This window comes from Micromonospora sp. NPDC051543 (assembly GCF_044454415.1).
Classification (GTDB): domain Bacteria; phylum Actinomycetota; class Actinomycetes; order Mycobacteriales; family Micromonosporaceae; genus Micromonospora.
Genome location: NZ_JBITDT010000010.1, coordinates 96,832 through 154,502 on the forward strand (window position 1 = coordinate 96,832; position 57,671 = coordinate 154,502).

General features: G+C 72.0%; 45 protein-coding genes and 5 tRNA genes (2 of these 50 only partly in view). 27 read left to right on the forward strand and 23 right to left on the reverse strand.

Translation table 11 applies throughout. The features are described from left to right. On the reverse strand, positions 1 to 108 hold the beginning of the coding sequence (locus ACIA3K_RS19420; RefSeq protein ID WP_396802641.1) for an acyl-CoA dehydrogenase family protein. It extends 1,104 nt beyond the left edge of the window; only the first 108 of its 1,212 coding nucleotides appear in the window; its start codon is at positions 106 to 108; its stop codon lies beyond the left edge, outside the window. Next, positions 108 to 1,187 (reverse strand): phosphotransferase family protein, encoded by a 1,080-nt coding sequence (locus ACIA3K_RS19425; RefSeq protein ID WP_396802643.1) that lies wholly within the window; start codon positions 1,185 to 1,187, stop codon positions 108 to 110. The genes ACIA3K_RS19420 and ACIA3K_RS19425 overlap by 1 nt, the downstream gene beginning before the upstream one ends. Positions 1,188 to 1,337: 150 nt before the next feature. On the opposite strand from ACIA3K_RS19425, the gene ACIA3K_RS19430 reads away from it, so the two are divergent. The 4 genes from ACIA3K_RS19430 (at position 1,338) to ACIA3K_RS19445 (ending at position 9,061) form a co-directional block, all read left to right on the forward strand. After that, a complete protein-coding gene (locus ACIA3K_RS19430) occupies positions 1,338 to 2,039 on the forward strand; it encodes an amino acid-binding protein (protein ID WP_355051760.1) in 702 nt (233 codons plus the stop codon). Between the two features lie 89 nt (positions 2,040 to 2,128). Then, positions 2,129 to 3,172 carry a GNAT family N-acetyltransferase gene (locus ACIA3K_RS19435; protein WP_396802644.1) on the forward strand — a complete coding sequence of 348 codons (1,044 nt, stop codon included), beginning with the start codon at positions 2,129 to 2,131 and terminating at the stop codon, positions 3,170 to 3,172. A gap of 243 nt (positions 3,173 to 3,415) precedes the next feature. Next, positions 3,416 to 6,313, forward strand: coding sequence for a glycoside hydrolase family 9 protein (locus ACIA3K_RS19440; protein WP_396802646.1), 2,898 nt, complete (start codon positions 3,416 to 3,418; stop codon positions 6,311 to 6,313). Positions 6,314 to 6,568: 255 nt separating this feature from the next. Continuing rightward, positions 6,569 to 9,061 (forward strand): non-reducing end alpha-L-arabinofuranosidase family hydrolase, encoded by a 2,493-nt coding sequence (locus ACIA3K_RS19445; protein WP_396802647.1) that lies wholly within the window; start codon positions 6,569 to 6,571, stop codon positions 9,059 to 9,061. 62 nt (positions 9,062 to 9,123) lie between these two features. Here ACIA3K_RS19445 and ACIA3K_RS19450 read toward each other — a convergent pair whose 3' ends face one another. Genes ACIA3K_RS19450 through bioB form a run of 3 tightly spaced genes read right to left on the reverse strand, consistent with a single transcriptional unit; the run spans position 9,124 to position 10,872 of the window. After that, on the reverse strand, positions 9,124 to 9,630 hold the full coding sequence (locus ACIA3K_RS19450; protein WP_396802649.1) for a GNAT family N-acetyltransferase: 507 nt from the start codon (positions 9,628 to 9,630) through the stop codon (positions 9,124 to 9,126). Between the two features lie 4 nt (positions 9,631 to 9,634). Continuing rightward, positions 9,635 to 9,871: a hypothetical protein gene (locus ACIA3K_RS19455; RefSeq protein WP_396802650.1), complete on the reverse strand. Its 237-nt coding sequence runs from the start codon at positions 9,869 to 9,871 to the stop codon at positions 9,635 to 9,637. A gap of 5 nt (positions 9,872 to 9,876) precedes the next feature. Next, positions 9,877 to 10,872, reverse strand: a complete 996-nt coding sequence (gene bioB / locus ACIA3K_RS19460; RefSeq protein ID WP_355051766.1) for a biotin synthase BioB — start codon at positions 10,870 to 10,872, stop codon at positions 9,877 to 9,879. A gap of 293 nt (positions 10,873 to 11,165) precedes the next feature. On the opposite strand from bioB, the gene ACIA3K_RS19465 reads away from it, so the two are divergent. Next, positions 11,166 to 12,302: an 8-amino-7-oxononanoate synthase gene (locus tag ACIA3K_RS19465; protein ID WP_396802947.1), complete on the forward strand. Its 1,137-nt coding sequence runs from the start codon at positions 11,166 to 11,168 to the stop codon at positions 12,300 to 12,302. A 200-nt stretch (positions 12,303 to 12,502) separates the two neighbouring features. Continuing rightward, the gene (gene bioD / locus ACIA3K_RS19470; RefSeq protein WP_396802948.1) at positions 12,503 to 13,207 is read left to right on the forward strand and encodes a dethiobiotin synthase; all 705 of its coding nucleotides are present in this window, start codon (positions 12,503 to 12,505) and stop codon (positions 13,205 to 13,207) included. A 290-nt stretch (positions 13,208 to 13,497) separates the two neighbouring features. Here the strand turns inward: bioD and ACIA3K_RS19475 are convergent, their stop codons facing one another. Continuing rightward, positions 13,498 to 13,713, reverse strand: coding sequence for a helix-turn-helix transcriptional regulator (locus ACIA3K_RS19475; RefSeq protein WP_396802652.1), 216 nt, complete (start codon positions 13,711 to 13,713; stop codon positions 13,498 to 13,500). Between the two features lie 263 nt (positions 13,714 to 13,976). Here ACIA3K_RS19475 and ACIA3K_RS19480 point away from each other — a divergent pair, with 263 nt between their 5' ends. Continuing rightward, the gene (locus ACIA3K_RS19480; protein WP_396802654.1) at positions 13,977 to 14,099 is read left to right on the forward strand and encodes a hypothetical protein; all 123 of its coding nucleotides are present in this window, start codon (positions 13,977 to 13,979) and stop codon (positions 14,097 to 14,099) included. Beyond that, a complete protein-coding gene (locus tag ACIA3K_RS19485) occupies positions 14,096 to 14,362 on the forward strand; it encodes a hypothetical protein (RefSeq protein WP_396802656.1) in 267 nt (88 codons plus the stop codon). Before ACIA3K_RS19480 ends, ACIA3K_RS19485 begins: the two co-directional genes overlap by 4 nt. 31 nt (positions 14,363 to 14,393) lie before the next feature. Here ACIA3K_RS19485 and ACIA3K_RS19490 read toward each other — a convergent pair whose 3' ends face one another. From ACIA3K_RS19490 to ACIA3K_RS19500, 3 genes are read right to left on the reverse strand one after another with little or no spacing between them, the layout of a single operon-like run. Continuing rightward, the gene (locus ACIA3K_RS19490; protein WP_396802657.1) at positions 14,394 to 15,248 is read right to left on the reverse strand and encodes a polysaccharide deacetylase family protein; all 855 of its coding nucleotides are present in this window, start codon (positions 15,246 to 15,248) and stop codon (positions 14,394 to 14,396) included. Between the two features lie 24 nt (positions 15,249 to 15,272). Further along, entirely contained in the window at positions 15,273 to 16,463 is a 1,191-nt protein-coding gene (locus ACIA3K_RS19495; protein WP_396802659.1) for a cytochrome P450, read from the reverse strand. A 9-nt stretch (positions 16,464 to 16,472) separates the two neighbouring features. After that, positions 16,473 to 17,141 carry a class I SAM-dependent methyltransferase gene (locus tag ACIA3K_RS19500; RefSeq protein ID WP_396802661.1) on the reverse strand — a complete coding sequence of 223 codons (669 nt, stop codon included), beginning with the start codon at positions 17,139 to 17,141 and terminating at the stop codon, positions 16,473 to 16,475. A 151-nt stretch (positions 17,142 to 17,292) separates the two neighbouring features. On the opposite strand from ACIA3K_RS19500, the gene ACIA3K_RS19505 reads away from it, so the two are divergent. After that, on the forward strand, positions 17,293 to 18,174 hold the full coding sequence (locus ACIA3K_RS19505; RefSeq protein ID WP_396802663.1) for a hypothetical protein: 882 nt from the start codon (positions 17,293 to 17,295) through the stop codon (positions 18,172 to 18,174). A gap of 45 nt (positions 18,175 to 18,219) precedes the next feature. Here the strand turns inward: ACIA3K_RS19505 and ACIA3K_RS19510 are convergent, their stop codons facing one another. After that, complete coding sequence (locus tag ACIA3K_RS19510; protein ID WP_396802665.1) at positions 18,220 to 21,144, reverse strand: M36 family metallopeptidase; 2,925 nt, start codon at positions 21,142 to 21,144, stop codon at positions 18,220 to 18,222. A gap of 197 nt (positions 21,145 to 21,341) precedes the next feature. Here ACIA3K_RS19510 and ACIA3K_RS19515 point away from each other — a divergent pair, with 197 nt between their 5' ends. Then, the gene (locus ACIA3K_RS19515) at positions 21,342 to 22,475 is read left to right on the forward strand and encodes an alkane 1-monooxygenase (RefSeq protein WP_396802667.1); all 1,134 of its coding nucleotides are present in this window, start codon (positions 21,342 to 21,344) and stop codon (positions 22,473 to 22,475) included. Positions 22,476 to 22,539: 64 nt separating this feature from the next. On the opposite strand, the gene ACIA3K_RS19520 is transcribed toward ACIA3K_RS19515, so the two are convergent. Both ACIA3K_RS19520 and ACIA3K_RS19525 read right to left on the reverse strand, forming a co-directional pair. Further along, positions 22,540 to 23,121 (reverse strand): TIGR03086 family metal-binding protein, encoded by a 582-nt coding sequence (locus ACIA3K_RS19520; protein ID WP_396802669.1) that lies wholly within the window; start codon positions 23,119 to 23,121, stop codon positions 22,540 to 22,542. 73 nt (positions 23,122 to 23,194) lie between these two features. After that, positions 23,195 to 23,797 carry a TetR/AcrR family transcriptional regulator gene (locus ACIA3K_RS19525; RefSeq protein WP_396802670.1) on the reverse strand — a complete coding sequence of 201 codons (603 nt, stop codon included), beginning with the start codon at positions 23,795 to 23,797 and terminating at the stop codon, positions 23,195 to 23,197. Positions 23,798 to 24,186: 389 nt separating this feature from the next. Here ACIA3K_RS19525 and ACIA3K_RS19530 point away from each other — a divergent pair. From ACIA3K_RS19530 to ACIA3K_RS19540, 3 genes are all read left to right on the forward strand, one after another. After that, positions 24,187 to 24,259, forward strand: a tRNA-Gly gene (locus ACIA3K_RS19530). Between the two features lie 34 nt (positions 24,260 to 24,293). Then, positions 24,294 to 24,364, forward strand: a tRNA-Cys gene (locus ACIA3K_RS19535). 13 nt (positions 24,365 to 24,377) lie between these two features. Continuing rightward, positions 24,378 to 24,452 (forward strand) — tRNA-Val (locus ACIA3K_RS19540). 97 nt (positions 24,453 to 24,549) lie between these two features. Here the strand turns inward: ACIA3K_RS19540 and ACIA3K_RS19545 are convergent. The 5 genes from ACIA3K_RS19545 to ACIA3K_RS19565 all read right to left on the reverse strand — a co-directional run bounded on the left by ACIA3K_RS19545 (position 24,550) and on the right by ACIA3K_RS19565 (position 32,575). Beyond that, a complete protein-coding gene (locus tag ACIA3K_RS19545) occupies positions 24,550 to 27,312 on the reverse strand; it encodes an FtsX-like permease family protein (RefSeq protein WP_396802672.1) in 2,763 nt (920 codons plus the stop codon). Further along, a complete protein-coding gene (locus ACIA3K_RS19550; RefSeq protein WP_396802674.1) occupies positions 27,309 to 30,479 on the reverse strand; it encodes an FtsX-like permease family protein in 3,171 nt (1,056 codons plus the stop codon). The genes ACIA3K_RS19545 and ACIA3K_RS19550 overlap by 4 nt, the downstream gene beginning before the upstream one ends. Positions 30,480 to 30,486: 7 nt before the next feature. After that, positions 30,487 to 31,206: an ABC transporter ATP-binding protein gene (locus ACIA3K_RS19555; protein WP_396802676.1), complete on the reverse strand. Its 720-nt coding sequence runs from the start codon at positions 31,204 to 31,206 to the stop codon at positions 30,487 to 30,489. Beyond that, positions 31,203 to 32,135: an ABC transporter ATP-binding protein gene (locus tag ACIA3K_RS19560; protein WP_396802678.1), complete on the reverse strand. Its 933-nt coding sequence runs from the start codon at positions 32,133 to 32,135 to the stop codon at positions 31,203 to 31,205. The genes ACIA3K_RS19555 and ACIA3K_RS19560 overlap by 4 nt, the downstream gene beginning before the upstream one ends. A 194-nt stretch (positions 32,136 to 32,329) precedes the next feature. Next, entirely contained in the window at positions 32,330 to 32,575 is a 246-nt protein-coding gene (locus tag ACIA3K_RS19565) for a DUF6458 family protein (RefSeq protein WP_355051783.1), read from the reverse strand. Positions 32,576 to 32,724: 149 nt separating this feature from the next. On the opposite strand from ACIA3K_RS19565, the gene ACIA3K_RS19570 reads away from it, so the two are divergent. Next, positions 32,725 to 32,797: transfer RNA gene (locus tag ACIA3K_RS19570), tRNA-Gly, on the forward strand. Between the two features lie 47 nt (positions 32,798 to 32,844). Next, positions 32,845 to 32,919: transfer RNA gene (locus tag ACIA3K_RS19575), tRNA-Val, on the forward strand. Positions 32,920 to 32,986: 67 nt separating this feature from the next. On the opposite strand, the gene ACIA3K_RS19580 is transcribed toward ACIA3K_RS19575, so the two are convergent. Then, positions 32,987 to 33,688, reverse strand: coding sequence for an IclR family transcriptional regulator (locus ACIA3K_RS19580; RefSeq protein WP_396802680.1), 702 nt, complete (start codon positions 33,686 to 33,688; stop codon positions 32,987 to 32,989). 503 nt (positions 33,689 to 34,191) lie between these two features. Between ACIA3K_RS19580 and ACIA3K_RS19585 the strand changes: the two genes are divergently transcribed. From ACIA3K_RS19585 to ACIA3K_RS19635, 11 genes are all read left to right on the forward strand, one after another. Beyond that, on the forward strand, positions 34,192 to 37,233 hold the full coding sequence (locus ACIA3K_RS19585; protein WP_396802682.1) for a sugar-binding protein: 3,042 nt from the start codon (positions 34,192 to 34,194) through the stop codon (positions 37,231 to 37,233). Then, positions 37,230 to 38,126 carry an NAD-dependent epimerase/dehydratase family protein gene (locus ACIA3K_RS19590; protein WP_396802684.1) on the forward strand — a complete coding sequence of 299 codons (897 nt, stop codon included), beginning with the start codon at positions 37,230 to 37,232 and terminating at the stop codon, positions 38,124 to 38,126. Before ACIA3K_RS19585 ends, ACIA3K_RS19590 begins: the two co-directional genes overlap by 4 nt. Then, on the forward strand, positions 38,123 to 39,433 hold the full coding sequence (locus ACIA3K_RS19595) for an ABC transporter substrate-binding protein (protein ID WP_396802686.1): 1,311 nt from the start codon (positions 38,123 to 38,125) through the stop codon (positions 39,431 to 39,433). Before ACIA3K_RS19590 ends, ACIA3K_RS19595 begins: the two co-directional genes overlap by 4 nt. A 6-nt stretch (positions 39,434 to 39,439) precedes the next feature. Further along, a complete protein-coding gene (locus tag ACIA3K_RS19600) occupies positions 39,440 to 40,387 on the forward strand; it encodes a carbohydrate ABC transporter permease (protein ID WP_396802688.1) in 948 nt (315 codons plus the stop codon). Continuing rightward, positions 40,384 to 41,223, forward strand: a complete 840-nt coding sequence (locus tag ACIA3K_RS19605) for a carbohydrate ABC transporter permease (RefSeq protein ID WP_396802690.1) — start codon at positions 40,384 to 40,386, stop codon at positions 41,221 to 41,223. The genes ACIA3K_RS19600 and ACIA3K_RS19605 overlap by 4 nt, the downstream gene beginning before the upstream one ends. Positions 41,224 to 41,244: 21 nt before the next feature. Continuing rightward, positions 41,245 to 43,467: an FAD-dependent oxidoreductase gene (locus ACIA3K_RS19610; protein ID WP_396802692.1), complete on the forward strand. Its 2,223-nt coding sequence runs from the start codon at positions 41,245 to 41,247 to the stop codon at positions 43,465 to 43,467. Positions 43,468 to 43,522: 55 nt separating this feature from the next. Next, the gene (locus ACIA3K_RS19615; RefSeq protein ID WP_396802693.1) at positions 43,523 to 44,788 is read left to right on the forward strand and encodes an enolase C-terminal domain-like protein; all 1,266 of its coding nucleotides are present in this window, start codon (positions 43,523 to 43,525) and stop codon (positions 44,786 to 44,788) included. Next, the gene (dgoD, locus tag ACIA3K_RS19620; protein ID WP_396802695.1) at positions 44,785 to 45,930 is read left to right on the forward strand and encodes a galactonate dehydratase; all 1,146 of its coding nucleotides are present in this window, start codon (positions 44,785 to 44,787) and stop codon (positions 45,928 to 45,930) included. The genes ACIA3K_RS19615 and dgoD overlap by 4 nt, the downstream gene beginning before the upstream one ends. A 43-nt stretch (positions 45,931 to 45,973) precedes the next feature. Then, the gene (locus tag ACIA3K_RS19625; protein ID WP_396802697.1) at positions 45,974 to 46,945 is read left to right on the forward strand and encodes an acetylxylan esterase; all 972 of its coding nucleotides are present in this window, start codon (positions 45,974 to 45,976) and stop codon (positions 46,943 to 46,945) included. Positions 46,946 to 47,019: 74 nt separating this feature from the next. After that, positions 47,020 to 49,056 carry a beta-galactosidase gene (locus ACIA3K_RS19630; protein WP_396802699.1) on the forward strand — a complete coding sequence of 679 codons (2,037 nt, stop codon included), beginning with the start codon at positions 47,020 to 47,022 and terminating at the stop codon, positions 49,054 to 49,056. Positions 49,057 to 49,207: 151 nt separating this feature from the next. Then, on the forward strand, positions 49,208 to 49,858 hold the full coding sequence (locus tag ACIA3K_RS19635; RefSeq protein WP_396802701.1) for a TOPRIM nucleotidyl transferase/hydrolase domain-containing protein: 651 nt from the start codon (positions 49,208 to 49,210) through the stop codon (positions 49,856 to 49,858). Positions 49,859 to 49,861: 3 nt separating this feature from the next. On the opposite strand, the gene ACIA3K_RS19640 is transcribed toward ACIA3K_RS19635, so the two are convergent. Then, positions 49,862 to 50,836, reverse strand: a complete 975-nt coding sequence (locus tag ACIA3K_RS19640) for an Acg family FMN-binding oxidoreductase (protein ID WP_396802702.1) — start codon at positions 50,834 to 50,836, stop codon at positions 49,862 to 49,864. 191 nt (positions 50,837 to 51,027) lie between these two features. Between ACIA3K_RS19640 and ACIA3K_RS19645 the strand changes: the two genes are divergently transcribed. Then, positions 51,028 to 51,666, forward strand: a complete 639-nt coding sequence (locus tag ACIA3K_RS19645; RefSeq protein WP_357123027.1) for a response regulator transcription factor — start codon at positions 51,028 to 51,030, stop codon at positions 51,664 to 51,666. A 106-nt stretch (positions 51,667 to 51,772) separates the two neighbouring features. Here ACIA3K_RS19645 and ACIA3K_RS19650 read toward each other — a convergent pair whose 3' ends face one another. The 4 genes from ACIA3K_RS19650 to ACIA3K_RS19665 all read right to left on the reverse strand — a co-directional run. Next, entirely contained in the window at positions 51,773 to 53,449 is a 1,677-nt protein-coding gene (locus tag ACIA3K_RS19650; protein ID WP_396802950.1) for a GAF domain-containing protein, read from the reverse strand. Between the two features lie 97 nt (positions 53,450 to 53,546). Continuing rightward, positions 53,547 to 54,542 (reverse strand): Acg family FMN-binding oxidoreductase, encoded by a 996-nt coding sequence (locus ACIA3K_RS19655; protein WP_396802704.1) that lies wholly within the window; start codon positions 54,540 to 54,542, stop codon positions 53,547 to 53,549. A 154-nt stretch (positions 54,543 to 54,696) separates the two neighbouring features. Further along, positions 54,697 to 55,542, reverse strand: a complete 846-nt coding sequence (locus tag ACIA3K_RS19660; protein ID WP_396802705.1) for a universal stress protein — start codon at positions 55,540 to 55,542, stop codon at positions 54,697 to 54,699. Between the two features lie 11 nt (positions 55,543 to 55,553). Then, a protein-coding gene (locus tag ACIA3K_RS19665; RefSeq protein WP_396802706.1) for a phosphoketolase crosses the window boundary here: on the reverse strand, positions 55,554 to 57,671 show its 3' portion. Its footprint extends 276 nt past the window's final position; 2,118 of the gene's 2,394 nt are visible here — the last part of the coding sequence; its start codon lies beyond the right edge, outside the window; it ends in the stop codon at positions 55,554 to 55,556.

The following is a 57,671-nucleotide window of genomic DNA, read 5'->3' on the forward strand; positions in this document are numbered from 1 at the left end:
GGCCGCCTGCTCGGCGTGCACCGGCTCGGCCGGGTAGACGTGCTCGGTCAGGAACCGGGTCAGCTCGCCGCGCAGCTCCTCGGTCCGGGCGTCGTACGCGAAGTCCATCACCGCTCCCTGGCAGCGGTCAGCCCGTGCGCGACCAGCGGTGCCACCATGTCGCCGATCCGGTCGAAGCCCTCGCCGAGCGTCTGCCCGAGCGTGTGGCGGTAGTGGATGCCCTCGCAGATGACGGCGAGCTTGAAACAGCCCAGCGCCACGTGCCAGTGCAGCGGTCCGACGTCGACGTCGCTGCGCCCGGCGTACCTGTCGATCAGCTCGGCGCCGGTGGGGAAGCCGGCGCGGGGGCCGAGGCCGTCGGCGACGGGGTTGCCGGCGGCGCTGTCGCTGTCGCCCAGCACGTCCCAGTACGTCAGCAGCAGCCCCAGGTCGGCGAGGGGATCGCCGAGGGTGGCCATCTCCCAGTCGAGGACGGCGTGTACGGCCACCGGGTCGGCCGAGGCGAGGAGGTTGTCCAGCCGGTAGTCGCCGTGCACGATGCGGCCGGCGTTCGCGCCCTCGGGGGCGGTCGCGGCGAGCCGGTCGCGAAGTTCGTCGATGCCGGGCAGATCGCGGCTGCGCGAGCGGTCGAGCTGCCCGGCCCAGCGGCGGACCTGCCGGGCCAGGTAGCCCTCGGGGCGGCCGAAGTCGGCGAGCCCGACGGCGGCCGGCTCGACGGTGTGCAACGCGGCGAGGGTGTCCATCATCGCCATGGCGAGAGCCCGGCGTCGTTCGTCGCCCAGCGGGTCCGTGTGGGCGCGGGCGCGGAACACCTCGCCGGGCATGCGTTCCATCAGGTAGAACGGTGCGCCGAGAACCCCGGTGTCGGTGCAGAGCAGCAGCGCGCCGGGGACCGGCACCTCGGTGGGCGCCAGCGCGGAGATGACCCGGAACTCGCGGGCCATGTCGTGCGCGGTGGCCAGCACGTGCCCCAGCGGTGGGCGGCGCAGCACGACCTCCCGCTCGCCGAGGCGCAGCAGGTAGGTGAGGTTGGACTTGCCACCCGCGATCAACTGGGCCCGCATCGGCCCTCCGGCCAGCTCGGGCCGGTGCGTCGAGAGGTGGTCGGCGAGCCGATCGAGGTCGATCCCGGCGGGGGTGGCCGGAACAGCGCCCGGCCGGAGCGCGCTGGCGGCCGGATCGGTCATCCGACTAGTTGATGGCAGGCCGCTCACGTTGTCAAGGTCAGATTTTCCCCTCGGGACATGCCTCTGCAACAGGGACGAAATGGTCAACAGCCAGGCTGTTCTCAGCCTGCCGGCCGCTCTTTCGCCGGCCCGCCGAGCGGAGGGACAGACATGTTGCTGCGAGTTCGGGTCACCCTGCCGGACCGTCCGGGCACCCTCGGTCAGGTTGCCCGCACGCTGGGTGTCTCCGGCGCGGACATCGTGCAGGTCGTGGTCCTGGAGCGTCTCGGCGGGCGCGCGGTGGACGACTTCACGGTGGTGTGGCCCGGCGCGGCACGGGTCGAGCGTCTGCTGGCCGGTCTCGCGGCGATCCCGGGCGTACGGGTGGACGGTGTCTGGCGGGCGATCGGCGCGCCCACCACCACCGGCCAGGACGCGGAGCTGCTGGCCCAGGTCGCGGCGAACCCGGCTGACGGACTGGCGACCCTGGTGGACGCCGTGCCGGGCCTGCTGGCGGCCGACTGGGCGGTCGCGGCCGTGGTCCCGGCGGACTGGGCGTCACGTACGGGGGGTGGCGGAGCCACCGTCGGCCACGCGAGCTGGCGGGCTCCCGTACCGCCGCGGTTGCCGGAGGTGACTCCGCTGCGCGGGCGGTCGATGACCGCGCCCGACGGCACCCACTACGCGATCGCCCCGTTCGGGCGGGCCGGTCTGGTGCTGGTGGTGGCCCGCGAGCACAACGAGACCCTCTGCGCCGCTGGTTTCCACAGCACGGAGGTCGACCGGCTCACCCAACTCGTCCGGGCCAGCGCTGTCATCCTGGGCGACCGACTGGATCTGGTCGGTGCGCCCCCGGTGGTCGCCGGTCCCTGACCAGCGCGAGGAGTTCCCGGGTCGACACCGGCGAGCAACCCGGCGGCAACAGCGGCGGACGAGGCTCTGGGTGGGGAAGGGAGCCAACCATGACGTTGTGGCGGATCCGAGCGACAGTGGACGACCGGCCCGGCTATCTGTCGGTCCTCACGGCGAGCCTCGCGCTACGGGGGGTCAACATCCTCACGGTGCAGGTGCAGCCCACCGAGCATGGCGCGGTGGACGACTTTCTGGTGGACGCGCCGGACACGCTCGACGAGGCCGAGCTGATCGCCGCCGTCGAACGGGGGCGCGGGCGGGACTGCTGGGTGGCGCGCAGCGAGGCGCGCGGCCTGGTCGACCAACCGACCCGGGTGCTCGGCCTGGCCAACCGGCTGGTGCGCGACCCGGACGCCACCGGTGAGGCGTTGCGTACGCTGCTCGGCGCCGACTCGGTGAGCTGGCTTCCGGCGGCGACCGGTACGGACCGGGGCAGCACCGGCACGAGCATGGTGTTGGCCGACCCGGCGGGCGGCGCGTTCGCGCTGCGCCGGGCCGCGCCCGCCTTCACTCCGGCGGAGTACGCCCGGGCGCAGGCCCTGGTCGAGCTGGCCGCCACCGTGGCCCGTCGGGCCGCCGAGCAGGTGACCCTGGTGCTGCCGGACGGCGTCGAGGTGGCGGTGCGGCCGGCGTGCGCGGACGACCTGGCGGCGGTGGTGGAGCTGCACGAGGCGTGCTCCCCGCGCAGTCGGGAACGGCGCTACCTGAGCGGGGCCGCGTTGCCGCGGCCGGCCCGGCTGCGTCGACTGTTGGAGCCGACGCGCGGGCTCACCCTGGTCGCGACGACCACCGACACCGACGGCACGGTGGTCGCCATGGCGAATCTGCTCGGCGAGGGCGACGAGGCCGAGGTGGCGCTTCTGGTACGCGACGACTGGCAGCGGCGCGGGCTGGGCTCGGCGCTGCTGCGCCGGCTGGCCCGGCACGCGGACCGGTCCGGGTTCGCGGCGCTGGTGCTGCACGTCCAGGCCGAGAACACCCCGATGCTGCGGACGCTGCGCCGGCTCGCCCGACCCAGCTCGGTGGAGCGCGACGGCGCCCTGCTCACGCTCACCGTCCCGCTCGCCGTTGAGGCCCTGTCCCGTCCGCAGTGAGGGGCCGGTGGCCCGGCGGCGCCCATGCTCTGAGGATGACCACCGGACCGCTCGGCGCGGTCGACCGGTGAGCGTCGCAGGCTTCCCAACCGATGGCTGGCCGATTACATTGTCGGATATCCATGGGAGCGCTTCCACGCCCGTGGCCACACCGCCACCCCCGCTGTCGCCGGTGGCCGTGCCGCCCCCACGCCGTCCCGCGTCGGTGCGACCGCCGGCGGCGCCTGGTCAACAGGAGCCTTCATGCGCCACCAGACCCGGCCGTCCACCGGCCACCCCGGCCGGTCGCCCGTCGTCGACCAACCGTGGCCCCGGCGGCTGCTGGCCGCCGGCGTCGCTCTGCTCACCGGCGCGGCCCTCGCGGTCGCCGCGCCGACGCCCGGGCCCGCGTCCGCCGCGGCCTCCTTCAACTACGCCGAGGCGTTGCAGAAGTCGCTGCTGTTCTACGAGGCGCAGCAGTCCGGCCAGCTGCCCGACTGGAACCGCGTCTCCTGGCGCGGCGACAGCGCCCTCACCGACGGCGCCGGTACGGGGGTCGATCTGACCGGCGGCTGGTACGACGCCGGCGACCACGTCAAGTTCGGCTTCCCGATGGCGTTCAGCGCCACCATGCTCGCCTGGGGCGCGGTGGAGTACCGCAGCGGCTACGCCTCCTCCGGGCAGTTGCCGCACCTGCTGAACAACCTGCGCTTCGTCAACGACTACTTCATCAAGGCGCACCCGTCGGCGAACGTCCTCTACGGACAGGTCGGCAAGGGCGACGACGACCACAAGTGGTGGGGTCCGGCCGAGGTGATGCCGATGGCGCGGCCCGCGTACAAGATCGATGCGAGCTGTGGCGGCGCGGACCTGGCGGGGGAGACGGCGGCCGCGATGGCCGCCTCCTCGATGGTGTTCCGGCCCACCGACGCGACCTACGCGGACAAGCTGCTCACCCACGCCCGGCAGCTCTACACGTTCGCCGACACCGTGCGGAAGGCCTACAGCGAGTGCATCACCGACGCGGCCTCGTTCTACAAGTCGTGGAGCGGCTACCAGGACGAGCTGGTGTGGGCGGCGATCTGGCTCTACCGGGCCACCGGCGACGCCAGCTACCTGACCAAGGCCGAGAGTGAGTACGACAAGCTCGGCACCGAGCCGCAGTCCACGACCCGCTCCTACAAGTGGACGATCGCCTGGGACAACAAGCAGTTCGGCGCGTACGTGCTGCTGGCGAATCTGACCGGCAAGCAGAAGTACGTGGACGACGCCAACCGCTGGCTGGACTACTGGACGGTCGGGGTGAACGGGCAGCGGGTGCCGTACTCGCCCGGTGGGATGGCGGTGCTCGACTCCTGGGGCGCGCTGCGCTACGCGGCCAACACCTCCTTCGCCGCGCTGGTCTACAGCGACAAGACCACCGACACGACCCGCAAGGCGCGCTACCACGACTTCGCCGTCCGGCAGATCAACTACGCGCTCGGCGACAACCCGCGCAACTCCAGCTACGTCATCGGGTTCGGCGCCAACGCGCCGAAGAACCCGCACCACCGCACCGCGCACGGGTCCTGGTGGGACAGCCAGACCGTGCCCGTCGAGACCCGGCACACCCTCTACGGCGCGCTGGTCGGCGGCCCGTCCTCGGCCAACGACGCGTACAGCGACAGCCGGTCGGACTACGTGATGAACGAGGTGGCCACCGACTACAACGCCGGCTTCACGTCCGCGTTGGTCCGGCTGACCTCCGAGTACGGTGGCACCCCGCTGGCGAACTTCCCGGTCGCCGAGACGCCGGACATCGACGAGATGACCGTGGAGACCACCGTCATGCAGGCCGAGCCGCGGGCCACCGGGCTCAAGGCGATCGTCTACAACAAGTCGGCGTTCCCGGCCCGCGCGCTGACCAACGGAAAGTTCCGGTACTACTTCCGGCCCGACGGCAGCGGCCCGGTGCAGGTCACCTCCGGCTACACCCAGGGCTGCCCGTCGCCGACCGCCGCCAAGCAGTTCAGCGGCGACATCTGGTACGTCGAGGTGGACTGCACCGGCTACACCATCGCCCCGGCCGGACAGTCGGCACACCGGATGGAGGTCCAGTTCAAGATCGGTGTGCCGGAGGGCGGCACCTGGGATCCGACCAACGACCCGTCGTACCAGGCGACCGCCGGGCCGAACCGCAAGGTCCCGCTGTACGCCGGCAGCACCCGCGTCTGGGGTGACGAGCCGGGGCCGGTCGTGCCGGACACGACCGCGCCGAGCGTCCCGGGCAAGCCGGTGGCGTCGAATCTCGCGTCCCGCTCGGTGACCCTGACCTGGTCGGCGTCCACCGACAGCGGCGGAAGCGGGCTGGCCGGCTACGACGTCCGCGAGGTCCAGGTCGGCAGCGACACGGTCCTGGTCCGGCCGGTCACCGGCACGACGCTGACCATCTCGACGCTGCTGCCGGCGACGTCGTACGAGTTCACCGTCGTGGCCCGCGACGGCGCGGGCAACACCTCGGCGGCCTCGCCGGTGCTCACCGTGACCACGCCGCCGACCGGCTCCACCGACACGACCGCGCCGAGCACGCCCGGCACGCCGGTCGCCTCGGCGGTCACCGCCACCGGTCTCACCCTGGCCTGGACACCGTCGACCGACAACGTGGGCGTCACCGGCTACCGGGTCTACCGCGAGGCCGGCGCGACCGACGCGCTCATCGGGTCGCCGACCGGCAGCACCCTCGCGGTGACCGGGCTGACCGCCTCCACGGCGTACCAGTTCTACGTGGTGGCCGTCGACGCGGCCGGTAACACCTCCGCGGCGTCCGCGCCGGTCGCGGTGACCACGGCGGCGCCGCCGGTCGGCGGCACCTGCTCGGTGGGGTACGCCACGACGGACTGGAACACCGGCTTCACCGCGACGGTGACGATCACCAACACCGGCACCGCCGCGATCAACGGCTGGGCACTGCGGTTCAGCTTCGCCAACGGGCAGACCGTCAGCCAGGGCTGGTCGGCGACCGTCAGCCAGTCCGGCGCGGCGGTCACCGCGACGAACCTGTCCTACAACGGCACGATCGCGCCGGGCGCGTCGGTGAGCTTCGGCTTCAACGGCACACACAGCGGCAGCAACCCGAAGCCGACCGCCTTCACCGTCAACAACACCACCTGCGCCGTCGCCTGAGCCTCGAGGTCCTGGGCAGTTGCCGCGCCACGCGTGCGGTAACTGTCCAGGGCCCGCACGCGGCAGGTCGGACCGGGAATGACGTCGCCGACCCCGGTGGGGCGCGCCAGCCCCACACATTTCCGAAACTTTTCCGAAACCTCCGTCGTCCGGGCCGGACGCGTGATATGAACATCGACTGAGATAAATATTCAACCGAAATCGCTGGTCGTCCCCGCCTCGGCGGCCCGGGTGCAGGCCAGTAGGGAGGCAGAGATGACAATGACCCCATCCGATCATCGCGGCAGGACCCGGCGACGGCGGTCGCCCGTCTTCCGGGCGCTGCTCGCCGGCGCGTTCAGCGTCGTGACGGTGGCCGCCGTCACGGTGATGATGCCCTCGGCGAACGCCGCCGCGAGCACGCTCGGCGCGGCCGCCGCGCAGTCGGGCCGGTACTTCGGCACCGCCATCGCGGCGGGCCGGCTCAGCAACTCGCAGTACAGCACGATCGCGGCGCAAGAGTTCAACATGATCACGGCCGAGAACGAGATGAAGCCGGAGTCGACGCAGCCGCAGCGGGGCCAGTTCAACTTCAACTCCGGTGACCAGATCTACAACTGGGCGACCCAGCGCGGCCTGAAGGTCCGTGGGCACACCCTGGCCTGGCACGCGCAGCAGCCGGGGTGGATGCAGAGCCTGAGCGGCAGCAGCCTGCGTCAGGCGATGATCGACCACATCAACGGCGTGATGGGCCACTACCGGGGCAAGCTCGCCGCGTGGGACGTGGTCAACGAGGCGTTCAACGAGGACGGCAGCCGCCGCAGCTCCAACCTCCAGGGCACCGGCAACGACTGGATCGAGGTGGCGTTCCGCACCGCGCGGGCGGCCGACCCGTCGGTCAAGCTCTGCTACAACGACTACAACATCGAGAACTGGTCGTACGGCAAGACGCAGGGCGTCTACCGCATGATCCAGGACTTCAAGTCCCGCGGCGTGCCGATCGACTGCGTCGGCCTGCAGACCCACTTCACCGGCGGCAGCTCGCTGCCGAGCAACTTCCAGACCACGCTGTCCAGCTTCGCCGCGCTCGGCGTGGACGTGGCGCTGACCGAGGTCGACGTCACCAACGCCTCCACCACCCAGTACGCCGGGCTGACCCAGGCGTGCCTGAACGTGCCGCGCTGCATCGGCATCACCGTCTGGGGCGTACGCGACAGCGACTCCTGGCGCTCCAACGAGAGCCCGCTGCTCTTCGACGGCAACGGCAACAAGAAGGCCGCGTACAACTCCGTCCTCAACGCGCTCAACGCGGCCCCGCCGACCTCCAGCCCGACCGCGAGCCCGACGGTGAGCCCCACCGTGAGCCCGACGGTGAGTCCGACCACGACCCCGCCGCCGAGCGGTGGCGCCGGCCGGATCGTCGGGGTCCAGTCGGGTCGGTGCATCGACGTGCCCAACTCCACGCAGACCAACGGCACGCGGGTCCAGCTCTACGACTGCCACAGTCAGTCGAACCAGCAGTGGACGTACACCAGTGGCAAGCAGTTGCGGGTCTACGGCAGCAAGTGCCTGGACGCGAACGGTGCGGCCACCGCCAACGGCACCGCAATCATCATCTGGGACTGCGGCAGCGGCGCCAACCAGCAGTGGAACATCAACTCCAACGGCACCATCACCGGCGTGCAGTCCGGTCGCTGCCTGGACGTCTGGGGCACCGGTAACGGCCAGCAGGTCCAGCTGTACGACTGCCACGGGCAGACCAACCAGCAGTGGCGGACCGACTTCGGCACCACGCCGGCCCCCACCACGCCGGCCCCCACCACGCCGCCGCCGACCACCACGCCGCCGCCGAACAGCGGCTGCGCGCTCCCGTCGACCTACCGGTGGTCGTCGACCGGCGCGCTGACGAGCCCGAAGAACGGCTGGCTCTCGCTCAAGGACTTCACCAACGTGGTCTACAACGGCCAGCACCTGGTCTACGGGTCGTACGTCAACAGCAGCGGCCAGTACAGCTCGATGAACTTCGGCACGTTCACCAACTGGTCCGACATGGCCTCGGCCAGCCAGAACGGCATGAGCCAGGGCACCGTGGCGCCCACGCTGCTGTACTTCGCCCCCAAGAACATCTGGGTGCTGGCGTACCAGTGGGGACCGACCTCGTTCAGCTACAAGACGTCGAGCGACCCGACGAACGCCAACGGCTGGTCCTCGGCGCAGACGCTGTCCACCGCCACCCTCTCGGACGCACCCTACGGTGTGATCGACCAGACCCTCATCGGCGACGACCAGAACATGTACCTGTTCTTTGCCGGGGACAACGGCAAGATCTACCGGTCGAGCATGCCGCTGGGGAACTTCCCGGGCAGCTTCGGCTCGACCTACACGACGATCATGACCGACTCGTCCAATAACCTGTTCGAGGGCGTCGAGGTTTACAAGGTGGCGGGCCAGAACCAGTACCTGATGATCGTCGAGGCGATCGGAAGCCAGGGGCAGCGCTACTTCCGGTCGTTCACGTCCACCAGCCTGGGCGGCTCGTGGACCCCGCAGGCCGCCACGGAGAGCAACCCGTTCGCCGGCAAGGCCAACAGCGGCGCGACGTGGACCAACGACATCAGCCACGGTGACCTGGTCCGCACCAACCCCGACCAGACCAAGACCGTCGACGCCTGCAACCTGCAGTTGCTGTACCAGGGCAAGGACCCCAACGCGAGCGGCGACTACAACCGGCTGCCGTGGCGGCCGGGTGTACTGACCCTCCAGCGCTAGGCGTCAGCCAGTCCGAGGAACGCGTGCCCGGCACCCGTGCGGTGCCGGGCACGCCCTTGGGTTCAGTCCGTCAGGTCGTCGGCGAGCAGGTCCATCAGCAGGGCGTCGTGCCAGCGGCCGTCCTCGCCGCGTTCGTAGCGGCGCATGATGCCCACCGGGCGGAAGCCCACCTTCGCGTACGCCCGGATGGCGGCGCTGTTCGCCGCCGCCGGGTCGATGGTGAACCGGTGGTGGCCGTACTCGTCGATCAGGTGCCGGGCCAGGGTGCGGATGGCGTCTCCGCCGAGGCCCTCGCCACGGGACTCCGGTTCGAGGAACACGTCCAGGCTCGCGTGTCGGTAGTCCGGGTCGGACTCGGCGTACCACTGGATCGCGCCGATCACCCGGCCGTCGTGCTCGATGGCGTACAGCGTCAGGTCGTCGTCACCGAGGTCGGCGTGGACCGCGCCGGCCAGGTCGTCACCGCCGCGCCACCACCGGCGTACCTCCGGGTGCGCCCGGATGGCCGCGAGGGCCGGCACGTCCGCGACCGTCGCCGGTCGCAGGGTCACCGCCCGCCCGTGCAGCATCGGCTCAGCCCTGGATCTCGCCGTGCTCGACACAGACCGCCGACCAGCCGACCGGCAGGACCTGCACCTTCATCCGGCGTCGACAGCACGCGCAGTAGCGCGGCGGCTCCAACTGCCGGGCCGCCGCGCAGCCCGGGTGGGGGCCGTCGGCCGCCGCCTCGCCGCACCTGTCGCACCAGGGCACGGCCGCCGACGCCGGGCCGCCGCTGCGGCCCGGTTCGGCGTCGGAGGTCGTCGTCATGGTCGTCACAGCGTGGCGGAGAGGGCCTTGACCGGCATCTTCAGCTCGTCCAGCAGGTCGAGGTCGGCGGTCGCCGGCCGGCCCAGCGTGGTCAGGTAGTTGCCGACGATCACCGCGTTGATGCCGCCGAGCAGACCGTCGCGGGTGCCCAGGTCACCGAGGGTGATCTCGCGGCCGCCCGCGTACCGCAGGATGGTGCGCGGCATGGCAAGCCGGAACGCGGCGATGGCCCGCAGCGCGTCCTTGCCCTCGACCACCGGGCGGTCGCCGAGCGGGGTGCCGGGGCGCGGGTTGAGGAAGTTCAGTGGCACCTCGTGCGGGTCGAGTTCGGCGAGCTGCGCGGCGAACTCCGCCCGCTGCTCGACGGTCTCGCCGAGGCCGAGGATGCCGCCGCAGCAGACCTCCATGCCGGAGTCGCGGACCATCCGCAGCGTCTCCCAGCGCTCCTCCCAAGAGTGTGTGGTGACCACGTTGGGGAAGTACGACCGGCAGGTCTCCAGGTTGTGGTTGTAACGGTGCACACCCATGTCGACCAGGTCGTCGACCTGCTCCTGGCTGAGCATGCCCAGCGACGCGGCGACCTGGATGTCGACCTCGGCCTTGATGGCGGCGACACCCTCGCGCATCTGCTTCATGAGCCGCGCGTCCGGGCCGCGCACGGCGGCCACGATGCAGAACTCCGTGGCCCCGGTCTTCGCGGTCTGCTTCGCGGCCTCGACCAGCGACGGGATGTCCAGCCAGACCGAGCGCACCGGGGAGGTGAACAGGCCCGACTGGGAGCAGAAGTGGCAGTCCTCCGGGCAGCCGCCGGTCTTCAGCGAGACGATGCCCTCGACCTCGACCTCGGGGCCGCACCACCGCATCCGCACCTCGTGCGCGAGTTGCAGGGCGGCGGGCAGGTGCTCGTCGGGCAGGTTGAGCACGGCGAGGACGCCGGCCTGGTCGAGGCCGACGCCGTCACCCAGGACCTGGGTGCGGGCCTGGTCGAGGATCTCTGGCATGGCTCGTACCCTACAAGGCCCCGGACCGGCCGGGTATGACCTGCCGTCGGGGTCGACGCGAACCGCCGGGCCGGGCCCGATCGCGGGCCGCGCGGCTCGGCCGACGCGCCGCCCGCGCGGCGACCATCAGTGACGCCTCTATGACGTTCCGTGGTGGTCGGTCTCGCCGCGGCCACGTTCGCCGCCGCCGTGCCCCGCGTACCGAAGGGATTCGCCGCCTCGGTGGTCGCGGGTGGTAATTTCGCCCGGCGGACGTCGGCGTGACCGGCGCGGACGGCGGTGAAGGGGTGACGGTGGCGGACTGGCTGGCGGCGCTCGATCGTCGCGCGCAGTTGAGGGCGAAGGCCGGGTTGACCCGGCGGTTGCACCCGCGTCCCGCCGACGACCGGATGACCGACCTCGCCGGCAACGACTACCTCGGCCTGGCCACCCACCCGGAGGTCACGGCCGCGGCCACGGCGGCACTGGCCGCGTACGGGCTGGGCGCGACCGGTTCGCGTCTGGTACGCGGTTCGACCGACGCGCACCACGCCCTGGAGGACGACCTGGCGCAGTGGCTGGGCACCGACCGGGCGCTCGTCTTCTCCTCCGGCTACCTGGCGAACCTGGGCGCGTTGCGGGCTCTCGTGCAGCCCCGCACCCTGCTCGTCTCCGACGCGCACAACCACGCGTCGCTGATCGACGGCTGCCGGATCTCGGGCGCCGAGACGGTGGTCAGCGCGCACGCCGACGTGACGGCGGTGGCCGCGGCCCTGGCCGTGGCGCCGGGACGCCCGGCGGTGGTGGTCACCGAGTCGGTCTTCTCGGTCGACGGCGACCTCGCACCGCTGGCCGAGTTGCACGCGGTGGCCCGCCGCTACGGCGCGCTGCTGCTGGTCGACGACGCGCACGCGCTCGGCGTCACCGGTCCGTCCGGAGCGGGAGCGGTGGCCGCCGCCGGTCTGGCCGGCGAGCCGGACGTGGTGGTCACCGCCACCCTGTCCAAGGCGCTCGGCGGGGCGGGTGGACTGGTCGCCGGTCCGGCCGAGTTCGTCCGACACCTGGTCGAGACCGGCCGTACGTTCATCTTCGACACCGCGCTGCCGCCGGCCGTGGCGGCCGGGGTGCACGCCGCGCTGGGGCTGGCCCGAGCCGGTGACGACCTGCGCGCCGAGGTCGCCGACCGGGTCACGCTGGCGGTCGGTCGACTGCGCGCGGCCGGGCTGACCGTCTCCGCGCCGGACGCGGCGGTGATCTCGGTGGCGGCGCCCGGTCCGGAGGCCGCGACGGCCTGGGCGGCCGACTGCCGGGACCGGGGCGTGGCGGTGGGGTGCTTCCGGCCCCCGTCGACCCCGGACACCCGCTCCCGACTGCGCCTCACCATCAGCGCGGGGGTGCCGCGAGAGGACTTCGAGAGGGCGCTGGACGTCATAGTGGACTGTGCCCCGTGAGCGCGAGGAGTGAGCCGGGTTTGCGAGCCCCGCAGTCGCGAACCGAGGTGGCGCCGTGAGCGCGAGGAGTGAGCCGGGTTTGCGAGCCCCGCAGTCGCGAACCGAGGTGGCGCCGTGAGCGCGAGGAGTGAGCCGGGTTTTCGAGCCCCGCAGTCGCGAACCGAGGTGACGCTGTGACTGATTCGGCGTGGGAGGGGCCGGTGCTGGTCACCGGCACCGACACCGAGGTGGGCAAGACGGTGGTCACGGCGGCGATCGCGGCGGCGGCGCAGGCCGCCGGCCTGCGGGTGGCGGTGGTCAAACCGGGCCAGACCGGCACGGCCGGTGGTGAGCCGGGTGACGTGGACGCGGTCAACCGGCTGGCGGCCCCGCTGACCGGGCGTACCCTGGCGAGCTATCCGGACCCGCTCGCGCCGCTGGCCGCTGCCCGGGTCGCGGACCTGCCTCCGTTGGAGCTGTACACGGCGGTGGACGCCGTCCGCGCGGAGGCGGACAAGCACGACCTGGTCCTCGTCGAGGGGGCCGGCGGTCTGTTGGTGCCGATGGGGCTGCGTCCGTCCGGTGAGCCGTGGACGATGGCCGACCTGGCGGTGTCCCTCGGCGCGCCCGCGGTCGTGGTCGCCCGGGCCGGGCTGGGCACGCTCAACCACACGGCGTTGACCCTGGAGGCGCTGGACCGTCGGGCGGTACCGGCCGGAGTGGTGATCGGGGCCTGGCCGGCGTCGCCGGAGCTGGTGCACTGGACGAACCTGACCGACCTGGTGCCGAACCTGCTGGGCGCGGTGCCGGCCGGGGCGGGCGCGATCGATCCGGGGGTGTTCCGGCGGTCGGCGCCGGGGTGGCTCACTCCGGCGCTGCACGGGGTGCTCGACGACTGGCGCGTCTGGGCCGAGGAGAGCAGCTGAACACCTGTCGACGAACGGGTAGGGGAACGGCGTGGAGGTCCGGCGGGGGTCCAGGGAACGGCGTTCCCACCCCCGTTCCGGGACACGGGAACGGGCCGCCCACCAGGGCGAAAAAGACTAGATGATCTATTCCAAGGGGCCTGAACCGCCGAACGCCCATCGGCGACTCGACCTCCAGCCGCCTCACCCGCCATTGTTGGCAATCTTGGACACTTTCCGTTAGCAGCTAACTGTTAGCAGCTAACGGAAAGTGTCCAAGATCTGCCCTAGACTGCGGTCGCCGTATCCAGTCAGTCCGGCGTGTCGTCCTCGGTCGGGCGTGGCTGGCGGTACTTCTTGATCCACGCCTCGACGTCCTCGGCCAACCAGACCTTCGTGCCCCGTAGCTCTTGGTACGGCTTCGGGAAGGTTGGGTACCGGGCGAGCTGCTGGAACCGCTGCCGCGAGACGCCCAGGCGCTCGGCGATCTCGAACGGCCCCATGAGCTGACCTGGCCCTCGGTCCATAGACCGAACGTAAGGCGACTCGCTCTTTCCTTTCGGCTATTGCCAGTTGACTAATCCGACCGAGGCGACGACCGTGGGCACATGACCCGACGCGTCCGATATGCCGAGTACTGGTTGGCCGTAGCCATGACCCTGGCTCGCAGGCACAAGCCGGTGTGGTCGTGGATCAAGTGGCGGAACGTGTGCAAGTGTGGGAACGAGCTGCCCTGCCGGGCCAGACACAAGATCCCGATCAACCGGGGTCACTGGCCGGGTGAGAACTGATGGCCACGCACGAGCCGGCCCTGCGGATCTACATGGGGTCGCACCTGGCGGCGGCTACGCAGGACATGGCCTGGGCTCCCGCCGACGCCGTATACCGCCGGTTCCTCGGGTGGCTGGCATGAAGGCCGGAGACGTGGTGCTGGTCGGGGCTGCCTGCTCGCCGCAGTTCACCGCGAACCGGGCGCTGAGGCTGCGCATCGTGTCGGTCGGCGAGACCGACCCGTACCACGACTGGATCTGGTTAACCGGGTACGTGCTCGACGCGAGGGGCGACGCGACCGCCAAGCGCGAGGTGTACGTGATGAAGGCCGGTGTGGTCATCCAACGGCGAACCGCTCCGGCGGGTGTGCAACCGAGGCGGTCCAGTTCGCGCGTACGCGCCTAAGCCGTATTGGACTTTCGTCAGGTCGCCCGGGTCAGCGGATGTAGTCCTCCAGCAGCGCCGGGGTGAGTCCGGCCCGGTGGATGGCCTTCAACGCCGCCAGGAGGTCGTCCATCAGCGCCGGCCGGAAGTGCATCAGCAGCACGTCGCCGGGCTGGACCACCTTCTCCGGGGTCTGATACCGCACCTTGCCCTCGTGGACCGTCTCCGACCAGTGCAGGACCGCCTTCGCGCCGCAGTCCTGGGCGGCCTTCAGCGTGGTGTGGTCGTACTCGCCGAAGGGTGGGCGGAACAGGGTCGCCCGCTGGCCGAACAGCGTCTGAAGTTTGTCCGCCGATCCGCAGATCTCCTGCTTCTGGTAGTCGTACGACCGGCCAGCGAGGGAGTTGTGCCGGATGGTGTGGTTCTCGACGACCCCACCGGCGATCTGGATCTGGCGGAAGTAGACGTCGTGCTCCTCGGCGGCCGGCGAGTTCAGGAACATGGTGACCGGGATGTGCGCGCGGGCGATGAAGTCGGGCACCGCCGGCGGTCGGGCCAGCCCACCATCGTCGATGGTGATGAAGGCGACCTTCTGGTCGGTCGGCACGCGGTGCCAGAACGGGATCGCACCGGTCACCGGCAGCGGCACCGGTTCCGGTAGTGGCGCCGCGGGGAAGACCGGCGCCTGCGACACGTACCAGTCCAGGGTCTCGCGTGCCGGCGGGGCGGTCGGCGACGGCGAGGCCGACGGGGACGGCGTGGCGGACGCGATCGGTACGGCCGACGGGCTCGGCTGGGCGGCGATCTGCCGGGCGTGGAACGCGGGTCCGGCTGCGCAGGCACTCAGCGCCAGCAGGGCCAGAAGCGTTGTGGCGGCGATGATCCGACGGGTGGGGGTGGCGGACACGCCCGGAAACATACCGGGCGATTGTCAGGATCCGGTCAGCCCGGGACCTCCGATTGCGCCTCGGACCACGAAGGCGTCCGGCATCCGGAAGGTGAGATTGTCCGGGCACCACGGCGGACGGATGACCGTCACCCCGTCCAGCAGCGGCGCGGCCTCGGCCACCACGACGGCCGCCTCCATGCGGGCCAGGACGTCGCCGACGCACCGGTGCGCCCCCGCCCCGAACGCCAGGTGCCGCCGCGACCCGCGCTGCCCGGGAACGAAATCGTCCGGCGCGTCGACGACCGCCGGGTCGCGACCGGCGCGGGCCAGCCACAGCACGATGCTGGTGCCCGCCGGCACGGCCGTGTCGCCGAGAACGCCGTCCGCCGCGGCCACGCGCCGCCAGGTGACGATGGGCGGTTCGAGGCGCAGGCCCTCCTCAACGACGTCGGCCACCGCGACGTCGCCGGCGCGCAGCGCGGCGCGTACCGCCGGTTCGCCGGCCAGCCGGTGCAGCAGCAGGGTGAGGAACTGCGAGGTGGTCTCCTGTCCGGCGACCAGCAGGAAGAAGAGCGCGCCGACCACCACGTCCGGCGGATGCCCGGCGGCGCGCAGCTCGGCGGCCAGGCCGCCACCGGTGGCCGCGAACTCCCGCAGTACGTGGTGGAAGCGGCCCACCTCGGCGGCGAGCGCCACCTGCCGGTCGGCGTCCAGCGGTGCCCAGAACAGCTCCAGCGCCGCCCGGGCGAACTCCTTCACCGCGCCGACCGGCGCGTCCGGCAGGTCGACCAGCCGGGCCAGCACCAGCAGGGGCAGGTCGGCGGCGAGGTCCGCGTACAGGTCGACCGACGCGCCGGCGTCGAGGGTGGCCCGTAGCCGGGCCACCCGCTCCCGGACCAGGGCCGTGAGCCAGGGGCGCTGCGCGGCGACCTTCGCGGGGTGCAGCGCGTCCGCCACGATGCCCCGGATCTCCGGATGGCTGGCACCGGAGTTGTTGGCCAGGGTCGGCGGCAGCCGGAACCGGTGCCCGGCGAGCACCCGCAGCGCGGTGACCGGCATCGGGGTCACCGCGTCGAGGGCGTTGTCCGGCCGGTAGCGCTCCGGATCGGCGAGGACCTGGCGGACCAGCGCGTGCCGGGTGACGACGAGGTGGCGTACGCCGACGTGGTCGGTCACCTCGGCGACGTCCGGCCAGGGTGCCTCGACCGCGGACGACCAGCCGGAGAAGAGCACGCCGACACGCTAGCCGGCGGCTCCGGGCAGGCCCGGGCGCAACCGCCAGACGGTGGTGCGCTTCACCCGTACGCTCTCCAGGGCCTCCGGCACCGGTACGTCGTAGCTGGCCAGCTCGTCGAAGCGGTCCCGGGGCAGGAACGCCCGGCCGGGGTCACCGACCAGCGCTGGCGCCCCGGCCCGGGTGGCGCGCAGCAGGAACCGCAGCACCCGTCGGGCCATCGCGTCGCTGTAGAAGACGTCCCCGGCGAGCACCACCTCGGCGTCGCCCGCGTCACCGTCGAGGATGTCGGCGAACTCGGCGTCGACGCGTACCCCGTTGGCTTCGGCATTGAGCGCGACGGCCGCGACCGCCAGTTCATCGACCTCGACGGCGCGCACGGAGGCCGCGCCGGCCCGGGCGGCGGCGATGGCCACCAGGCCGGAGCCGGAGGCGAGGTCGAGCACCCGCCGGCCGGCGACCAGCTCCGGATGGTCGGTGACGTAGCGGGCCAGCGCCTGCCCGCCGGCCCACGCGAAGGCCCAGAACGGCGGTGGCCGGTCGGTGGAGAACTCGCCCTCGGTCAACTCCCAGAGCCCGATCGGCTCGTCCGCCTGGTGCAGGCGCACCTCGGGGACGAAGGGGACCGGGGTCAGTCGGGCGTGCAGCCGGACGAACGTGCTGGAGAGCTCGGACACCTGCCCGATTGTTCCAGCGACCCGACGCCCGGCGTGTCGCGGGGGAGTGGTGACCGGTTCACCACTGTCGGTGAAAACACGACCTCTGCTTGTCGTCCGGTGCGAACACACCCGTCTGTCGGCGGCGCTGTCCCGCTCCTAGCGTTGCGAGGTGGAGACGACCGAACGGAGCGAGGTGGTGGTGATCGTGTGGCGGTACGCGCTGCGGCTCGGGGCGTTGGTGGCCGGCAGCGCCGGGGTGGTGCTCACCCTGGCGGCGCCGGCGCAGGCGGCGTTCGCCACCGAGATGGGCGGCCTGCCGGCCCGGTTCACCGCCGGCGAACAGGTGCGCACGATCTCCGCGGTGGTCTCGCAGACGGACCGGCGTGGCGGGTGCGCGAAGGTGCGCTGGTCGATGGCGCTCCGGGTGCAGGGCATCCGGCTCGACCAGGTGAAGATGGACCGGGTGGAGGAGAACGGCGACTTCCCGGTGGAGATCCGGACCGAGGGTGACGTGGCCCGGTTGACCGACCGGCAACTCGACCCGGGCACCCTCTGCCCGGGCCGCACGGTGACCGCCCGCTACCGGGTGGCCTTCGCCGAGGACGTCACGCAGGGGCGGGTCACCCTCGCCGCCGAGGCGTACGACGCCAACCTGCGCCTCTTGGCCCGCCAGACCGCCACCCGATCGGTGGTGGCAGCGGGCGGCGCCGGAGCCCGAACGCCGACGCCGAGCCCGACCCCGGCGCAGCCGAGCGACCCACCGAGCGAACCGGCTCAGGAGGAGAGCATCCAGGCCGAGGAACCGGTCGCGGAGCAGCCGGTCGACGCGGCGCCACCGTCGGCCGGCCGTCCGGTCGCGCAGACCGGCGGGTTCGGTGTCGTGCAGGCGGCGTTCCTGCTCGGCGGGTTGCTGCTCTCGCTCGGGGTGGGCCTGTTGCTGCGGCTGCGCCACCTGACCCGTGCCGCCAAGGACGAGGCCGAGGACCCGCCGGTGGACCGGCTCTGGGAGCGGCCCGCGCCGACCGGGCGCTGGCACCCGGCACGCCGCTGATCGGGGGTTGTCGGGGCCGGCGGTCGCCCCCCCCCCCCGACGGTGTCACTTCGCGAACGCCTGGAACTCGGCGATCCTGACCTGGGCACGGGACGGGCTGGCCGTGGCGCAGTCCGTCGTCGTGGCCGGGTCGTCGTCCTGCTCACCGGCGTACTGCGGTCCGCCGGTGCACTGGCTGGCCAGCACCTCCAACCGCAGGTGGGTGGCGACGGTGGTCGGCACCGCGAACGTGCGCAGGTTGATGTCGCGGCTGTACGCCCGGTACGCCCCGCCGGGGAACGCGTCGGCCGCGCTGGTGTAGATGCGCCGCCAACGCGCCGGGTCGGCGCAGTCGGTGGTGGTCGCGTCGCAGGCGGACACGGCGAACGAGCGCAGCGCGCTGAGCGCGTTCTGGCTGCCGGTGTCCGCGTCGCCGACGATCGCGGGTCGCAGCATCGCGCTGACGTTGACCCGCTTGACCACCTGCGGTGCGTCACCGGCCAGCGCCACGGTGAGCTGCTTGCCGGCCACCCCGTCCAGCGAGGCCCAGTTCGTCGCCTCGGTGTCGTCGGCGACCCGGTCCAGGTTGACCCCGTCACCGCTGATCGTCGCGCCGGACGCCGTGGACGCGAGGTTGCGGCTCATCCGCAGGTCCACGTAGCCAGCCTTGCCGGCGTCGGCGACCACGCTGAGCCGCTGGTGCCCGAAGCCGGGCGCGACGGCCAGCAGGTCGTACGTGCCGGCGACCAGCTCCACCGTGTCCGGGATCGGCGTCGCCGGGTCGGTGTCGGCGATCGGTACGGCCCGCGCCTCGTACGCCCCGACGTACACCCGGATCGGCGCGTCGGCGCTGTCCCCACGGGGGCGCAGGGTGAGTGTCGCGTTGCCGCCCCGTGGCGAGGCGAAGCTCGGCGTCGGGTCGGTGTCCGCGGCGCCGTTGGTGGCGGCGTCCCGGCCCATCCCGGAGCGGGCGAACTCGGCCCAGATCAGGTCCTGGTTCGCGCCGCCGAAGCGCAGCAGGTCGGCGGTGAGCATGTTGTCCCGCATGTCCAGCATGCTGACCTGGCTGGCCGCCTGCAGCAGGAACGAGTCGAAGACGAGTTGCGACCAGCGCCGGTTGCCCGGGCACCTGTCGGCGGGCACCGTGCCCTGCGCGCACTCCCGCTGCCGCTGCGGGGTGCCGAGGCCGTACCGCTTGACCAGCGCGGCACGTACCCGGTAGTTGGTCGCGCCCCAGATCTCCCCGTCGGCGTGCACGGCCGGGCCGGCGGTGTTGTAGCCGATGTCGGAGTAGTTCAGCGGGCTGCGGCTCAGGTCGTAGTTGCGGATGCCGCTGACCAGGTTGCCGGTCACGTAGCCGCCGGTGACGAAGGGCGTCTCGCCGGGAGCGCGCAGGCCGTTCTGGTAGAGGTACTCCGCGGCCATCAGGTCGCCCCACGACTCGCCCATCGCGCCGCCCTGGTGGCCGCTGATCCCGTTGTCCGGGCCGGCGATCATCCGGTTGGTGATGGCGTGGGTGTACTCGTGGCCAATCACCGTCATGTCGTAGTCGCCGTCCACGCACGGCGGGTACGGGCCACCGGCCTGCGGCTGCCACAGGTACATGTTGGTGGTCGGCGGCAGACCGTCGCGCGGGGTGCCCTGGTTGGCGTTGTTGCGGTTGCCGGTCAGCGCGCCCTGCTGGGCGCGGCCCTGCTCGGCGTCGCCGCCGAGTCCGGACGGGGTGAGGTTGACCGCCTGGAGGTTCCACGCCGACTCGGTGAAGCCGAGCTGGTACGCCCAGTCGTGCATGCGGTTGTGCATGACGAACAGGTTCGCGATCGCCGCGTCCGCGTCGTTGCGCTGCGTGGACGTGAACACCTCCGGGTTGCACCTCGCCTGGTGCCACTGGTCGGTGAACGGGTACTCGTAGCGGCGCTCCGCGCTGGGTGTGGCCGGCACGACCGGGGTGTTGTTGCCCCAGGAGAGCACGGTGTTGGCCGAGTTGCCGCGCGAGGTGAAGGTGGGTGTGCCGGTGGCCGCGTCGACGTCCCACGGCTGCCCGGTGGCCGGGTCACGGAACGCCGCCTGGCAGTCGGGGGCCGGGTCGCCGCACCAGCGGACCCGGGGGTCCTGGCCGGCGGCGAGGTCGCGGGGCGGGGTGGCCGGGAAGACCGCCCAGCTCGGGTTGTCCGAGTCGAAGTCGACGAGGTCCTCGCGGACCAGCACCTTGCCCGTGCCGCCGTCCACGTAGCTGGTGAACGCCGCCGGGTGGTCGGCGTCCGCGCCGATCATGGTCACCTCGTAGGCGGCCCGGGGTCCGTCCAGCGGGGTGGGCACGGCCACGGCCCGCACGGTGTGGCTGGCCACGGCCGTCGGGCTCAACCCGGCGTCGGCGAGCGCGTCGGCGTACGCCTGCTCGGCGGTGCGGGTCGCGGGCGCGGGCGCGCGGGTGTCCCGGGCCAGGGAGGAGTTGACGGCGAGCACCGAGCCGCCGCTGACCGCGAGCGTGACCAGACCGTCGTGACCGGCCGGCAGGTCGCCGAAGCGTTGCCGCAGGGTCACCACCGCACCGCTGCCGATCGGCCGGACCAGCACCCGGTCCAGGTCGGCGACCGTCGCGGCGTCCATGCCGTACAGGTCGCGGTTGGCGGCCAGGTAGGCGCGCGCGGCGGCCTCCGGGTCCGCGGGCAGTCCGGTGGCGAGGGGGGTACGACCGGGGCCGAGCGCCTGGGGGGTGCCGAGCCGGTTCCACCGCGCGTCGGGGTCTGCGGCGCGGGCCAGCCCGCGCTGGCGGGCGTCGGGTGCCGCCGTACCGGTGCGGTTGTCGAGGTCGGCGGGCTGGTGCCCCTCGGCGAACGGCCCGGACGTGCGCTCGGCGGGAGCGGCGGCGGGTGCGGCGTTGCTCGTGCCGGTGGGTAGCAGCGCGGCGAGGGTCGCCGTCGTCGCCAGGACGGCGATGAGCCGGCGTCGACGCCGGCTCATCGGGGGTGACCACTCCGGTTGTGGCACGGGACCTCCTTGTGGGAGCGGGATGGCCGGCGGCCGCCGGCCGGCGATGCGCGGTGACGCATGCGCATCTGTGGATATCAGCCGCCCGGGGAAGCGGCAAGGCCCCGGGCTGGTCGGCTCGCCAAATGATCGAGATATGCCAACTTTACAAAATGCTCTATCTTGTAAAAGGCAGTGATGGGTGTCACAGTCGATCCATGACCGTCGACACCGCACCGACCGGCGGACCCGTCGCCTGGCGGGACCGGCGCAAACCCCTCTGGCCGCTCGCGCTGCTGGTGCCGGCGCTACCCTTCGCCGGCCTCGCGCTGTGGCGGAGCACCGGCGGCGCCTGGGCGTGGTGGCTCACCCCGGTCGTCGTGTTCGGGCTGATCCCGGTGATCGACCTGCTCATCGGCGAGGACCGGCGCAACCCTCCCGAGGAGGCCGTGCCCCGGCTGGCCGCCGACGGCTACTACCGCTGGCTGACCTACCTCTACCTGCCGGCGCAGTACGCCGCCCTGGTGGTCTGCTGCGCGGTGTGGACCCGCGACAACCTCTCGGTTATCGGTGCCGCCGGCCTGGTCGCCACCGTCGGAGTGGTCGACGGCATCGCCATCAACACCGCCCACGAACTGGGCCACAAACGCGAGCGGGTGGAGCGGTGGCTGTCCAAGGTGGCACTCGCGCCCGCCGCGTACGGGCACTTCCACGTTGAGCACAACCGTGGCCACCACGTACGGGTCGCCACCCCGGAGGATCCGGCCAGCTCCCGACTGGGGGAGAGCATCTGGGCGTTCTGGCCGCGTACCGTCCTCGGCAGCCTCCGCTCGGCCTGGCGGTTGGAGGCCAGCCGGTTCCGCCTTCGCGGCCGGACCCCCTGGACGTACCGCAACGACGTGCTCAACGCCTGGGCGATGACCGTGGCGCTGTACGCGGCGCTCGCCGTGCTCTTCGGCCCGGCGGTGCTGCCCTTCCTGGCCCTGCAGGCGGTGGTCGGCTCCTCGCTGCTCGAGGTCGTCAACTACCTGGAGCACTACGGGCTGGCCCGGCAACGCACCGCGACCGGGCGTTACGAGAAGGTCGACGCCCGGCACAGTTGGAACAGCGACCGCACGGTCACCAACGTCTTCCTCTTCCAGCTTCAACGACACAGCGACCACCACGCGAACCCGTTGCGCCGCTACCAGACGCTGCGCAGCTGCGACACCTCACCGCAGCTGCCCGCCGGGTACGCGACGATGGTGGTCGTGGCGCTGCTCCCACCGCTCTGGCGACGGGTGATGGACCACCGGGTGCTCGCCCACTACGGCGGCGACCGGGCGCTGGCCAACACCGGACCCCGACCGTGACGGCCCGGCCGCCGGGCGCCCAGGTCAGGTCGCGTCAGTCGCCAGGCGCGCGGTCGGGGTCGCGTCAGTCGCCGGGCGCCCAGTCGGGGTCGCGGCCGAAGGCGGCCAGCAGGTGATCCTGCTCGTCGGCGTCGGCGGGCACCCGCGCCGAGTCCCGGACCAGCTTGTCGCGTCGGTAGTCGTCGACCCGGCCGGCGAACCACTGGGCGCACACGTGCACCGCGTCCGGGTCGAACCGTGGGTCGGCGCCGATCGCCACCGCCAGGTCCCAGCCGTGGATCAGGTGTTCGGCGAGGAGCTGTTGGACGTACTCGGCGGCCGGGGTCGGGCCGGCCGACAGGTGCACGGTGCGGTCGATCGTGCCGGGGTGGGTGACGGCGATCTCGGCCTGCGCGGCCGCCTCCCGGGCCGTCGTGAGCGGGTCGGCGCCGAGCTGGTCCCCGTCGAAGCGACCGCCGACCTCGTCGATGGTGCGACCGGCGAGCAGTGGGACGCTCCACCGGTCCTCGCCGACCACGTGGTTGACCAGGGTCCGGACGTCCCAGTCGGGGCAGGGTGTCTCCTCGGACCACTGATCGGGCCCGATCTGGTCCACCCGGTCGACAAACTCGGCCAGGCTCCGGCGGTACGCGTCCAGCAGATCCATGCCGTCGATTGTTCCGTTCGGCACGCCGGCCCGAGCCGTTTTGCCCGGCCTGGCGTATGGCGCGGTCGGCCGCTCAGTCCAGGTCGGTCGGGTCCAGACCCAGCTCGCGGGCGGTGACCAGGCGTACCCACTCCCCGAACTGTCGCCGGGAGATGACCCGGTCGTGCACCGCGAGCTGCACGGCGAGGCCGTCCATCACCGCGCTGATCCGCCAGGCCGCCCCGTCCGGGTCGGCGCACTGGAAGGTGCCGTCGGCGACCCCGGTGGAGATCACGGCGGCGAGATCCTGTCGCCACCGTAGGTCGAGGCGGCGGGACACCTTCTCGAGCTCGGGGGTACGCAGCGACTCGGACCAGCCGTCGATCCACATCGACCAGGAGGTCGCCCGGCCGGCCGGGGTGTAGAGCTTGAGGATCCGGCGGAGCTTCGTCAGCGGTGGCGCGGAGGAGCGGGTGACCGAGTCCAGTCGGGCCAGATCCTGCTCGACGGCGTACGCGAAGGCCTGCGCGAGCAGCCGATCCTTCGTGGCAAAGTGGTAGAAGACCAGTGCCTGGCTCACCCCGGCGGCCTGCGCCACGTCGGCCGTTCGTGTGTTGGCCAGACCGCGCTCCACGATCACGTCGCAGGCCGTGCGCAGCAGGGCATCCAGGCGGATCTCGGCCGCACGTCTCGTCACGACCGTTACCGTAGCCCATCCACCCGAACACGAACAGTTACCGCTACCGTCCGATTCGTGGGGTAAGAGTCGGAAGTTGGACACTTTCCGGGGGTGTCGTGGCTCGTTCTCCTGGTGGAGTTCGGCGAGGTGGGCGGCGAGCCGTCGAAGTGCTCCGCCGGCCATCCGCCGCGCCGGCGCCAACCGTCGGGATGATGCCGGAGTGTGACGGCCGAGGGTCAATTGAGACATCAGGTCAGCTGACTAGGAAGCCCGCCGCCAGTGGTGGCCATCTCCCCGGTCGGCGTCGGACCGGGCGGGATGGGACGCGCCGACACGGACCCCGATTTGGCAGTCGTTCGCCGGCTCGGCTAAAGTTCTCATCCGTCACCCGGGAAAGCCGGGGGCGTGCGGACGTAGCGCAGCTGGTAGCGCATCACCTTGCCAAGGTGAGGGTCGCGGGTTCGAATCCCGTCGTCCGCTCGGAGCTGCCGCCACGCATGACGGGGGCAACCTCGGTGGGGTGGCCGAGAGGCGAGGCAACGGCCTGCAAAGCCGTGTACGCGGGTTCAAATCCCGTCCCCACCTCGGCAAGGAGCACGGGCGATTGGCGCAGTGGGAGCGCGCTTCCTTGACACGGAAGAGGTCACTGGTTCAAACCCAGTATCGCCCACCAGCTGTACGACGTGAGCGTTGAGGCCCGTCACCGGATCCGGTGACGGGCCTCAACGCTGTTTCGCGTGAGGTCGGGCCCGCCCTCACGCGAAACAGACCTACTCGCCGGCGCGGAGCACCTCGCTCAACCGGTCGCGTCGTCGCAGCGCCGACTCGACGGGTACGACGGTGGCGGCCGCCGCCAGCAGCGCCGTGCCCAGCAGGGCGAGCAGCCACCACGGCAGGATCGCCGCCGGGTCGTCGGCCTGGCCGGTGAGCAGCCGCAGGTCGAGAGGGCCGAACGTCACGCGTGCGAGCAGGGCCCCGAGGAGCGGACCGCACACCGCGACGACCGCGACCGGCGGCAGTAGCTCTCCGGCGGCGACCCAGCGGGCGTCGCGCGGCCGCAGCCCGAGGGTCCGCAGCCGGGTCAGGGTCTGCCACCGTTCGGACGCCCCGGCGGCGGCGGCGAGCGCCAGGCCGAGGAGCCCCAGCGCCAGCAGCACCGCGGCGGCGGCCCACGCCAGCCGGAGGAGCCCCGCGGTCAGCGGAGCCGCTCGCTGCGTCCGCAGGACGTCGGCGCGCGACACGACATCGGCGGCGACGCCGCTGTTCGACACCGCCTGCGCCGCGCCGGGGCCGGTCACCCAGACCGTGTTCGGAACGGCGGGCAGGCCGGCATTGGCGAGAGCCGCGGCGTCCACGAGCACGACGTCGGCGGCGCCGCCGACCGGGGGCGCGGTACCGACCACGGCGAGGTGGATGGCCGGGGCGTCGGCCCGGGGTAGCTGCAGGCGCGTGCCGACCGGCAGCTCGCCGTCGCTCGATCGGACCAGCGCGGGAACCTCTCCAGGGCCGGGGCCGGGGCCAGGCGTCGTGAGGCGGGCCAGCGCGGGCGCGTCGGGCAGTGGGGTGGTGGCCAACAGGCGCTGGAACGCTTCGGCGTCCACGATGACCAGGCGCGGGGCGAACGGTGTCGAGTCCGTGAAGACGCGCGCCGAGTCGGTGACCTGCGCGACGACGACCTGTCCGACCCCCGGAGCGGCGGCGATCTGCTCGGCGATGGCGGGCGTGGCGGCCTTGGCGTCCGCGGCGACGTCGAGGCGGGCGTCGGCGCCGACGACGCTCCACGCGCCGTCGGCGAGCCCTCGGGCGACGGTCGATCCGAGGATGAGCGCGAACGACGCGAGCGCCGTGGCGCTCACCAGCACCAGCAGCGGCAGCGCGCGTCCTGCCGTCGTGACCGCCCGGGCGGCACCGAAGACGGCCAGCGGGCGGCGCGAGCGCAGGGCCTGGCGGAGCGCGAACCGCGCGCCCAGGGGGAGCAGTCGGATCACCACGAGCGCGCCCACGAGCGCGCCCAGGGCGACGGCGCTGACCGGCAGGCTCACGTCGCCGGTCAGCGCACCGGTGCCGCCGTCGGCGGTGACGGGCAGGAGCCCGCGCTGGTGCAGTGTGACCAGGGCGGCGACTGCGGCGATCAGGACAGCGGCCTCCACGACGGCGCGGCGCAGCTGCCCGGTGGCCCGGACCCAGCGCCGAGCGGACGGGTTGGCCGGCTGACGTCGATCTCGGCTGGCGCGGCCGGCGGCGAGGGTGCCGAACGCCGGCCCGGCGACAGCACCGGCCAGGACCACGGGAACGGCCCAGCTCCACGAGACGCCGGGTGCCACCACGCGGGCGAGCGCGAGCCCGACCGCAGCGGCGGACAGGGACACCACTGTGGACTCGATGGCCAGTTCCGCGCCGAGGTCGGGTAACGCCGCCCCGCGCTGCCGGGCGGCGCTCAGCGCCAGGGTTCGGCGGCGGACCAGCAGGTCGGCGGCGAGCAACAGGACCAGGACCGTGGCGGTCAGCACGCCGGTGAGCAACACGGCCGCCTGCGCCCGTACGGCGCTGACCCGGGCGCGGGTCGCGCGCAGGGTGGCGTCGAGCTGCGACTCCCACTTCAGGGAGTCGTCCCGGGCGCCCGACGAGCCGGAAGCCGCCTTGAGCGTGACCACCTGGTCGACCAGGGCCGCGCTGGAAGCCCAGGTGAGCGCGTCGGGGTCGGGGGCGAAGTGGATGGCGCGCCGCAGTTGGTCCTCGTCGACGGCGAGACGGGCGTCCGGCAGCGAGTCGCGCGACAGCAGACCGGCGAACCGGGTGATCCCCACACCGTCGGCGCCGGGTACGGGGCGCAGGAGCGCCGGGGCGAGTCGCCATGCGGGGTCGGCGGTGTCCGTGGGTCGGTAGATCCCGCTGATCCGCAGGTCCTTGTCCCGCCCCCGGTTGTCCTTGGCCGGGATCCGGTCGCCGGGGCGGACATCGAGGGCGGCGGCGTCCGCCTCGGAGATGCCGATCTGCACCGGCCAGGGCGGTCCCTGGTAGGGGGCTTCGACGAACCCGTCGGGGACGGCCCCGGCGGGCGCGTTTCCGGCGATCCAGGTCACCTGCGGGCCGCCGGCGTCACCGGCCAGGTAGGTGAACTGGAAGGTACGCGGCGCGGTGCCGTCGGTGATGCTCAGGACCGGGCCGTCGACGACGGCGATGGGCGGGAGCAGCGCGGCGTCCAGGTCGGGCCCGAGCGCGTACGTCGCCCGGACGCGGAAGTCGTCGACCTCCTTGGCGAGCTCGGCCATCCGCACCCGCCCACCCGTCGGACCGTCGTCGCGTTCCCAGTCGGCGTGTGCGAGGACGTTCGCGTCGTTGGTGGCGCGGCGGACGCTGTCCTGGACGGTGTCGTCGGCGGCCGCGCCGAGCAGCACCGGTACGGCCCCGGCGAGCAGCGCGACAGCCGCGATGACGGCTGCCGAGAGCAGCAGCGGGCCGGCGTCGGCCCGGCCACGGCCACGGACGCTGGGCCAGTGCGGCGCCGGGAACCGGCGGGTCAACTGCTTCACGGCGCCACCCGCAGGTGCGCGGCGTCGGCCCGGCGGACCTGGATGCCGACCACGATGGCGACGGCCAGCAGACATCCGGCCAGCAGTACGGCGAGCAGCGCGGCCTCGGCCGGCCACGGCCAGTGTGGCTGGGCGGCCGGGACGGGCGCGGCGCCGGTGTCGGAGCGTACGAGCAGGGGAGCGACGAGGCGGGTGGCGAGCGCGCCGATGGCCGCGCCCGCCGCGAGCAGCGGCAGCAGTACGCCGGCGTGCTGGCCGAGCAGCACGGTCCGGATGCCGCGCCGGGACATCCCCAGACCGCGCAACCGCGCCACCTCGACGGCACGGAGCTGAAGGTCGCAGGTGACGTGCAGGACGACGCCGGCGAGCAGCAGCAGGGCCGCGGCCGGTACGACGAGCCGGAGCGCGCCCGGCAACCCGGCGCGCAGCGGGCCGCCCAGGAGGCGGGCGGTCTCCACCTCGCGGGTCGCGACGGTGCCCAGGTGCAGGGCGGTGGCCCGCTCGGCCGCGTCGGGGCCGGCCGGATGGCCGACCCACCAGGCGTCCACGGGGAACGTGAGGTCACCGGCGAGCACACGCGCGCGGGACAGCGCGTCCAGATCGGCCAGGAGGGCGACGGCCCCGGGGGCGGACGGTACGGCCGGCACGACCTCGGAGACGACGACCGGGACGGGCGTGGTGCCGACCGTGACGCTGAGCTTGCTGCCGGGGTGGACGCCGACCTCGCTGGCGAAGCGGGCGGAGACGGCGACCGGCACCTCACCGGGGTCCGGGAAGGCGCTGGCGACGAGGGTCCGGGCGGCGTCGTCGGCGCCGTCGAGCTCGACGGTCGCGGCCATCCGCAGCGCGGTTCCGGTCGGTGTGGGGGACAGCCGGACGTTCAGGTCGCTCAGCTTGCTCGGTACCGGTGGGGCGGACGTGGCGGTCCAGTCCGATCCGTCGGTGGACGCCGCCGCCGGCACGGTCAGCGTGACGGCTACGGCCACGGGTCCGCCGGCTACGGGTTCGTCGCCGAAGTCGACGGCGACCGGTAGGGCGACTGCGACGAGGCGCAGCCCGTCGGCCGTCGCGCAGGCGGGAAGCCGCACCTCGCGGCCGTCGAGCGGTACGGCGGGACCGGTGCAGGACGTGCGGAGGCCGGTGACGTCCTGCAGCAGCAGCCGGGGCGTCACGGTGAGCGGGGTGTCGCCGGCCGCCGTTCCGCTGAGTACGAGCGGTGCGCCGGCCAGGACGGCGAGACCGGTGATCCGGGTTGGTGGTGCCAGCGCGGCACCCACGTCCGCCCACTCGCGGTCGTTGTCCAGCCGCCCGCGCAGCAGCGCGTCGGCGCGGGTGGTGTCCACGGCGACCAGGCGTGGCGCTTCGCCGGAGGTCCCGAGCCACTGACCGACGGCGATACCACGGTCGAGGACCGGACTCACCGCCCCCGCGGTGGCCGCGCTGACGAGCGCGCCCTCGCCGGCTGAGGGCGACGTGTTGAGGGTGAGCGCCAGGTCGGTGCCGACCGAGAGCGCGGCCTGGTCGCGCTGCGACTGGTGCCAGGTGGCGTCGAAGGCCAGGCCGAAGGTTCCGGCCGCGCAGGCCAGCCCGACGAGCAGGCCGGCGGCGACCGCCTGGGGCCGGCGGGCGCTCTCGGCGACCGCCAGCGGAAGCGCCAGCCCACGGGCGCGGTAGGCCAGGCGGTCGGCGCCGCGCAGGGCGGGCAGCACCACCCGGAGCGCCAGGGCGGCGCCGGCGGTGAGCAGCAGGGCCGGCGCGAGCACCCGGACCGCGTCGGCGCGCGAGCTGGCGGCGGTGGGCTGCGCGTACAGCTGCCACCATCCGACGGCGGCGAACACCGCGAGCAGCAGGTCGGCGCCGGAGCGGGCCAGCAGCTCGCGGCGGGTGCGCCGCTCGCCGGCCGCCGGGACGGGACGGATCGCCAGGACGGTGAGGACGGCGGCGAGCATCAGCGTGCCCCCGGCGACCGCGAGCACCTGGACGCCGGTGACGGCCGGCCGGACGCTCAGGCCGGCGCCGTCCAGCGGCGGCAGGTGGGTCAGGCCGGCGTGCAGGGCCGACGAGGCCGGTATCGCGAGCGCGATGGCGAGGGCCGCGACGAGCCCGGCCTCGAGGGTCGCGGTGGCGGCGAGTTGACGACGGCTGGTGCCCAGGGCGGAACGCAGGGCGGTCTCGTCGGCGCGGATGCCGGCGGTCAGACGGCCGGCGAGCACGAGCGCCGTCGCGGCCAGGACACCGCCGAGGACGGCGATCGCGAGCACGACGGCGGCGGTCACGTGCCGTTGGTCGTCGGCCGACCGCAGGGTCAGCGACAGGTCGGTGGCGACGCGGGCCATCTGGACGCGGTCGCCGAGGGCGCTGGCCAGCCGTCGGTCGGCACTGTCGACGGCCCCGGCCAAGGTCTCCAGGTCCCGGCGGTTGGCGTGGCTCAGGTCCGGATGGGCGGTGACCTCCAGGCGGTCGACGGTGGCGCCGGTGGTGACCAGGTCGGCGAGGTCGACGAGGAACGGGCCGTAGGCGTTGACCGGTTGCAGGAAGCGACCGTCCCGGTAGCCGGTGGCGGACCCGGCCGCGGCCAGCGGGTCGCGGTCCCAACCGCGCCCGGACAGCGGGCGTACGACACCGACGACGGTCACGTCGATGGCCGGGACGGGCGGGTGGGCCAGTTCGGCGCCGAGGTGCACCCGGCTACCGGGTGCGAGGCCGAGCAGGTGGGCGGTGGACTCCAGGAGCACCGCGTCGCCGGGGCGCTGGGGCCAGCGTCCGGTGACCAGCTCGGCCCGGGCCGGCAGGTCGTCGAGCCCCGACAGGTACGCCTGTGGGCCGACGGTGGTGCCCGGGGCGAGCGCGGGCGGTAGTGCCCGCAGCACCGTCGACGCCCGCGCGGTGGTGGTGAGCGGGAACGGCGCCAGCGCGGAGGTCACTCCGGCGCGGGTGTCGGCGAGGACGGACGACGCGTCGGCGCCGTCGACGGCGCCGGTGTAGACGGTCGCGTCGACGGCGGCGGGAGCGGCGCGGGCCAGGGCGACCTCCAGGGCCCGCTCGGCGGTGCGGGTGACCAGCAGCGTGCAGGTGCCCAGCAGGGTCGCGCCGATCGTGACGACCCCGAGGAGGGCCGCGAGCAGCGGCCACTGCGCGCGGGCGCGGCGGCGGATGAGCCTCAGCATCGCCGTGTCACCCGGCGTCCGGCACGGGCTCGTACGCCTGCTCGGCCGCCTGTTCGTCGAGGTGCCCGTCGTGAATGCGGATCACCCGGTCGGCCAGGGCCATCATCACCGCGTCGTGCGTCGACACGAGCACCGTGACGCCCTCGGACTCCGCCACCCCGCGCAGCAGGGCCATCACCGACAGGCCCGTCTCGGCGTCCAGTTGGCCGGTCGGCTCGTCGGCGAGCAGGAGCCGGGGCGAGGCGGCCAGCGCGCGGGCGATCGCCACCCGTTGCTGCTGGCCGCCGGACATCTCGGCCGGCCGTTGCTGGGCGTGGTCGGCCAGGCCGACCAGTTCCAGCAGCAACTCGACCCGACGCTCGCGCTCGGCCGGGGCGACGCGGGCCAGCCGCAGTGGCGCGGCGACGTTCTCCGCGGCCGACAGCACGGGGATCAACCCGAAGTTCTGGAAGACGTACGACACCTTCTCGCGCCGCAGCCGGGACAGGCCGTCCTCGTCGAGCGTGGTGACGTCGGTGCCGTCGACGTGCACGGTGCCGGCGTCGGGGCGGTCCAGGCCGCCGATGACGTTGAGCAGGGTGGTCTTGCCCGAGCCGGACCGGCCGACGAGCGCCACCATGGAACCGGCGGCGACCTCGAACGACACACCGCGCAGGGCGTGCACGACGGTCGGCCCGGCGCGGAAGCTCCGGTGCACGTCCCGAACCCGCAGCAGCGGCTCGCTCATTCGCCGCTGCGCGAGTCGGAGCGGATCGTGATCTGGTCGGGTTCCAGGGCCAGCCGGACCCGTCGGGTCAGCGCCAGCGCCTGGCGGAATTCGCGGGGCACCTGGACCCGCCCGGCCCGGTCCATCACGGCGTACTCCTCGGCGGTCATGTGGGTGTCGCCCTCCGCGTTGGTGGTGGTGCGGCGCAGCACCTCGCTGCTGGTGCGACCGTCGCGGATCGCGACGGTCCGTTCGACCTGGCCGCTGACCGCCGGGTCGTGGGTGACCACGACGACGGTGACGCCGTAGCGTCGGTTGACGTCGCGCAGTACGCCGAAGACCTCGGCGGACGTGGCGGCGTCCAACTCGCCGGTCGGCTCGTCGGCGAGCAGGACCCGTGGCTGGTTGGCCAGGGCCACCGCGATCGCGACCCGCATCTGCTGCCCACCGGAGAGTTGGCCGGGGCGGCGGTCGGCGCAGTCGGCGACGCCGAGGCTGTCCAGCAGGTCGGCCGCGCGCTCCTGCCGTTCCTTCTTCGCGGTACGGGCCGCCGTCATCGGCAGGTCCACCATCTCCCGCGCGGTCAGGTACGGGATGAGGTTGCTCGCCGTCTGCTGCCGGACGAAACCGACGGTGTGCCGCCGGTACTCCACCCGGTCCGCGCGGGACATCGCCAGCAGGTTCCACGTGTCGACCCGGACCCGTCCGGCGGTGGGGGCGTCGATGCCGGCCAGGATCGACAGCAGCGTCGACTTGCCTGATCCGGAGGCGCCGACCACGGCGACCATCTCACCGCTCTCCACGGCCAGGTCCAGTCCCTGAAGTGCCTGCACCTCGATCGAACCGGTCTGGTAGATCCGTACCAGGTTCTCGCAGACGATGAGCGCGTCCCGACCGAACTCGGTCGCCCGCGCGGACGGCTGCGGCAGGGACAGCGGTGTGGTGGACATTCCCAGCAGTCTCGCAACCGGCGGCTTCGTTGACCATGCCCCCGGGCGGCTTTTCTGGACCGGGGAACGAGGATCCGCCGTCGGTCGGTCAGAAGGTCAACAGCCGGATAACGCGGGCGCGTGCCGGGCCTCACCAGAGCAACGTGAACGGGCCGGCATCCTCGGAGGTCGCCGGCCCGTTTCACCCGAACCCTTCACAGCGGTGGGGCGATGTCCCGCCGCTCCTCGACCCGGCGGTACTCGACCGGCTGCTCGGTGGTGGTCACGACCGCGGCACGGCGGCGCTGGAAGATCAACGCCGTCATGATCAGGCCGAGGACGCCGGCGCCCATCAGGATCCAGCCGACCACGTCGAGGTTGATGCCGCCGACGCTCGCGTCGAGGGCGAAGGTGAGAATCGCGCCGAGCGCGATCAGGAAGATGCTGGTGCCGATACCCACGACAGCCTCCTTAGGGGGTGTGGTGTGCTGTCGAGGTTCATCAGTACCCCGCAGTCGAGCAGCGCAATCGCGGTCGCCCGAGGGCGGCGCGGCGGCCGATCTTGGCATCGGGTAGAGTTTGCTCCGTCGCCGGCGGTAGCCGGGGACGTGCGGACGTAGCGCAGCTGGTAGCGCATCACCTTGCCAAGGTGAGGGTCGCGGGTTCGAATCCCGTCGTCCGCTCGCGATCCGTCTCGACGGGCCTGACTGCCGGTTCGAGCGGGCACCATGGGCGATTGGCGCAGTGGGAGCGCGCTTCCTTGACACGGAAGAGGTCACTGGTTCAAACCCAGTATCGCCCACCACCTCTTTGCGCAGTTCAATGGCCCGTTACCGGATCTCCGGTAACGGGCATCTTGTTTCTGCCCCGCCTCAGCCCTTCTTGTCTATCTTCTCCGCCGCGTGGCGCAGTGCGCTGACGAGTTCAGGTAGGTGCGCGTCCGGGAAGTGGCCGGACATGCCGATCGCGGCGTACGGCGCCGAGCCGACGGTGACGGCGACGGTGCGTTCGGTCTTGCCGGAGCGCAGGGCGAAACCGGCTTCGCGGATCTCCGCAAGGTCGGTGAGCACCTGCTCGACCGGGATGTCGTTCGCGCTGGCGGCCCACGTGGCGCGGACGTTCTCGTCGTCCTGGGAGGCCAGTAGGGCCATTCCGAGCCCGGACCGGGCGACCGGGAACAGGCCGATCCGGCCGAGGGCCGTGCTGGTGTCCATGCCCGGGTCGGCGTGGTACAGGTACGACATCTGGTCGCGCCAGAGCACGCCCATGGCCACCGTGTGACCGTGGACGTGCAGCTCGCCGAGCGGCCCGAGCGCGCGGCGGATCAGGCCCGATCCGAAGAGGCTCTGCGCGGCCAGGGCGTGGATTCCCGGGCCGGGACGATAGCGGCGCCGTTCGTCCTGTTCGATCAGCCGGATGTGCGCGAGGGTCTTGAGCAGCCGGTTCGCGCGAGAGGGCTCCAGCCCGAGCCGCCGTGCCACCTCGCGTGAGCCGAGGGCCTCAGCGGAGCTGGCCAGCAACTGCAGGCAGTCGAGCCCATCCTGGAGCGACTTGTTCGGCTGAGACGGCAGCATGTTGCATTTATAGCATCACTCCGAGCGCGGACGCTACGGGATCGTGTCGCGTACGTTTCGATGGAGTGTCTTGACGGTGCTATTACTGCACCATTACGCTCGCCGCACTTGACCAACGATCCCGCCTGGTCGCCGCAGTCGACCCTGCTAGACCAGGCGCGATGAGTGCTGCCCGGGTCGGTTTCTCACATCACGGGGTGGGTCCCGGCGGCTTGCCGCCATGGACGGAAAGGCGCCACATGCTGCGAACCGTGGCGAGCCGGTCGGCTCGCCACGCGCCCAAGTCACGGGACGACGATGCGCCAACGAGCGGACCGTGGCTGAGCCGAGAGGTGACGAACTTGACACGACCCTCGAACGTGCGCCGCCACAGGTGGCGGACGCACGTCGCGGCCGGACTGGCCGTTCTCATCGGTCTACCCATGATCGGCGTCGCGCCTCCAGCGTTCGCCGACGCCGCCGCGGCGTCCGCGGTGCTTTCGGCTCCTCCACAGTGGAACGGGATGGCCGGCAATCCCGGCGACGCCTCCGGCCAGATCTCCGCGGCGGCCACCGAGCGGGGCGGCCGTCCCTGCTGGACCACCACGCAGACGCCGATCGCCAATGACTTCCTGTACTTCCGGGTCGACGCCGCCCGACAGCCGGCCACCACCGGGTACGCGTTCGTCAAGGTCAGCTACTTCGACGCCGGCCCCGGACACTTCACGATCCAGTACGACGGCACGGGGCAGAACCGGGCCGGCGACGCCGTCCCGCTGACCGGCGGGAACGTCTGGCGTTCCTACGTCTTCCAGTTAGCCGACGCCGAGTTCAAGGGCGATCTGCCGTCCGGCGCCGACTTCCGCATCGCCTCCTGGGACAGCCGGCTCGGGCGGTCGGCGACCGACCTGTGCGTCTCCGACGTCTCGGTCAGCTTCAGCACGGCCGAGGCGGTGCGGATCACCGCGACGAACCTGGTCTTCAGTGGATCCGAGCCGCGGACCATCCCGGTGACCTCCAGCGCGGCCAGCGTGAGCTGGGCGGTCGCCGACGAGCAGGGCGTGCCGGCGGGCAGCGGCACGGCCGCGGTGTCCGGTGGCACGGCGACGGTCAACCTCGCCACGGTCAAGCCCGGCTACTACACCCTCGGCGTCACGGCCGAGGTGGGGGGACTCCCGGTCACCAAGTACACGCCGGTGGCGCTGCTGGACGCGCTTCCCGCCGACGCCCGCAGACCCGGGGCGCCGTGGGGAGTCGGGACCCACTTCTCCCAGAGCGACCCGGCCAGTCTCATTCCCACGATGGCGAAGGTCGGTTACACCCACGTCCGCGACGCCCTTTCCTGGCAGCACGTGGAGAAGACCGCCGGCACCTACACCATGCCCACCTACGGAGCCCCGTTCCTCAACGGGCTGGCCGCCAACGGCATGGAGCCTCTGCTGGTCGCGGCGTTCGCCAATCCGCTCTACGACGGCGGAAAGACACCGAGCACGCCGGAGGGCCACGCCGCCTTCGCCGCCTACGCCTCGGCGATGCTCACCCTCTCCGGTACCAACAAGATCGAGGTGTACAACGAGTTCGACGGGGGCTTCAACAACGGCCTGTGCGGTCGTACCCCGGAGTGCTACCTGCCTCTGTTGCAGAAGACCTACGCCAAGGTCAAGGCCGACCACCCGCAGGCCGAGGTCGTCGCGCCGGCCGGCGGCGGACCCGCGTGGTGGGAGGAGCTGTTCCAGATCGGCGGCCTGCAGTACATGGACCGCTTCAGCGCGCACCTCTACGGATTCCCGGCACCGCCGGAGGTCCGCGGTGTGACCATGATCCCGACGTTCAAAGACCTGATCCGCCGCTACAACAACGGTCGTGACATGCCGATCGACATCACCGAGAACGGATACCCGACCCACACCAGCGGTGGCGTCACCGAACTGCAGCAGGGCGACTACCTGGTCCGCACGGCGAGCCTGGCCGTGGCCAACGGGGCCAGCCGCTACTACTGGTACGACTTCCTCAACGACGGCACGACCGCGTCGAACCAGGAGTACAACTTCGGCGTGATGCGCCGTCCCGGGTACCTGGGGATGAACGCCTACGCCCCGAAGCCGGCGCTGGTCACGCAGTCGGTGCTGATCCGCCAGCTCGCCGGTCTTGATTTCCGTACCGCCGACAACCTGGGCTCGGGTGTCTACTCGTACGAGTTCGCTGGCGGGGCCGGCAAGACGCCGGTCCGGGTGATGTGGGCGACCACACCGACCCAGGTGGAGCTGAGCACCACCACCCCCGTCACGGTCACCAACGCCTACGGCCGGTCGAACACCCTGGAACCCCTACAGGGCAAGGTGACGCTGGACCTGACCGAGCACCCGGTCTTCACCAGGGGCAAGCCGACGGCCCTCGCGGTGAGCAACCCGAAGGTCTACTCCGTCTCGGTTCCGGACACGGTCGCGGTCGGCGACGACATCCCGGTGACGCTGAAGGTGGACCGGACCCACGGCGGTGGGGGCACGTGGACCAACTTCCAGATCGAGGACAGCACCTACGCGGTGTACGCGCCGGCCGGGCAGGTGGGAACGAAGACCGTCACCGTTCCCGGCAGTACGGTGAAGGGCCCGCGAACGGTGCACGTGCGGGCCGGGTCCGGCGGATCGGCGTCGATGGTGCTGCGCGACGACGCGATGATCACCGATCCGGTGGTGGCGACCGTCGATCCGATCGTGACGTCGGTCGGGCCGCTCGGTGGGTCGCTGCGGGTGAAGATCACCAACAACAAGTCGGCGACGGCTCTGAACGTCGCACAGATCGCGTGGACGGTGGGGACGCAGAGCGGCACGGTGAGCGGCGTCGCCCCGGTACCGCCGAACTCCGTCACCTCGGTCGACATACCGGTCGCGGGGATCGTCCCCTGGAAGTCGTACGACATGTCGGTGCGCGTCGACACGACACAGTTGGGCGCGTTCCGGGCCGGTGGGACCGTCGGCTTCAACCCGATCGAGGCCGACGGACAGAACACGGTCGTACCCGTGAATCTGGCGGCCGACGGCGCGGTCGACTACCGGCGGGTTCCCTACGGCGGCACGTCGGACCTGTCGGGCACCGTCAAGCTCACCCGCACCGCGGACGCCCTGTGGTTGACGGCCGACGTGACCGACAACGTCCACGCCCAGACGAAGACGGCCGGCAGTATGTGGGACGGCGACTCCATCCAACTGGCGGTCAGCCCCGACCTTCCGGGGCGGTCGACCGCACGCGTCGAGATCGGCGCGGCGCTGCTGGGCACCGGTCCGGCCGTGTACACCTTCACGCCACCGGCCGGCGGGGTGGCCGGGGCGACGCCGGGCGCGACGGCGGCGATCGTCCGGAACGGGACCACCACCTCCTACCGCGTGTCGGTGCCCTGGTCCGCACTCGGGCTCAGCGGTCCGCCCTCCGCGCCGGTCGCCCTGTCCTTCGTGGTCAACGATGACGACGACGGCATCGGCCGGGCCGGCTGGATCCAGTGGGGCGGCGGCATCGTCCTGGCCAAGAACACCGCGGAGTTCCGGCCGGTGCAGGTGATGGCGCCGTGAGCGGGCCCCGGCGGATCCTGGTCACCGGTGCGGCCGGGCGGCTGGGCCGGGCGGCCCTGACGCTCTTCGCCGACCAGCTCATCCCCACCACCGGTCTCGACCTGCACGACCCGGGCGACACCCGGGCGGACCGGATGGTGACCGGATCCGCCGGGGACCCCATCGTGGTACGCGACGCCCTCGCTGAGGTCGACGCCGTCTTCCACTGCGCGGCGATTCCCGCGCCCACCCTCGGCACACCGCACGAGGTGTTCACCACCAACACCCAGGCGACGTTCACCGTGCTGGAGGAGGCGGCTCAGCGGGGCGTCCGCCGGGCCGTCATCGCCAGCAGCCTGTCGGTGACCGGTCTGCCCTGGTCGCCGCACCCGCAGACACCGGCGTACCTGCCCATCGACGAGGATCTGCCGCTGCAGGTGGCCGACCCGTACGCGCTGTCGAAGCAGACCGACGAGGCGATCGGCGCCATGATGGCCCGCCGGCACGGGATGACCGTCGTCGCACTGCGCCTGCCGCTGCTCGGCGGTCCCGGCGATCAGTTCGAGAAGTACGCCCGCAACTACGTCGAACACCCGTCGTGGGGGGCCAAGGAGATGTGGGCGTACCTGGACACCCGCGACGCCGCCCGCGCCGGCCTGTTGGCCCTCACCGCCCCCGTGACCGGATTCCACGCGGTGTTCGTCGCCGCGCCGGACACCCTGAGCGCCACCGACACGGAGGCGCTGCTGGACGAACACCTACCGGGGGTGCCCCGGCGGACGCGACTGACCGGGCGGAGCGTCGCCATCGACACCGGTCTGGCCACGCGGCTGCTCGGCTTCACCCCCGAGCACCTCTATCCACTGTCCCCACCCGGACAGCCACCATTCTCAGATCAGGAAGTGACGCCATGACACGTACGATCAGCCGCCGGCGCCTGCTCGCGGGCGCGGCCGGACTGGGGTCCGCCGCCCTCCTGGCGGCCTGCGGCAAGGACGAGTCCGGTGACACCGGCACGGTGACCCTCAACGTCTGGGGCGGAGTGCCTGCGGAGAACGGACCCGACGCCCTGTTCGCCGCGTTCACCGCGAAGCACCCGAACATCAAGGTCAAGTACACCCGTTTCGTCAACGACGATCAGGGCAACCTCAAGCTCGACACCGCGCTGCAGGGCGGTCTCGAGATCGACGTGGTCGTGTCGTACGCGCGCTCGGCCCTGGCCAAGCGCGTCGAGGCGGGTCTGCTCACCGACCTCACCGACCAGCTCGCCGGTGACCCGGTGTTGAAGGTCTTCGCCCCCGGCGCGAATCCGGCCAGCAACTACTTCTTCGACGGTAAGGCGTACTCCGCCCCGGCCAGCCGCAGCGTGGAGACGGTGCTGGCGAACAAGAGCCTGCTCGACAAGGCCGGCGTCACCGTCCCCACGGACTGGACGACCGCCGACTTCCGCGCGATCGCGAAACAGCTGTCCGGCAACGGCGTGTACGGATGTCTCATCCCGCCGGACCTTGCCCGCCAGCAGCTCGGCCCGGACTTCACCTACAAGGCCGGCGGCCACGAGTCCAACTTCGACCACCCGGCGTTCCGGCAGAACTTCCAGCTCCGGCTCGACATGATGGCCGAGAAGTCCGCCGTCCCGATGACCGAGATCGTCGCCCAGAAGTGGGACGCGTTCGCCCAGACCCCGTTCCTCACGGGCAAGGTCGCGATGTGGATCTCCCAGCCGTTCGTCATGCGCTACATCAAGGACACCAAGGAGTATCCGCACGACTTCAAGACCGTTCTGCTGCCGATGCCGGCGCCGCAGAAGGGCGCGCAGTTCTGGAACACCGGTGCGTACGGCGACAACGTGGCCATCACCAAGAAGTCCAAGCACCAGGACGCCGCCTTCACGCTCCTGCAGTTCTGGCTCGGCGAAGGCGCAGCCCACATGGTGCCCGGCGGCCGGCTCCCGTCGCTGCCCGGGGGCGACACCGCCAAGCTGGCCGCCGATCTGGGCGGACCCGACGCCGCGAAGCTGTTCGACGAGCAGTCGCTGGTCACCAACCTGCTGACCTCGGACGCGCGGATCCCCGTGGACGCCATCCAGACGGCACACGCGGAGGTCTCCACGATCGTGAACGGGCTCAACCAGCGGGTCCTGCTCGGGAACATCAGCCTCGACGAGTGGGCCCGGACCGCCAAGCAACAGTGCGACGCCGCGATCAAAAAGGCGGCCTAGAGACACATGCAGACTCTGGTTGGGTCGGCCCGGTCACCGGTACCGGCCGTCGTACGGGAGAAGAAGCGCCGGCCCGCCGGGGTCCGTTCCTGGTTGCCGTGGGTGTTCATCGCCCCCAATCTCATCGGACTGATCGCCTTCACCCTCGGTCCGATGCTGGCCGGGCTGGGCATCGCGTTCACCCGCTGGAACGTGCTGTCCGGCCTGGGCGGGATCGAGTGGGTCGGCCTGGACAACTTCACCGAACTGTTCGCCGACCCCAAGTTCTGGAAAGCCCTGGGCCGCACGGTGTTCTTCGCCGGCCTCGGCGTTCCGCTGTCGATCGCGTTCGGCCTGCTGCTCGCGCTGGCCCTCAACCGACCGCTGGTCGGCCGGGCCGCGTTGCGGGTCGTGTTCTTCGTGCCCAGCATGGTCAACACGGTCGCCATCGGTATGGTCTGGCTGCTCGTGCTCAACCCCAGCGCCGGGCTGCTCAACCAGGCCCTGCGGTTCCTGGGTCTGTCCGAGCCGCCGACCTGGCTGGTGTCCGAGAACTGGGCTCTGCCGGCCCTCGTGCTCATCCAGGTGTGGGCCGGCATGGGCTACCAAGCAGTGATCTACCTGGCCGCTCTCCAGGAACTGCCCCAGGACCTGCACGAGGCGGCGATGATCGACGGCGCCGGCGCGTGGCGCCGGTTCCGCACCATCACGTGGCCGAGCCTCATGCCGACCACCGTCTTCCTGGCGATCACGTCGTTCATCGGCACGTCGCAGGGGTTCGGGTTGATCGCCTTCCTGACCGGCGGCGGCCCGGGGGAGTCCACCACCGTGCTGGCCTACTACATGTACCAGTCCGGATTCCAGGCCTACAAGTTCGGCTACGCCGCGGCGATCGGCGTCGTCACGTTCGCCGCGGTACTGCTGCTGACGCTGCTGCTGTGGCGGTTCCAGAAGGGACGGGGGCTCTACACATGACCCGCAGCCGTACAGACCGGACCCTGCGCACCTGGTTGCTGAGCGTCGTCATGTGGGCGATCGCCGTGCTCTTCGCCCTTCCGCTGGTGTGGATGATCTCGGCTTCGCTCAAACGCAACATCGACGTGTTCACGCTTCCGGTGACGTGGATTCCCGACCCGGTCCGGTGGGTCAACTACGCGGACGTGTGGGCCGGCGACCCACCCCTGCTGCGCTACTTCGCCAACTCCCTGATCGTGGCGACGGTCGCCGTCGCCGGCGAGCTGTTCACGTCCTCCCTGGCCGGGTACGCCTTCGCCCGGATGCGGTTCAAGGGTCGCGACCGCCTCTTCCTGCTCTACATCGCGACCTCGATCGTGCCGACCCAGTTGCTGCTCGTGCCCCGGTTCATGTTCTTCCAGGCCGTCGGCCTGTACGACACCCTGTGGGCGCTGATCCTGCCGAGCATGTTCACCGTCTTCGGCACCTTCCTGATGCGCCAGCACTTCTCCGCCGTACCCGGGGAACTGGCCGAGGCCGCACGCATCGACGGTGCCGGCGAGTGGTCGATCTACTGGCGTATCTACCTGCCGATGGCGAAGCCCGTCCTCGCGGCACTGGCGATTCTCGGCTTCGTCTGGTCGTGGAACAGCTACGAGACGCCGCTGATCATGCTGTCCACCGACGAGAACTACACGCTTCCCGTCGGCCTGACCCGTTTCGTCGACGGCGACGGCGGCCTCGCCGGTGGCCTGTCGATGGCCGCGGCCACCTCCTCGGTCGTACCGATGATCATCGTGTTCCTCGTGTTCCAGCGCCAGTTCCTGTCCGCACTGAGCCGCACGGGGCTCAAGTGACACCGACGGAGGCTCATCACCATGCGTGTTGAACACGCCGGACACGACATCACAGTGGTGGGCGGTGGTCTGGCGGGTGTGTGCGCAGCCATCGCCGCCGCCCGCCTCGGCCGGACGGTCGCGCTGATCAACAACCGGCCGGTGCTGGGCGGCAACTCCAGCAGCGAGGTGCGGGTCTGGGTGGTGGGCGCCACGAGCCACGGCGACAACCACTACGCCCGCGAAGGCGGGATCATGGGTGAGCTGTTCGTGGAGAACCAGTACCGCAACCCGCAGGGCAACCCGTACGTGTGGGACACGGTCGTGCTCGACGCCGTGCGGGCGGAACCGAACATCTCCCTGTACCTCAACACCGACGTCCGTGACGTCGACGCGGACGGGCCGCCCGAGGCACGGCAGATCCACTCCGTCACCGGATGGATGATGGGCTCGGAGCGGCTCATCCACTTCTCGTCGCCGATCTTCCTCGACTGCACCGGTGACGGACTGGTCGGCCACCTGGCCGGCGCCGAGTACCGCATCGGCCGCGAGGCCAGCGGCCAGTACGGCGAACCCTGGGCGCCCGCCGAGGCCGACGACATCACCCTCGGCAGCACCCTGCTCTTCTACACCAAGGACGCCGGTGAGCCGGTCACCTACGTGGCGCCGTCGTTCGCCAAGGACATCACGCGGACCAGCATCCCGCAGCGACGCATCATCCGGGCCGGCGACAACGGCACCGCGTACTGGTGGATCGAGTACGGCGGGGAGCTGGACACCGTCCACGACAACGACGTCATCCGGGACGAACTGTGGTCGGTCATCTACGGCATCTGGGACCACATCAAGAACTCGGGCCGGTTCGACGCGGACACGATGACCCTGGAATGGGTCGGGGCCGTCCCCGGCAAGCGGGAGTACCGGAGGTTCATCGGCGACTACGTGCTGACCCAGAACGACATCATGGGCCAGAAGGAGTTCCCCGACCAGATCGCCTTCGGCGGTTGGTCCATCGACATGCATCCCCCGCAGGGCATGTACGCGACGGAGGCCGCCTCCAGACACCTGCACCCGGACGGCGTCTACCCCATCCCCTACCGGTGCCTGTACTCGGTGAACACCACGAACCTGCTGTTCGCCGGGCGCAACGTGTCGGCCAGCCACATCGCGTTCGGGTCGACCCGGGTGATGGCCACCTGCGCGACGCTGGGCCAGGCGGCGGGAACCGCCGCCGCCCTGTGTCTCGACGGAGAGGTGGTCCCACGTGAACTCGACGCGGGTCACCTCCAGCAGACCCTGTTGCGCGCCGACGCGTCGCTCATGGGCGTGGCCGCGACCGACCCCACCGATCAGGCCCGCACGGCGCTGGTGACGGCGTCCTCGACGCTGGACGGGATCGAGGTGACCGGACCGGGTGCCCAGTGGCCGCTGACCGCCGACGCCGGCATCGTGCTGCCGGTCGATCCCGCCCTGGCGGGGCCGGAACTCCTCGTCGACGCGGCCGAGGCCACGACGCTCATGGTGGACCTCTACGACCCCGGCCTCGGACAGAACTACGTACCGGGAACGCTGATCGACACCGCGCAGGTCCCGGTCGGAGCGGGCGTGCGGCAATGGGTCCGCCTCCCGCTGGCATGGACGCCGCCCACCGCGCGCAACGCCTTCCTGCGGGTACGGGCCAACCGCGCCGTGACCCTGCACGTCGCGGACACGACCGTCCCCGGCGTCCTGTCCCTGTCGCACGTGCCGCCGGCGGCGGACCGCAAGGAGCGGCAACCGGTGCTCGAGTGGAAGAGCGCGGCCCTGCGCCGCCGGACCTTCTGCCTGCGCACCGGTCCGACGGCGGCCTACTCCGCCGACAAGGTGGTGGACGGGTATCTGCGCCCCTTCGCCGGACCGCACCTGTGGATGTCGCGGCCCTTAGCCACGGACGGCGAACCGTGGTTGCAGCTGACCTGGGCCGAGCCGGTGACGGTGAGCCGGGTCGAGGTCATCGCCAACGACGACGTCAACGAGGACCTGATCAATCTGCCCCATCACCGGATGCCGTTCACGCTCATGCCGACGCTCGTGCGCGACTACCGGATCGAGGCCCGTGCCGCCGGGACCGACTGGCAGCCGCTCGTGTCGGTGGCCGACAACCGGCAGCGCCGCCGCACGCACCGTCTCGCGGCCCCGATCGTGACCGACCGGATCAGGGTCGTCGTCACCGCCACCAACGGCACCGGTTCGGCCCAGCTGATCGCCGTGCGGGCCTACCCCTGACGGTCTGCCGTCGCCGTCCATCCACGCAACGATCCTCGAACAGGAGACCACGTTCGTGCCCCTCAATCCCATGCCGGAGACGCAGGCACCCTGGCCCGGCCGTGACCGGCTGCGCATCACCGGCGTCCGGTCGATCGTCACCGCCCCGGAGGGCGTGCCGCTCGTCGTCGTCCGGGTCGACACCAACGATCCCGGCCTGTACGGGCTCGGCTGCGCGACGTTCACCCAGCGGTTCCACGCGGTCGCCGCCACCGTCGACCGTCATGTCGCGCCGCTGCTCGTCGGCCGCCATCCGGCCGACATCGAGGACATCTTCCGAATGGTCCACTTCTCGTCGTACTGGCGCAGCGGTCCGGTCATCAACAATGCCCTGTCCGGCGTCGACCAGGCGCTGTGGGACATCGCCGGCAAACGGGCCGGCATGCCCGTCTACGAGTTGCTCGGCGGGCGGGTCCGAGCGGCGGCCGACACGTACCTGCACGCCGGCGGGGCCACCGTCGACGCCACCCTGGAGCAGGCCCGCGCCCTGCTCGACCGGGGCTACCGACACGTCCGGCTCCAGGTCGGCAGCCCTGGCGTCGGCACCTACGGCGCTCCGGCCACGCCCGGCGAGTACCCCGGAACACCACATCCCGGCGGGTGGGACGTGCACCGCTACCTGCGCGACACCCCGGACCTGTTCGCGCAGGCCCGCACGGCCCTCGGGCCCGAGCCGCACCTGATGCACGACGTCCATTCCCGGCTGACCGTCAAGCAGGCTGTCGGACTGGCCCGCCAGCTCGAGGAGTACCGGCTGTTCTTCCTGGAGGATCCGATCGCCCCGGAGTTCTACGACCGGCTGAGCGAGGTCCGGGCGGCCGCACCCATGCCCATCGCCGTCGGCGAACAGGTGGCGTCGGTGGCCGACGCGGCCCGGCTCGTGACGGGTGGCGGCGTCGATCTGCTGCGCCTGCACATCTCCTCGATCGGCGGCCTGAGCCCGGCGCGCAAGCTCGTCGCCCTGTGCGAACTCCACGGTGTCGGCACCGCCTGGCACGCGCCGGCCGACGTGTCCCCGGTCGGCGCGGCGGCCAACGTCGCGCTCGACGTGACCAGCGCGGCGTTCGTCGTCCAGGAGGGGCACGAGTACTCACCCGACGTCCACGCGGTGTTCCCGGGCACGCTCGCACCCCGCAACGGCTTCCTCTACCCGTCGGACGCGCCCGGCTGGGGCATCGACCTCGACGAGGCGGAGGCCGCCAAGTACCCGCCCGTGGAGCACCTCCACGAACGGTGGTCGGCTCAGGTACGGCACCTCGACGGCGGGATCGTGGCCCCGTGAAGATCGACCGCCTGGAGACCTTCCTCGTCGCGCCCCGCTGGCTCTTTCTGAAGATCACCACTGATGACGGTGTCGTCGGCTGGGGCGAACCGGTCGTGGAAGGCCGCGCCGAGACCGTCCAGGCCGCCATCGGTGAGCTGTCCGACCTGCTCATCGGCAGCGATCCGATGCGCATCGAAGACCATTGGCAGGTCCTCACCCGCGGTGGCTTCTACCGCGGCGGCCCCGTACTCTCCAGCGCCGTCGCCGGCATCGACCAGGCGCTGTGGGACATCGCCGGAAAGGTGCGCGGGGCGCCGGTCCACGAACTGCTCGGCGGGCCGGTACGCGACCGCGTCCGGATGTACGGCTGGGCGTACGGCGAGACCGCCGAGCAGGTCGCCGAGAACGCCGCGGCGGCGATCGCGACCGGATACACCGCCGTCAAGATCGCACCGCCGGGCGCGATGGCGTTCCTGGACACACCCGCGGGCCTGAGATCGGTCGTCGATCTCCTGGCCAAGGTCCGCGACGCGATCGGCTCCGACTACGACGTGGCGATCGACCTGCACGGTCGCGCCTCGATCGCCGCCAGCCGTCGCCTCCTGCCACTGCTGGAGCCGTACGTGCCGCTGTTCGTCGAGGAACCGCTGCGGCCGGAGTACTCCAGCGACATCGCCCGGATCGTCACGGCGACCGCACTGCCGATCGCCACCGGCGAGCGGCTCTACACCCGGCGCGAGTTCCGGGACGTCCTGGACGCCGGCGTGGCCGTCGTCCAACCCGACCTCTCGCATGCCGGAGGCATCTCCGAGGTCCGGCGCATCGCCGCGGTCGCCGAGATGTACGACGCCGTCCTGGCCCCGCACTGCCCGCTCGGCCCCATCGCCCTGGCCGCATGCCTGCAGATCGACCTGGCCATCCCCAACTTCCTCATTCAGGAACAGGCCCTGGGCATCCACTACAACAACGGCCAGGACGGCCTGAACTATCTCGTCGACGCCGACGTCCTGCGGTTGCGGGACGGGCACGTGGAGCGTCTCGGCGCGCCCGGCCTCGGCATCGAGGTCGACGAGAAGGCGGTGCGCGCGGCGGCGGCACGAGGCCACCGCTTCCGTTCCCCCGTCTGGCGCGGCCCGGACGGCGCGTTCACCGAGTGGTGACGACCCACTCGACTTCCGACCACCCAGCAACCGTGGAGATGCCATGGCACAGTTCGACATGCCCGAAGACCGTCTACGCAGCTACCGGCCCGCGATCGCGGAGCCGGAGGACTTCGACAGCTTCTGGACCGCGACGCTCCAGGACGCGCGCGCCCATTCGCTGGATCTCACCGCTACGCCGGTCGACAACGGCCTTGCACTGATCGACACCCTCGACGTCACCTTCGCCGGCTACGACGGCAATCCGGTCAAGGCATGGCTGCACCTGCCCGTCACCCGCACCGGTGCACTGCCCGCCGTGGTGGAGTACGTCGGGTACGGCGGTGGCCGCGGCCTGCCGCACGAGCGACCGCTGTGGGCCATGGCCGGATATGCCCACCTCATCATGGACACCCGGGGTCAGGGCGCCAAGGGCCCCAAGGGGGACACGCCCGATCCCGACCCCGTTGGTGACCCCGCGATCGCGGGCTTCACCACCCGGGGCATCGCCAGTCCGGAAACCTACTACTACCGCCGGGTCTTCACCGACGGGGTCCGTGCCATCGACGCGGTACGGGAACTGTCCGAGGTGGACGCGAGCAGAGTTGCCGTGACCGGGACCAGCCAGGGCGGTGGAATCGCCACCGCCGTGGCCGGCCTCGCCCCGGGCCTGGTGGCCGCCATGCCCGACGTGCCGTTCCTGGCCGACTTCGCCCGTGCGCTGACCATCACCGACGCCTCGCCGTACGCCGAGATCACCGCCTATCTCAAGGTCCGCCGGGACCAACGTGACCAGGTGATGCGAACGCTCTCGTACTTCGACACGGCCAACCACGCCAAGCGGGCCAGCGCCTCGGCGCTGTACTCCGTCGGGCTGATGGACCAGGCCTGCCCGCCGTCGACCGTGTACGCCTCGTACAACCACTACGCCGGACCGAAGGAGATCCGCGTCTACCCGTTCAACGGCCACGAAGGGGGCCAGGCCTTCCATGAGATCGAGAAGCTGAGGTTCGCCGCCAAGCCGCTCGGTGGGTGAGCGGGGCACAGCCGAGCCGGCGGGGACCGGACCCACGTCACCACCAACAACAGCACCGCGGAAGAGGAGCCGGCATGCAGCCGCAGCAGAATCATCGATGGTTGCGCTGGCCATCGGACCCGTCCCGGAGCCGCCTCGCGTTCGGGGCCGACTACAACCCCGAGCAGTGGCCACGCCACATCTGGGACGCGGACGTCCGGGCCATGCAGGTGGCCGGCGTGAACATCGTCTCGTTGGGGATCTTCTCCTGGGCCCGGATCCAGCCGCAGGTGGACGTGTGGGACTTCGGGTGGCTCGACGAGATCATGGACCTGCTGCACGCCCACGGCATCGCCGTCGACCTGGCCACCGCGACCGCGTCCCCGCCGCCCTGGCTGACCACGATGCACCCGGAGATCCTGCCCGTCGACGGAGACGGCCGCACCATCTGGCCCGGCGCCCGCCAGCACTGGCGGCCGACTTCGCCGATCTTCCGATTGCATGCGCTCCGACTGACCCGCGCACTCGCCGAGCGGTACCGCGACCACCCGGCGCTGACCGCCTGGCATGTCAACAACGAGCTGGGCGGTGACAACGCCTACGACTACTCCGACGACGCCGCGACCGCGTTCCGGGACTGGCTGCGCCGCCGATACGGCACCCTGGACGCCCTCAACCGGGCCTGGGCGACCACGTTCTGGTCGCAGCAGTACAGCGACTGGGCGCAGATCCTGCCGCCACGGCGGGCGACCACACACCTCAACCCCACGCAGCAACTGGACTTCAAGCGGTTCTCCTCCGACGCGCTCAAGGACCACCTGCGCGCCGAACGATCCGTGCTGTACGAAGTGACCCCGGACATTGCCGTCACCACCAACTTCATGGTCATGGGCTGGTCCAAGGCCCTCAACTACGCCGACTGGGCCGCCGAGGTCGACTTCGTCGCCAACGACCACTACACGACGCCGGGCCCGCAGGCGCACGACGAACTGTCGTTCTCCGCCAACCTCACCTCGAACCTGGCCGGCGGGCGGCCGTGGTATCTCATGGAGCACTCCACCAGCGCGCTCAACTGGCAGCCGATCAACGTGGCCAAAGGACCCGGCGAGATGGCCCGCGACTCCCTCACCCACGTCGCCCACGGCGCCGACGCGGTCTGCTTCTTCCAATGGCGCCAGTCCGCGGCGGGCGCCGAGAAGTACCACTCGGCGATGCTGCCCCACGCCGGCGTCGACAGCACCATCTTCCGCGCCGTCACCGATCTCGGTGCCACGCTGCGCGACCTCGCCGAGGTGGCCGGCACGACGCGCCGGCCGTCCGGCGCGGCCATCGTCTTCGACTGGGAGTCCTGGTGGACGGCCGAGCACGACGCGCACCCCAGTGACCGGCTCCGCTACCGGCAGGAGGCCCTCGACTGGTACACGGCCTTTCTCGAACTCGGTATCCGCGCCGACGTGGTCCCCGTCGACGCGCCGCTGCATCGCTACGGTCTGCTCGTCGCCCCGATCCTGCATGTCGTGCCCGGAGCGCTCGCCGACCGGCTACGCGGCTACGTCGCCGACGGCGGGCATCTCGTCACCACCTACTTCTCCGGCATTGTCGACGAGCACGACCACGTCTGGCTCGACGGCTACCCGGGAGCCCTGCGCGATCTGCTCGGCATCAGGATCGAGGAGTTCGCCCCCCTGTCCGACGAGCAGAGCGTCGAGCTCGACAACGGCACGGTGGGCACCCTGTGGACCGACCGCGTCGACGTCAAGGACCCCGCGACCGAGGTCCTGGCCCGGTACCGCCAGGGCGGCCAGACCGGCCGCCCAGCCATCACCCGTCGGGCCGTCGGGTCCGGATCCGCCGCCTACGTCTCCACCCGCCTGGGGCCCGCCGGGCTCACCGTCGTCCTGGCCGACCTGGCTCAGCGGGCCGGCATCGACAGTGAACTCCCGCCGGACCTGCGCGGTCGCGTCGAACTGGCCGTACGCGGACCGTACTGGTTCCTGATCAACCGTACTGGGCAGCCCCTCGACATCTCCAACGTCGACGGCGAACGGCTCGGCTCCGGGACCGCCGTCCTGGCGCCGCGTGGCGTAGCGGTCCTGCGCCGCGCCACGGTCCCGGGGACAGCCCATGAGTGACGTCCTCGGGGCCCGCAGACGGGTGCTGGACAATGGGCCCGAATCGAACGCCCTCCAGATCCCCGTCAAGGGCCGGCTCACCCGGGCCAACCACCGACCACCAGCCGTTAACCGGTGGCGGGGTGGACCAACCGTTGCGAGACTCGGTCCCGTGCCCGAGCCGGACCGCTTCCGAGCCGCCGTACACCTGTGGGCGGCCGGCGGTCCCGATGCCGCGACGGCCGCCGCGGCGGCCCGGGAGTCGGCGGCCGGCCTGCGTACGGTCGTCCTCGTCGAGGGGGTCAGCGACCAGCGTGCGGTGGAGGCCCTCGCGGAGCGCCGGCACCGTGACCTCGCCGGTGAGGGTGTCTGCGTGGTGCCGCTCGGCGGCGCGATGAGCGTCGGCCGGTACCTGCGGCTGTTCGGGTCGCAGGGCCTCGCCGTCGCGGTGCTGGGGCTGTGCGACGAGGCCGAGGAGGGCTTCTTCCGCCGTGGCCTGAAGCAGGCGGGCTTCGGTGCCGCCCTGGACCGGTCGGCGATGGAGGCGCTCGGTTTCGGGGTGTGTGTGACCGACCTGGAGGACGAGCTGATCCGCGCGCTGGGCAGCGACGGCGTGCAGCGGGTCATCGCGGACCAGCGGGACCTGGGCCGGTTCCGGGTCTTCCAGAACCAGCCCGCCCAACGTGGCCGGTCGATCGAGCGGCAACTGCGTCGTTTTCTGGGCACCATGAGTGGGCGCAAGGCGCGCTACGCCGAGGCGCTCGTGCGGGCGCTCGACCCGGACCGCGTGCCCCGCCCACTGGACCGACTGCTCGCCAACTGAGTCTCAGGCCGGCACGACCGGCAGGTCCAGCACGTCGTCAACGGCGCGGCGCGGGGTGGGTCGGCCGGGCTGGCCGTACCCGACGCGTAGCACCATCTGCGGTGCGCCGAACCGCCCCAGCGACACGCGCAGCTGCTCCCGCGCCGTCGGCACCTCGATCGGCTGGGACAACATCGACACGCCCAACCCGGCGTCGACGGCGGTGAGCAGCACCCGTTGCAGGGCCTGACCGGCGACCACCTGGTCGATGGCGGTGTTGCCGACCGAGCCCAGCACCCCGACCAGCGGCTCGGGTTCGAAGTCCCGCCCCGGCGCGCGGTCGCGACCACCGAAGCCGCGCGTCGGCAGCACGTCCTGCGGCTCGTGCTGCGGCCCACCGGCCGAGACCGGTACGCCGTCCGGCGCGGACTCGTGGCGCAGCCACTGGTCCCGCTCGGCGCGGTAGACCGGGTCACGTTCCAGCACCCGGTGTGCGCTGCGGGCGATCTCGCCGAACGCGTTCACGGCGCTCACCCCGACCACTAGCTCCAGCCAGCACCCCTCGGCGCGGGCGGCGTCGCCGAGGCGCCAGCGGGCGTCGGACGGCACCGGGTCCGGCCAGAACGGCAGCCGGTTGCTGAACCGGCGGGGGATGGCCGTGTGCAGGCTCTGCTCGGTGGGGCTCGGCCGGCGCGGGAGGTCCGGCACCAGACGGGCCAACAGATCCGGCTCGGCCGGGTCCGGGCGCAGTCGCACCCGGGCGGGGACGCCGGCCACGGCCAACGCGATCCGCAGGTTGAACAGGGCCGCGCCGCAGGCGACCCGTACGCCCCAGCCACTGGCATCGGTCGCCGGCAGCCGCCGCGACGGGTCGGCCAGCACCTCGATCCCGCCGTCCCGCAGCCGGAACCGCCACGGCTGCGTGTTGTGCAACGACGGCGCCCGGACCGCGCTGGCGGCGGCGGTTCGCAGGTGGTCCGCGGTGTAGCCGATGTCCATGGCGTGCTCCCTCCCGGGGATGGGTCGTCCAGCCGTGACGGCTGGCGCACTCCACGGTTCGCCGATCGGGCGGCGCCGAGCAGGGCCGGACGTCCCGATCCACCGGGCCCGACCGGCCCACCCACGGTCGGTCCCTGCGGTCGGGACCTTCGGCCCGTGCACCCGTCGTGCGGCACGGGTAGAAACGAGGAATGATCCGCGTCTTCCTCCTCGACGACCACGAGGTCGTCCGCCGTGGCCTGGCCGACCTGCTGCAGAGCAGCGGCGACATCGAGGTGGTCGGCGAGTCCGGCTCCGCGCAGGAGGCGTCTCGTCGTATCCCGGCGCTGCGGCCGGACGTGGCGATCCTCGACGCACGGCTGCCCGACGGCAACGGCATCGACGTGTGCCGCGACGTCCGGGCCGTCGACTCGTCCATCAAGGGCCTGATCCTGACCTCGTACGAGGATGACGAGGCGCTGTTCGCCGCGATCATGGCGGGTGCCGCCGGGTACGTGCTCAAGCAGATCCGCGGCACCGATTTGGTCGACGCGGTACGCCGGGTGGCGGCCGGACAGTCCCTGCTCGACCCGGCGATCACCACGCGGGTGCTGGACCGTATCCGCAACGGCGTCGAGCAGCCGCGCGAGTTGAAGTCGCTCACCGAGCAGGAGCGGCGGATCCTCGAGTACGTGGCCGAGGGGCTCACCAACCGCGAGATCGCGGGAAGGATGTTCCTCGCGGAGAAGACGGTGAAGAACTATGTCTCCAGCGTGCTGGCCAAGCTGGGCCTGGAGCGCCGCACCCAGGCGGCGGTTCTGGCCACCCGCCTGCTCGGCAAGACCCCCTGAGCCACCCCCGTTCCCCGCGATCTTGCACTTTCTGCGCCGACGAAACCGACCTCGCCCCTCATATCGTCAACCGAAACTGCAAGATCGGCGAGAGCCGACCCGCCGGTCAGTCGCGCAGGGGCACTGACCAGTGCAGCTCGGTGCCTTGGGGGTTGGCGGGGTTGATCGTGAAGGTGCCGGCCAGGCGGTCGGCGCGTTCGCGGAGGTTGACCAGGCCGCCTCGGGCCGCACTCGGGTCGCAGCCCACCCCGTCGTCGGTGACCGTCACGCTCACCTGATCGCCCTCGACGCGTACGGCCACGTCGACGCGGGTGGCCCGCGCGTGGCGGACCGTGTTGGACAGCGCCTCGCGCAGCACGGCGGCCAGCTCCGGGCGGACGGTGTCGGGTACGGCGCTGTCCACCGGCCCGGTCAGCTCCAGGCGTGGCTTGAAACCCAGCGACTCGGCGGCCAGCTCGATCGCCTCGCGGATCTCGGTGCGCAGCGCGGCGGTCATCGGTGTCCGCAGCTCGAAGATGGTCCGCCGGATGTCGCGGATGGTGTCGTCGAGGTCGTCGACGGCGGCGTTGATCCGTTTGGCGACCTCGGGGCGGGTCATCATCGGCGCGGCGCTCTGCAACTGCAGGCCGGTGGCGAACAGTCGCTGGATCACCACGTCGTGCAGGTCCCGGGCGATCCGCTCGCGGTCCTCCAGGACCACCAACAGCTCGCGCTCCTCCTGACCACGCGCCCGCTCCATGGCCAGCGCCGCCTGGCCGGCGAAGCTGCCCAGCAGCGCCACGTCCTCGTCGCTGGCGCCGCCGCCACGCTCCGGCCGGTGCGCCACGATGAGCACGCCGTGCAGTGTCTCGGCGGTGGCCAGCGGTGAGACGATCGCGGGCCCGGTGTGCAGCAGCGCCGGCCAGGGCGCGGCGTGCGCGAGGTCGTCCACCTGATCGTGCCGTCCCTGCGCCACGGCCGCCCCGAAGCTGGTCTCGGCGGCCGGCAGGACCGCGCCGACCAGCGGCCGGGCCCGCTCGTCGACGCCGTCGACCACTTCCACGGTGAACTGCGCGGTGTCGGCGTCGTGCAGCAGCACCAGCGCCAACTCCGCCTCGGCGACCTCCCGGGCGCGGCGGGCGACGAGTGCCAGCGCGTCGGTGCGACGCACCTCGCCGAGCAGCACCGTGGTGATCTCGGCGGTCGCCGCGAGCCAGCGCTCCCGCCGGTGGGCGAGGGCGTACAGGCGGGCGTTCTCGATGGCCACGCCGGCGGCGGCGGCGAGCGCGACGACGATCTCCTCGTCGTCCTCGGTGAACTGCGCGCCGCCCTGCTTCTCGGCCAGGTAGAGGTTGCCGAACACCTGTTCCCGGATGAGTACCGGCACGCCCAGGAAGCTGTGCATGGGCGGGTGGTTGGCGGGGAAGCCGTAGGAGCGGGGGTGCTGGGTGATGTCCGGCATGCGCAGCGGGCGGGGATCGTCGATGAGCAGGCCGAGCACGCCCCGACCGTGCGGCAGGTCGCCGATCCGCGCGTGCTGCTCGGGCGTGATGCCGTGCACGATGAAGTCGTGCAGCAGCCGGTCCGGGCCGACCACGCCCAGCGCGCCGTACCGGGCACCGACCAGCTCGCAGGCCGCCTGCACGATGCGCCGCAGGGTGGTGCGCAGATCCAGGTTGGTGCCAATGCCGACGACCGCGTCGAGCAGCGCCCGCAGCCGCTCCCGGCTGGTCATCACCTCGCCGACCCGGTCCAGCATCTCCTGGAGCAGTTCGTCGAGGCGGACCCGGGACAGCGGGCTCAGGCCGAGCGACGGCGTGACCGGGGTTTCCGGGCGAGGCTGCGGGACGCTGCTGGTCACCGCGCGATCGTAGCGTCGGCCGGCGGTGACGATCGCCCCGTCAGGCCTGGTCGCCGCGCACCGCGGAGGTGTCGACCACCTGCTCGCTGGCCAGTCGCGGGGTGTGCGGCGGCCCCGCGTGCGCCGGGTCCGCGATCCCCAGGCGCAGCACGAGGTACGGGAAGCCGATGCCGGAGAGCACCTGACGCAGGGTCTGCCGGGTGCCGGGGACCTCGACGACCGCGCTGAGGGGTACCACCGACACGCCGAGCCGGGTCGCGGTCAGCCAGGCGGCGGAGAGGGCTTCACCGGCACGGAGCCAGCTGTCCCGGTCGTCCTCGTCGCCGTGCAGCAGCGCGTACACCGCCATCCGGTCGTGGCCGGGACCGATCGGCAGGCTGCCGGGGCGGCCGAAGTCGCGGCCCGGCACGGTGGTCTGTGGCGGCTCCGCGGGGAGCACGTCGGCGGGCAGACCGGTGCCGGTGTCGGCGCGGCTCGTCCAGTACGCCAGCTCGGCGCGCAGCTCCGGGTCCTCGGCCTCGACCGCGCCGGCGTGCCCGGCCGTGGCGGCCAGCTCCAGCACCTGGTCGCGGTCGAGGATCTGCAGGCGGCTGCCCTCGGCGGTGACCGTCCGGGTGATCTCCCCCATCGCGTCGTTGGGCACCGGCTCGTCGCTGACCGGCCGTCGGTCGGTGTGCCGCACCGACATGCACTGCACGAGGCGCATGGCGTCCGGATCGGCCTCGGTCCGGGTCAGGTCGGTCAGACGGGCCACCAGGCTCTCCTCGCCCGGGTCGGGCAGGCGGCGCACCACCGCGCGCCAGCCCTCAGCAGCCAGCGCCACCCGGGCGTGGTGCAGGGCGGCGCCGCAGCTGACCGCCAGCAGCCGCCCTTCCGGGTCGCCGGCCGCGAGCTGTCGGTCGGCGACCGTGTGCAGTTCCAGCGCCTCGGGGAGTACCCGCCAACGCCAGGGCTGCGTGTTGTGTACCGAGGGGGCGTGGCCGGCGGTGGCGGCGGCCTCCGCCAGCGCGGTGGTCAGCGAACTTTCCTGACTCATCGTCACGACCTTTCCGTCTCGACCATCGTGCCTGACCTCCTGACGTGTAAGGAGGGGCCCTTCCTATGCATCAGGCGTGAGAAAGGGGCCCTTCCTTAGCGTGGTGGGTTGTCGTTTCATCGTTGCCCCGCCGGGGTGCCGGTGGGGCTGGGCGTCAGCGTTCCCGAACGACGGCGACCGGGCAGCCGGCGTGCTGGATGACCTGCTGGCTGACCGAGCCGAGCAGCATCCCGGCCAGCCCGCCCCGTCCCCGGCTGCCGACCACCACCAACTGGGCCGACCGGCTCGCCTCGATCAGCGTCGCCGCCGCACTGCCCGCGACGAGGTCGACCGTGACCTCCAGCTCGGGGAACGTCCGCCGCCAGGGTGCGACCGCCTCCTCGACGGCCGCCCGCTCGTCGGGCGTCCCGGCCGCCCCACCCGGGCCCGGCGTCCAGGCGTGCAGCACGCGCAGCGGTACCCGTCGTTGGGTTGCCCGCTCGGCCGCGAAGCCGAGTGCCACCAGCGACGGCTCGGAGGCGTCCACCCCGACCGTCACGGGGTCGGCCGGGCCGTGGGCCGCGCCGTCGCGGACGATGACGACGGGACAGTGGGCGTGCGCGGCGACCGCCACCGCCGTCGAGCCGGCCAGCAGCCCGCCGAACCCGCCGTGACCCCGGCTGCCGAGCACCAGCATCCCCGCGTCGGAGGAGCGTTCCTGCAACACGAGGGCGGGTGGTCCGTCGTACACCTCGCCGGTGACCGTCAGGCCGGGATGCGCGGCGGCGGCGTCCGCCGCGGCCTTGCGGACCAGGTCGTCGACCTGCCGCCGGGCGGTGTCGTCCGGCCAGATGCCGGGCGCCACGCCCGGACCGACCCAACTGGCCACGGTCAGCCATTCGAAGATGTACGCCAGCCGCACCGGCTGACCGCTGCGCTCGGCCTCGTCCAACGCCCAGTCGAGGGCCACCGACGCGTCGGTCGAGCCGTCGTAGCCGACCAGAATCTCCGCGTCCCGCACGTCGTCCTCCTTCAGGGGTTGGTCGGGTCGGTCTCGCGGACCCACCGCCACTCGGCGACCTGTGGGTCGTCCTCGCCGTACCGGCGTGTGTAGTCGCGGGCCGCCTGTCGGGCGTCGACCATCTGCTGGCGTAGGTGCGCGGCGCGCGCGCCCAGCCCCGGCACCCGGTCGATGACGTCGATGACGAGGTGGAACCGGTCCAGGTCGTTGAGCATCACCATGTCGAACGGGGTGGTGGTGGTGCCCTCCTCCTTGTAGCCGCGTACGTGCAGGTTCTCGTGGTTGGACCGGCGGTAGGTGAGGCGGTGGATGAGCCACGGGTAACCGTGGTAGGCGAAGATGACCGGTCGGTCCGGGGTGAAGATGGTGTCGAACTCCTTGTCGGGCAGGCCGTGCGGGTGTTCGGTGTCCGGTTGCAGGCGCATCAGGTCGACGACGTTGACCAGCCGCACCTTCAGCTCCGGCAGGTGCTGGCGCAACAGGTCGGCGGCGGCCAGGGTCTCCAGGGTGGGCACGTCGCCGCAGCAGGCGAGAACGACGTCCGGCTCGCAGTCGTCGTCGTTGCTGGCCCACTCCCAGATGCCGAGGCCGCGGCGGGTGTGCTGGATCGCCTCGTCGACGGTGAGCCAGTTCGGCGCCGGCTGCTTCCCGGCCACGACCACGTTGATGTAGTGCCGGCTGCGCAGGCAGTGGTCCATGGTGGCCAGCAGGGTGTTGGCGTCCGGCGGCAGGTAGACGCGGACCACCTCGGCCTTCTTGTTGACCACGTGGTCGATGAAGCCCGGGTCCTGGTGCGAGAAACCGTTGTGGTCCTGCCGCCAGACGTGGCTGGACAGCAGGTAGTTCAGCGAGGCGATCGGCTGTCGCCAGGGGATGGCCCGGGTCACCTTCAGCCATTTGGCGTGCTGGTTGAGCATCGAGTCGACGATGTGGATGAACGCCTCGTAGCTCGTGAAAACGCCGTGCCGGCCGGTCAGCAGGTAACCCTCCAGCCAGCCCTGGCACAGGTGCTCGGACAACACCTCCATGACCCGGCCGTCCGGGGAGAGATGGTCGTCCCCGGGGACCGTGGCGGCCATCCAGACGCGGTCGGTCACCTCGAAGGCGGCGCCCAACCGGTTGGACGCGACCTCGTCCGGGCCGAACAGCCGGAACGTCTGCGGGTTGGCGGCAATCACGTCGCGGATCCACGGACCGAGCACCCCGGTCGCGCCGGCCATCGGCTGACCCGGTTCGGGTACGTCCACGCCGTACTCGCCGAAGTCGGGCAGGGCCAGGTCGCGCAGGACCACTCCGCCGTTGGTGACCGGGTTGGCGCTCATCCGCCGGTCACCGTGCGGCGGCAGGGTCCGCAGCTCGTCGACCGGCGCTCCGGTGGCGTCGAACAGCTCCTCCGGTCGGTAGCTGCGTAGCCAGCGCTCCAGCTCGGCCAGGTGCGCCGGGTTGTCGCGTACGCCGGACAGCGGCACCTGGTGCGCGCGGTAGGTGCCCTCCACCTCCGTACCGTCGACCTCGCGTGGTCCCGTCCAGCCCTTCGGCGTCCGCAGGATGATCATCGGCCAGCGGGGACGCTCGACGACGCCGCCGGAGCGAGCCCCGCGCTGGATCGTGGCGATCTCGTCCAGTGCCCGGTCCAGGGTGGCCGCGAGCGTGCGGTGCACCACGCTCGGGTCGTCGCCGGCCACCACGTACGGCTCGTAACCCGAGCCCCGCATGAGGTCCAGCAGGTCCGTCTCGGGGATCCGGGACAGCACGGTGGGATTGGCGATCTTGTAGCCGTTGAGGTGCAGGATGGGCAGCACCGCGCCGTCCCGGGCCGGGTTGAGGAAGACGTTCGAGAGCCAACTGCCGGCCAGTGGGCCGGTCTCGGCCTCACCGTCGCCCACCACGCAGGCGACCACGAGATCCGGGTGGTCGAACGCGGCGCCGTAGGCGTGGCTCAGGGCGTACCCCAGCTCGCCGCCCTCGTGGATCGAACCTGGCACGTCCGCCGCGACGTGGCTGGGGATGCCGCCGGGAAAGGAGAACTGGCGGAACAGCCGGGCCATGCCGGTCTCGTCGCGTGCGACGTCGTGGTAGCGCTCGGACCAGGTGCCCTCCAGCCACGTGTTGGCCACGATGGCCGGGCC

Excerpts from the sequence above, each read along its gene's own strand:
- ACIA3K_RS19425 (WP_396802643.1), bottom strand. The coding sequence starts at position 1,187 with ATGACCGATCCGGCCGCCAGCGCGCTCCGGCCGGGCGCTGTTCCGGCC.
- ACIA3K_RS19585 (WP_396802682.1), top strand. The coding sequence starts at position 34,192 with ATGGCCGGCAATCCCGGCGACGCCTCCGGCCAGATCTCCGCGGCGGCC.
- ACIA3K_RS19640 (WP_396802702.1), bottom strand. The coding sequence starts at position 50,836 with ATGGACATCGGCTACACCGCGGACCACCTGCGAACCGCCGCCGCCAGC.
- ACIA3K_RS19455 (WP_396802650.1), bottom strand. The coding sequence starts at position 9,871 with ATGACGACGACCTCCGACGCCGAACCGGGCCGCAGCGGCGGCCCGGCG.
- ACIA3K_RS19600 (WP_396802688.1), top strand. The coding sequence starts at position 39,440 with ATGCAGACTCTGGTTGGGTCGGCCCGGTCACCGGTACCGGCCGTCGTA.
- ACIA3K_RS19630 (WP_396802699.1), top strand. The coding sequence starts at position 47,020 with ATGCAGCCGCAGCAGAATCATCGATGGTTGCGCTGGCCATCGGACCCG.
- ACIA3K_RS19560 (WP_396802678.1), bottom strand. The coding sequence starts at position 32,135 with ATGTCCACCACACCGCTGTCCCTGCCGCAGCCGTCCGCGCGGGCGACC.
- ACIA3K_RS19515 (WP_396802667.1), top strand. The coding sequence starts at position 21,342 with ATGACCGTCGACACCGCACCGACCGGCGGACCCGTCGCCTGGCGGGAC.
- ACIA3K_RS19440 (WP_396802646.1), top strand. The coding sequence starts at position 3,416 with ATGCGCCACCAGACCCGGCCGTCCACCGGCCACCCCGGCCGGTCGCCC.
- ACIA3K_RS19625 (WP_396802697.1), top strand. The coding sequence starts at position 45,974 with ATGGCACAGTTCGACATGCCCGAAGACCGTCTACGCAGCTACCGGCCC.
- ACIA3K_RS19645 (WP_357123027.1), top strand. The coding sequence starts at position 51,028 with ATGATCCGCGTCTTCCTCCTCGACGACCACGAGGTCGTCCGCCGTGGC.
- ACIA3K_RS19450 (WP_396802649.1), bottom strand. The coding sequence starts at position 9,630 with ATGCTGCACGGGCGGGCGGTGACCCTGCGACCGGCGACGGTCGCGGAC.
- ACIA3K_RS19485 (WP_396802656.1), top strand. The coding sequence starts at position 14,096 with ATGAAGGCCGGAGACGTGGTGCTGGTCGGGGCTGCCTGCTCGCCGCAG.
- ACIA3K_RS19605 (WP_396802690.1), top strand. The coding sequence starts at position 40,384 with ATGACCCGCAGCCGTACAGACCGGACCCTGCGCACCTGGTTGCTGAGC.
- ACIA3K_RS19480 (WP_396802654.1), top strand. The coding sequence starts at position 13,977 with ATGGCCACGCACGAGCCGGCCCTGCGGATCTACATGGGGTCGCACCTG.
- bioB (WP_355051766.1), bottom strand. The coding sequence starts at position 10,872 with ATGCCAGAGATCCTCGACCAGGCCCGCACCCAGGTCCTGGGTGACGGC.
- ACIA3K_RS19520 (WP_396802669.1), bottom strand. The coding sequence starts at position 23,121 with ATGGATCTGCTGGACGCGTACCGCCGGAGCCTGGCCGAGTTTGTCGAC.
- ACIA3K_RS19445 (WP_396802647.1), top strand. The coding sequence starts at position 6,569 with ATGACAATGACCCCATCCGATCATCGCGGCAGGACCCGGCGACGGCGG.
- ACIA3K_RS19435 (WP_396802644.1), top strand. The coding sequence starts at position 2,129 with ATGACGTTGTGGCGGATCCGAGCGACAGTGGACGACCGGCCCGGCTAT.
- ACIA3K_RS19475 (WP_396802652.1), bottom strand. The coding sequence starts at position 13,713 with ATGGACCGAGGGCCAGGTCAGCTCATGGGGCCGTTCGAGATCGCCGAG.
- ACIA3K_RS19555 (WP_396802676.1), bottom strand. The coding sequence starts at position 31,206 with ATGAGCGAGCCGCTGCTGCGGGTTCGGGACGTGCACCGGAGCTTCCGC.
- ACIA3K_RS19595 (WP_396802686.1), top strand. The coding sequence starts at position 38,123 with ATGACACGTACGATCAGCCGCCGGCGCCTGCTCGCGGGCGCGGCCGGA.
- ACIA3K_RS19655 (WP_396802704.1), bottom strand. The coding sequence starts at position 54,542 with ATGAGTCAGGAAAGTTCGCTGACCACCGCGCTGGCGGAGGCCGCCGCC.
- ACIA3K_RS19550 (WP_396802674.1), bottom strand. The coding sequence starts at position 30,479 with ATGCTGAGGCTCATCCGCCGCCGCGCCCGCGCGCAGTGGCCGCTGCTC.
- ACIA3K_RS19580 (WP_396802680.1), bottom strand. The coding sequence starts at position 33,688 with ATGCTGCCGTCTCAGCCGAACAAGTCGCTCCAGGATGGGCTCGACTGC.
- ACIA3K_RS19430 (WP_355051760.1), top strand. The coding sequence starts at position 1,338 with ATGTTGCTGCGAGTTCGGGTCACCCTGCCGGACCGTCCGGGCACCCTC.
- ACIA3K_RS19610 (WP_396802692.1), top strand. The coding sequence starts at position 41,245 with ATGCGTGTTGAACACGCCGGACACGACATCACAGTGGTGGGCGGTGGT.